Below are 57,671 nucleotides of genomic sequence, written 5' to 3'. Positions count from 1 at the left end.
TTGGGGTTACAGATGATAAAAGCAGCGGTTCGCCGCTGCTTTCATTTATTTACCCCATGATACAGGAGCGGATCTATATGAGAAATAAAATGATAGCATGGGTGGCCGGCGTTGTGTCCATAGTCGTTATCTTAATGGTGATCATAGTTACCATGGAACCTCCCAAGGATGGTATTACAAGGGCACAGGCATTCAAAGCCATGGCGCTGGCTGTTACCACCAAGGATGAATGTTCCAGGCGGGAAAAGGAGCGGGGAAGCTCCCGTTTTTCTGCCAAGGAAAAGGACAACTGGTTTGTGAAATATATGGATTACCTGTACGATGAGGGATACCTGGATGAGGAGATGACCACTCCTTCCCTTTCCACGGCGCAGGGGTATCTTACATATCAGGAAGCCGCCTTTATGGCAGGGCAGGTTTCCAATAAATTGAAGCTTCAGGCAGGTGCGACCAAACATAACAGGGACAGGGCCTTTCCTGAGGAGGAGTGGTGGCGCCTTTATGAAGGGATCCTTTCCCAGACGGATCCGGATGGTGCGGTAAAGACAGTGGATGCCGTGCTTTACGGAACACCCTCCAACCTGCCCCAGGCTGAAAGCTGGACCGCGTACACCACGGAAGGTAATTTTGGTTTCCAGGGCCTTGCACTGGATGCGTATCTGGACTGCGAGATACAGTTTCTTGCCAGGGACGGTGAGATGATCGCCATGAGACAGCTGATCTCAGAGGATGTGGTCTATGAAAACATATGGCTGGCTGAGTCTGACGGCAGGCATTTCAAGGCCTATCTGGGCACTGCTTACAGGGAGTTCCCGGTGAGTGATAAGATGGGGGATGTGACGGATATGGCCGGCAACCTGGCTGATCTCCATATGGAAGGCGGAAAGCTGAGAAAGATCACCATGAAGCGGGAACGTATCAGCGGCAAGGTGCTCTCGGTCACTGATAATGCCATTGAGATCGAAGGGTACGGCGAGATCCCCTTATCTGAGAATTTCCATGTATACAAAGTATATGGGGATTTTAAAGTGCTGGGAGCAAAGGATATCCTGGTGGGATATGACCTGCAGGAGTTTGTGGCGGCGGAGGGGAAATTGTGCGCAGCATTGCTGGAGCGGGAATTTGATGCAAAGACCATCCGCGTACTGCTGATGGACACAGGCTTTAAGAGCCTGTACCACCCATCGGCCACCCTTGTCCTGGGCGGCGCAGCCCAGATGGAATATGAGAACTCCAAGGGCAAGACGGAGAAAGAGCGCCTGGAAGCAGGGACGCAGCTTACGGTCGCCCCGGATGATGAACGTTTAAAATATGGCCGGATCATCATAACGCCGGAGGGTGACGAGGGGATCGCGGTGCCAACCATTGAGCGCAGCCAGGGCACCCCTGTGTACAGCGGAAAAATGGAGATCAAAGCTTGTGAGGAGGGGCTGGTCCTGGTCAATGACCTGTTTCTGGAGGATTATCTTACCAGGGTAGTTCCCAGCGAGATGCCGCCCTCCTATGAAAAGGAAGCTCTGAAGGCCCAGGCAGTGTGTGCCAGAACCTACGCTTACCGCCAGATCCAGGGAAACTCATACAGCCAGTACGGTGCCCACGTGGATGACAGCACCAACTTCCAGGTGTACAATAATACCAACCCGGATGAGAGGACCACGCAGGCGGTCAAGGAAACATATGGCAAGATGCTGTTCTATGAGGATAATCCCATTGACGCATTCTATTTTTCCACTTCCTGCGGCCATACGGCGGATGTCAGCGTCTGGGGAACGGATGCGGATAAGCTGCCCTACCTTCAGGCAGTGGAGGTAAAGTCAGGGCGCAGAACACTGGGCCAGGGGGATAATGACAAGTTTGATTCCTATATCAGAAACAGTGACGCATCTGCCTATGATTCGTCCTTTGCCATGTTCCGGTGGGAGACGGATATCAGCAGCGACATTATTTCCGCCCAGGTCAGCGGGGCAGGCAAGGTGACGGATATGACCGTTGTTTCAAGAGGCCCGGGAGGGATCGCCAGTGAGCTTCAGGTGACAGGAAGTGACGGTACGGTCACAGTGAAGGGACAGAGCGCCATCCGCTCGGCACTGGGCAGCAGCAGCCTTGTAATCACCAAACAGGACGGCAAGACCATGGAGGGCAGCCAGACCCTCCCCAGCGCATTCATATCCATTGAAAAGAGAAGCGGCGAGGACGGCAGCATATCCTTCCATGTGTACGGCGGCGGTTTTGGACACGGCGTGGGCATGAGCCAGAACGGGGCCCAGGGTATGGCAAAGGAAGGAAAGGATTATACCGCGATCCTGTCATTCTTTTATAACGGGACAGAATTAAGGGAGATCGGAAACTAAAAAACAGGACCCCAGGCAATGAAGGAAGATCCTATCATGCCTGGGGTCCTGTTTTTATGCTGCTCCGTTCTTATGACTGTACCAGATACACCTCGGCGTTCTGAGTGCCGTGCTGTCTGGTTTCAGCATGGGTGTTAAAAAATATATCAATGTGGTTGCCCTTCACAGCTCCGCCGCGGTCCTCGGCCGTGTACACCACGCCGTTGATCATGACCTTGGAGCCATAAGGGATCACCCTGGGATCCACTGCGATGGTGTGTCCGGCCGTGGCAATGGCCCCGGTGCATGTGTGGCGTCCCCAGCCCTCGGAGCAGGCCCTGCAGGGGCAGTAGGCGGTGGTCTTAAAGACGCCCAGGGGGATCAAAGCCTGGCTTCCTGGGGCAGATGTGCCCGTCTGGCTGTTTCCGTTGGCGTAGGTCCTGGGATTGGAAAAGCTCCGGTCACCCACGGCGCCCTCTACCAGGTACACGCCTTCCGGATATGCGTCCCAGTCAATGTCAATGGTAAAGCCATGGCATCCGTTTCCTTTATTATCCTTGTAGAGATCTTCCCTGTATTCGCCGGCAGACATTCTGCGGGAAAATACTTCCTCTCCTGTATTTTTGTTTGTAATGGTTATTAAAACGTTCAGCGCATGGTCAGGGGAATCACTGTTGTAGGCCCATCCGCTGATGACATTGCTGTCAACTGTCTCAAAACGTCCCTTGGATACAGCTGCAAATGCTGTGACTGCCGTGGCTGCAAGTATGCTGATGGTAAGAATGGTCCCGGTTAATAAGTGTCTGAATTTCATGTATTTGTTACCTCCTATTGCCCGCTTAATATTCAAAACATTTTTTTAACATATTAATAAATAATATGTAATACTTTTGTAATATATGAGCAATAAACAAGGTTTTACCATAATTTCCACCTTATGTCAAGGAAATAAATGGAAATACGTGGTTTTTCGCAGGAATTATATCAAAGTTTCTTCAAAAATACAAAAAGTAAAGCCTCCGGACCGGATCCAGGAGGCTTGTAGTGCTTTTATAATATGTGTGTTACTGTTCAGGACGGCTCATTTATAAAATTATTCTTCGATCAGAAATACTTCTGCGGTGTATGTACCCTTGGCAAGGGCTTCGGCATGAGAGCCGTAAAAGATATCAAGGATGTTGCCGTTTACAGAGGATCCCTTATCCTCAACCGTGTAGATGATCCCATCGATCTTTAATTTGGTACCCAGAGGAAATACATCCAGATCAGCGCTTACAGTATGGTTCGGTGTGGGAGTAGTGCCTGAATAGGTAAGTCCGTGTCCGCCGGAGCACTTTTCACAGTTACAGTATCCGGTGATGGAAAAACGGCCCATGGAAATCTCCTCCTGCTTAGGGGGATCCTCCTTTTTCCCGGCTCCGGGACCCGCATCCACATATTCATCCTCTGAGGACTGGCTAACCTTGGCCTTATGCGAAACATGATCCTTTTTCGTGTCCGCGGCCTGGGTATTCTCCGTGTTCTCCGGAGTGTCATCCTCTGTTTCTTCTATAACAGTGACGTCTGTTCCCACGGGTTCATCTGCAAACGCAGGAAAAGCAGAACCCAGACACAGGAAAGCCATGGCGGCAGCCAGCAGGACCTTTCTTATATGGTGCATACAATTACCTCGCAGTCTTTATCCGTTGTTATGGTCTTATATGACATCTTAAATATGTATATCTATTATATTACAAAATTGTTAATTGTCAAGTTGAAATGATGAAACAAGTGTTACATAATCGTGAAAAGTGGGGAATAAAACGCATAAATTTGGAATATTTTTGGCAAAAGTGGGAGGCGAAATCAAATATATATGGGTTCCGGTGGGGGACGCATACAGGATATATGTGGTGGGGCGGGGGAACAAATAAATTATAATGAAAGAATTTAGAATTATCTCTTGACAAATCCTCTCAGAAGGAATATATTATGGAATGTAGATGTTAGCACTCTTTGAGACTGAGTGCTAATAATTCGGAAAGGAAGGTGAGCAGATGCCGGTTGATGCATTCCTGGACGACAGGAAGATAACCATATTAAAGGCGATTATCAAGACCTACCTGGAGACAGGGGAACCCGTTGGTTCCAGAACCATCTCCAAGTATTCGGACCTGAAATTAAGCTCTGCCACTATCCGCAATGAGATGTCAGACCTGGAGGATATGGGATACATTGTACAGCCCCATACATCCGCGGGCCGTATCCCTTCTGATAAGGGATACCGGTTCTATGTGGATCAGATCATGCAGGATAAGGAGAATGAGGTAACTGAGTTCAAGGACATGATGGTCCAGAAGGTTGATAAGCTGGAACTGGTCCTTAAGAAGATGGCTCAGGTCCTTGCCTCCAATACCAACTATGCGGCCATGATCAGCGGTCCCAGCTATCACAAGACAAAGCTTAAGTTCATCCAGCTTTCAAAGATGGAGAAAAACAAGCTGCTGGTGGTTGTGGTGGTGGAGGGAAACATCATTAAGAACACTATGGTGGATATCACCGAGGATCTGAGTGATGATGAAATCCTGAACCTGAACATCCTGTTGAACAGCAGTCTCAACGGACTGACAATTGAAGAGATTAATCTGGACATCATCAGCAAGCTGAAAGATGATGCAGGCATCCACAGCCAGGTAGTGGACCTGGTGCTGAACGAGGTGGCGGAAGCCATCCGGGCAGGGGAAGAGGATCTGCAGATATATACCAGTGGAGCGACCAACATTTTTAAGTATCCGGAGCTTTCGGAAGGCGACAAGGCCAGCCGTCTGATCGGTACTCTGGAGCACAAGGAAGTGCTCCAGGAATTCGTATCAGGGGTCAATGCGGAGTCAGAGAACAATTCAGACATCCAGGTCTATATTGGGGATGAGAGCCCGGTGCAGTCCATGAAGGACTGCAGTGTGGTGACTGCCAATTATGATCTGGGAGGAGGACTTAGGGGAACCATTGGTATCATTGGTCCCAAGCGGATGGATTATGAGAAGGTGCTGGGAACCCTGCGGAATCTAATGAACCAGCTGGATGCGGCATTTAAAAAAGATGAAAGGTGATAGGCTGTGAGTGAAGATATGAAGGATGAAGAGTTAAAAAAAGAAGCGGAAACAGCGGCGCAGGCAGAAGTGAACGGGGAAGACCAACAGGCTGCAGGTGAGGAATGCCAGGCCCAGGAAGCACAGGGCGGGGCGGAGGACACCCAGGAATCCCCGGAAGGCGCGGGCAAGGAAGAAAAGAAGGGATTCTTTAAAAAGAAAAAAGATCCCAGAGATGAGAAGATAGAAGAACTTACGGACCGGGTGAAGCGCCAGATGGCTGAGTTTGAGAATTTCCGTAAGAGAACTGAGAAAGAAAAGTCCACCATGTATGAGATGGGCGCCAGGGACATCATTGAGCGGATGCTTCCCGTGATCGACAATTTTGAGCGAGGTTTAGCTACCATACCGGAGGAAGAAAAGGGAAGCCCCCTTGCCGAGGGTATGGAGAAGATATATAAGCAGTTCCGGAAGACATTGGAAGAAGCCGGCGTTAAGGCGATCGAAGCCGCGGGCCAGGAGTTTGACCCCAATTTCCACAACGCGGTCATGCATGTGGATGACGAAAACCTTGGGGAGAATGTGGTGGTTGAGGAATTGCAGAAGGGTTATCTGTACAGGGACAGTGTGGTAAGGCACAGTATGGTAAAGGTAGCCAACTAATATTGGCCATTAACTAAATTCATATAAAAATATCAGGAGGAAAAAACTATGAGCAAGATTATTGGTATTGACTTAGGTACAACAAATAGCTGCGTTGCTGTTATGGAAGGCGGAAAACCAACTGTTATTGCCAATGCAGAGGGAGTAAGGACCACACCGTCAGTGGTTGCATTTACTAAGACAGGAGAGAGGCTGATCGGTGAGCCGGCAAAGCGTCAGGCAGTTACCAATGCGGATAAGACCATCTCCTCCATTAAGCGCCACATGGGAACAGATTACAGGGTGGATATTGACGGCAAGAAGTACACGCCACAGGAAATCTCCGCTATGATCCTGCAGAAGCTGAAAGCAGACGCGGAAGCTTATCTGGGTGAGACCGTGACAGAGGCGGTTATCACTGTTCCTGCTTACTTTAATGACGCACAGCGCCAGGCCACCAAGGATGCGGGCAAGATTGCCGGCCTGGATGTAAAGCGTATCATCAACGAGCCCACAGCCGCGGCGCTGGCTTACGGCCTTGATAATGAAAAAGAGCAGAAGATCATGGTATACGACCTGGGCGGCGGTACATTTGATGTTTCCATCATCGAGATCGGCGATGGCGTGATCGAGGTTCTCTCCACCAACGGCGATACCCGTCTGGGCGGCGATGACTTTGATAATGCGATCACCAACTGGATGATCGCTGAGTTTAAGAAGGCGGAGGGCGTTGACCTTTCAGGGGATAAGATGGCCCTTCAGAGACTGAAGGAAGCTGCTGAGAAGGCAAAGAAGGAAGTGTCAACAGCTACCACCACCAACATCAACCTTCCGTTTATCACAGCTACCTCAGAGGGACCAAAGCATCTGGATATGAACCTGACCAGAGCTAAATTTGACGAACTGACACATGACCTTATTGAGCGCACAGCCATCCCGGTACAGAATGCTTTAAAGGATGCGGGCATTACGGCTTCCGAACTTGGCAAGGTGCTGCTGGTAGGCGGCTCCACCCGTATGATCGCTGCTCAGGAAAAGGTAAAACAGCTTACAGGCAAGGAACCCAGCAAATCATTGAACCCGGATGAGTGTGTTGCCATTGGTGCAGCGATCCAGGGCGGCAAGCTGGCAGGCGATGCCGGTGCAGGAGATATCCTTCTTCTGGATGTTACACCTCTTTCCCTGTCCATCGAGACCATGGGCGGCGTTGCCACCAGGCTGATCGAGCGCAATACCACCATCCCAACAAAGAAGAGCCAGATCTTCTCAACCGCTGCAGACAACCAGACTGCTGTGGATATCCACGTGGTACAGGGTGAGCGTCAGTTTGCAAGGGATAATAAGACGCTGGGACAGTTCCGTCTGGACGGGATCCCGCCTGCAAGAAGAGGAATCCCCCAGATCGAGGTTACCTTTGATATTGATGCCAACGGTATTGTAAATGTATCTGCTAAGGACCTTGGAACAGGAAAAGAGCAGCACATAACCATCACCTCAGGCTCCAACATGTCCGATGACGATATCGATAAGGCAGTGAAGGAAGCTGCCGAGTACGAGGCACAGGATAAGAAGCGCAAAGAGGCAATTGACGCCAGAAATGATGCTGATTCCATGGTGTTCCAGACCGAGAAGGCCCTGGAGGAAGTTGGCGACAAGATTTCTCCCAATGACAAGGCAGAGGTGGAAGCAGACCTTAATTCCCTGAAGGAAGCCATCAACCGCGCACCCGTGGAAGAGATGACGGATGCCCAGGTTGAGGACATCAAGTCAGGCAAAGAGAAGCTGATGAACAGCGCACAGAAGCTGTTTGCAAAGGTTTATGAGCAGGCCCAGGCAGCCGGAGCAGCCGGTGCAGGTCCTGACATGGGCGGCGCAGGCGCGTCCTCCGCACCAAACGATGATGTAGTGGATGCAGATTTTAAGGAAGTATAATGTAAGATAATTATAATGGGGATTAGGAGCCGGACATACGGTTCCTAACCCCTTTGTGGCTGATAAAGAGTGCGTTGAAAGCGGTTTGCAACAAGGCGGTTTCAGGGCGTTTTAATAGATTAAGAGGTAAACAACATGGCAGAGAGCAAGAGAGATTACTATGAAGTTCTGGGCGTTCCCAAGGATGCGGACGATGATGCACTGAAAAAAGCATACAGGAAACTTGCCAAGAAATACCATCCGGATGCCAATCCAGGCGACAAGGAGGCAGAGGCTAAGTTTAAGGAGGCTTCTGAGGCGTACAGCGTTCTCAGTGACCCCCAGAAACGTCAGCAGTACGACCAGTTCGGCCATGCTGCGTTTGACCAGGGCGGCGGAGGCGCCGGCGGCTTTGGCGGTTTCGGCGGCTTTGATTTTAACGGGGATATGGGAGATATCTTTGGGGATATTTTCGGGGATATCTTTGGCGGAGGCCGTTCTTCCAGGGCAAGAAGCGGGCCCATGCGGGGCGCTAACATAAAGACTTCCATCAGGATATCCTTTGAGGAAGCTGTTTTTGGCTGCGAAAAAGAGATAGAGATCAATTTCAAGGAGACATGTGCCAGCTGCCACGGAACCGGGGCAAAGGCGGGCACCTCTCCCCAGACATGTTCCAAGTGTAACGGAAAAGGTAAGATCATGTACACCCAGCAGTCCTTCTTCGGCCAGGTGCAGAATGTGCAGACCTGCCCGGACTGTAACGGGACCGGCCAAATCATCAAGGAAAAATGTCCGGACTGCTACGGCACAGGCTATAAGACCGTGCGCAAGAAATTTGCAGTGCCCATACCGGCCGGTATTGACAACGGCCAGTGCGTGCGCCAGGCAGGCCGAGGCGAACCCGGCATCAATGGCGGAGAGCGCGGCGATCTTCTGGTGGAGGCGGTTGTCTCCCAGCATCCGATCTTTAAGCGTCAGGACACCAGCATTTATTCCACTGTACCCATTTCCTTTGCCCGCGCGGCCCTGGGAGGCCCGATCCGCATCAAGACCGTGGACGGAGAGGTGGAATATGAGGTGAGGCCGGGGACACAGACCGATACCAAGGTGCGCCTTAAGGGAAAAGGCGTTCCCTCCCTGCGCAGCCGCAATGTCCGCGGAGATCACTATGTGACCCTGGTGGTGCAGGTGCCGGAGCGTATGAACCAGGCGCAGAAGGAAGCCTTAAGGCGGTTTGATGATGCAATGAATGGAATCACTCCTTCGGAGGAAGAAAAGCCCAAGAAAAAAGGTATATTTAAGTAAATTTGGGTTTTGGATCAGCCGGAAACAAAGTTATATGCCGCGGTTAACCGGCGGCATGTGCTTTGTTTCCGGCTGGTTTGATGTTTTGCGGCGCTATTTTAGCCGGCTGATTCTTTTTCCTTTTTAAAAAAGTGTCCTGGAAAATATTAAGAAAATCGCAAAGTATATAAGGGCTTCCTGGGCTATAATGTTAACATATCTGAAGAAAGGTATGAGCAGTATAATGGAAAATCGCATTTTGATCACCGGAGTCAACGGCTTTTTAGGCTCCCGGCTTTTTGAATATTTTAAAGAACAGGAGGGGTATGAAGTACTGGGTGTAACCCACAGGGAACTGGAAGTCAGTGATTCCCTGGCAGTGACCGCCTTTATAAATGCCATCCGTCCGGATTACGTCCTCCACTGTGCAGGTGTCTCTGATACAGGGATATGTGAGGCGGAGCCGGAGCTTTCCGAGCAGATCAATGTAAGGGGAACCGCCAACATGGCCAAGGCCTGCAGGCAGTCCAATACAAAGATGATATTTATGAGTTCGGACCAGATCTATAATGCCTCCTGTTCCATGGAACCCAACAGGGAAGAGCGGGTACAGAGGCCCTGCACCGTGTATGGACGGGATAAAAAGCGGGCTGAGGAAGCCATGTTTGCCTGTCTGAGTGACGCAGTGGCCCTGCGCCTTACATGGATGTATGATTATCCGGTCAGGGAGCGGACAGGCGGCACCGGACTTTTGGGAAATCTTGTAAACGCCCTTGAGGAGAACCGCAGGATGAAGCTGCCGGTTCACGATTACAGGGGCATTACTTATGTATGGAATGCGGTGCGCAGCATGACCCGGGCCCTGATGCTCCCGGGTGGGATCTATAATTTCGGCAGTGAAAACACCATGAATACCTATGACACGGCAGTTTTGTTTTTACAGGCCCTCACAGGCAGGGAGGATGTGTCTGCCTGGGCAGAGCCGGACAGGGAACGCTTTGCTGCCTCGCCGCGCAATCTTACCATTGACATCAGCCGGGTCAACAGCCATGGGATCGGGTTTGAGGACACGGCAGCCGGGATCAGGACCTGTCTGTCCGATTATAGGGGCAGATGACGCTTGGGCATGGATCTTTATACACCGGCAATGACACAAGATGAAAGGACGGGAAACCAATGAGCAAACAGAAATTCTCCCCCCAGGCAGTAAAGATACTGGCGGTCACCATTGTGTGCATGGCCATTATGTTGGGCGTGTCAGCTGTCAACAAGGCCAGGGGAGGAGAGCGCCTGGTCCGGGAATATACAGTTACCCAGGGCCTCCCAAGGCATGTGAAGTATGAAAACATGCCCTCGGATGAAGCCCAGCTGGCGGCGGCCTGGTATTTCAAATATATGGGTCTGGCCCAGTTTGACATGTGCCCAAGGCTGTTTCACCAGGACCAGCCGGACAGCCTTAATTTTGAACAGAACCGTCAGGATTATGAGGAAGGCCGCTATATCAGGGAATATATCGTACACAGCTTTGAGACCCTGCCAACCGTGGAATACGGGGACCGGAAGACGTACTATGATGAGAAAGCCCGGAGCTGCGGATACAAGGAATACCAGGTGGTGCGCGTGCAATTTTCACAGAAATGGTCTGACAAGGCTCTTGAAAGAGCGCCCCAGTGGGGGGACGGTGAGTTTACCAGGGATTTTGCAGTGGGAAAAGAGACAGGACTTAAGAGCAAATGGAAGATATTTGAACTGGGAATGATGTAATATGTGTTAAATCAAAAAGGAGGAGCAGCACGCTCTCCCGACACCGGCTGGAGAGTTGGATGTCAGGAAAGCTTGCTGCTCCTTAAGCGTTCATAATAGAAGATATACTGTTGCATTACACCGGCACACCCCTGGTATTGTCCAAAGCAATCCGTTACAATGCAATCCAACAGTCTGCCTTTGGGAGTGCGGCGGTATTTCCGTTGGTCATAATACTGGCTCATGAGAATTTTTTCAATCCAGGTATCCACGGGAAATGCGCTGATATGGTGGAGTCCAAACAGACAGACGCAGTTGGCCACCTTTTTCCCGATCCCGTAAAATCCGGTCAGGTACTCCATGGCCTCCTCATATCCCATCTGCGCCAGCCCTTTTAGGTCTAAGGCGCCTGAAACCGCGTCCTGGCACAGCCTGTGTATGTATTTTGCACGGTATCCCAGCTTTAATGCCTGAAGCTCCTCCAGGGTGGCCCTGGATAATTCCCGGGGCGTAGGAAAGGCATGTACTGTTTCCATGTCCCCGCAGCCCGGATCCCCTTCAAGGGCCTTTCCGTAGGCGGCGCTCAGCGCTTCCACCAGCTCCCTGATCTTAGGGATCGTCTTTTGCTGGGAGATAACAAAGGTGATGATCATTTCCCAGGGATCCTGGCGCAGGATCCGTATCCCCCTTCCCGCCGCGGCCGCGGCCGCAAGATAGGAGTCCTCCGGCGCTACCGAGTCAATGACGGCCTGATAATCCGTGTCCACATCAAAATAAGTCAGCCAAAACCCCATGTCCTCCTCACCGCAGTCAAAGGAGAGTTCCAATCCCCTTTGCCAGATCCTCAGAACCCTTCCCCGGCTGATGATCCTGTAACCGCAGTCCCCATGTCCGGTCAGGGTCCCGGCCGCCAGGGGAGTCATCCGGAAACACTGTCCGGATTCAGCAATCTGCCTTAGGTCAAGGCAGGGTATCACACAACTGGTCATAATCCATCCCGCTTTCTAATCAAGTTTTTCCATATGGTATAGTGTAAACGCAAAGAGGCATTTCGTCAAATGAGATTTCCTGCCATCTCACAAAGGATGAAAAAACACTTGACATTTCCGGACAACCTGGCTAGAATGTACATTAGATTTAGAAGTTATGAAAAGGCAGTGAAAGTGTATAGTAGACATTTATCTTCCATCAGAGAGGGACGGCCACCGGCTGAAAGCCTGCCCGGGTTCAGATAAACAGTTGAAATTCCCACTGGAGCCGCATGGATGAAAGGATGATCCTATTCCCGTAGTCCGTGACGCTGGCACACGTTACGTGCATTTGAGTGTCTGCATTCAGGACCGTCAGGTCTTTGCAGGAACCAGGGTGGTACCGCGGGCTTATCGTCCCGTCCCTTCTTCATGAAGGGACGGGACTTTTTTGTATCACAGGGAATTCCAGTGGAATTCCCTGTGATACAAAAAGCGCTCCGCAAAGACCGCACTGCGGCGGAAGGGAAGAAGCCGGTTGTATGAACAAAGAACAAAAAAGGAGAAGCCATGAAAGAGCAGTTAGAGAAAATCAAAGAAGAAGCCTTGAAAAAAATTGAAGCTTCCGATGCGCTGGAAAAACTGAATGACATCCGTGTGTCTTATCTGGGTAAAAAGGGAGAACTGACCAACCTTTTAAAAAGCATGAAGGATGTTGCACCTGAGGAACGTCCAAAGGTGGGACAGATGGTAAACGATGCCAGAGCCGTCATCGAGGGCAAGCTGGAAGAGACAAAGAATGTCCTGGCCAGAAAAGCCAGGGAGGAGCAGCTGAAAAAGGAAGTCATTGACGTAACCCTTCCTGCAAACAAAAACAGCGTGGGGCACAGCCACCCCAATACCATTGCCCTGGAAGAGGTGGAGCGCATCTTTGTGGGAATGGGATATGAAGTGGTAGAGGGACCTGAGGTGGAGTACGACAGGTATAACTTTGAAAAACTGAACATCCCCAAGGGACACCCGGCCAGGGATGAGCAGGATACATTTTATATAAATGACACCATTCTCCTGAGAAGCCAGACTTCTCCGGTACAGGTCCGTACCATGGAAAAGGGGCATCTGCCCATCCGTATGATCGCGCCTGGCAGGGTATTCCGCTCCGATGAGGTGGATGCCACCCATTCTCCTTCCTTTCATCAGATCGAGGGACTGGTCATTGACAAGAATATTACCTTTGCGGATTTAAAGGGAACCCTGGCCGAGTTTGCCAGGGAACTGTTCGGACCTGAGACAAAGGTTAAATTCCGCCCCCATCATTTCCCGTTCACGGAGCCAAGCGCCGAGGTGGATGTGACCTGCTTTAAGTGCGGCGGCAAGGGCTGCCGGTTCTGCAAGGGCTCCGGCTGGATCGAGATCCTGGGCTGCGGCATGGTTCACCCTCATGTGCTGGAGATGTGTGATATCGACCCGGATGAGTACTCCGGCTTTGCCTTTGGCGTTGGCCTTGAGCGAATTGCTCTGCTTAAGTATGAGATTGACGACATGCGCCTTCTGTATGAGAACGATATCCGTTTCCTGAAGCAGTTCTGATAAGGGCTGTTGAGGCAAGAAGACCAGTACTGTATAGCGTGAGTTTAGTGAATAATAAAGGAGAACCAATATGAATACAGCATTATCATGGATTAAAGCATATGTGCCGGACCTGGATGTGACTGCTCAGGAGTACACCGATGCCATGACGTTGACAGGGACAAAGGTGGAGGGCTTTACCTGTCTGGATAAAAACCTGGAGAAGATCGTGGTGGGAGAGATCCTCTCAGTGGAGCGCCACCCGGATGCCGACAAGCTGGTGGTGTGCCAGGTCAATGTGGGCCAGGCCGGGCCGGTACAGATCGTCACAGGAGCCCCCAATATCACTCTGGATTCCGTTGGGGAAAAGGTGCCTGTGGTCTTGGACGGAGGACGTGTGGCGGGAGGCCATGACGGAGGCCCCCTTCCCGAGGAAGGGATCAAGATCAAAAAGGGCAAGTTAAGAGGCGTGGAGTCCTGGGGTATGATGTGTTCCGTGGAGGAGCTGGGAGCTGAGCGGGAGATGTACCCGGACGCCCCGGAGAGCGGCATCTATATCCTTCCAAAGGACAGCGAACCGGGCAGTGACGCCCTGGTGATTCTGGGTATGCGGGATGTGGTGTTTGAATATGAGATCACTTCCAACCGTGTGGACTGCTACAGCGTGCAGGGGATCGCACGGGAGGCGGCGGCAACCTTCAGAAAGCCCTTCATCCCTCCGGTGGTCACTGCCACAGGCAATGGGGAGGATATCAACGACTACCTGAAAGTGCGGGTGGAGAATACACAGCTTTGTCCGCGTTACTGCGCAAGGATGGTAAAGAATATAAAGCTTGCCCCCTCTCCCAGGTGGATGCAGCGCCGTCTGGCAGCCAGCGGGATCCGTCCCATCAACAACATTGTGGATATAACCAATTATGTGATGGAAGAGTACGGACAGCCCATGCACGCCTTTGATTACGACCAGCTGGCAGGACATGAGATCATTGTAAAATGCGCAAAGGATGGAGATGTGTTCCAGACCCTGGACGGTCAGGAGAGAAAGCTGGACTCCACCATCCTGATGATCAATGACGGGGAAAAGGAAGTGGGAATTGCCGGTATCATGGGCGGTGAGAACTCCAAGATCACGGATGATGTAAAGACCATGGTATTTGAGTCAGCCTGCTTTAACGGCACCAATATCCGCCTTTCCGCTAAAAAGGTGGGACTGCGCACCGATGCATCAGGCAAGTATGAAAAGGGACTGGATCCCAACACGGCTGAGGAGGCTGTAAACCGCGCGTGCCAGCTGATCGAGGAGCTGGGAGCAGGAGAGGTTGTGGGAGGTATCATTGACATTTACCCGGTTAAAAAGGTGGAAAAGAGAATACCTTTTAACGCTGATAAGATCAACAAGCTCCTGGGCACCGATCTGCCGGAAGAGACCATGCTGGGGTATTTTAAAACCATTGAATTAAAATATGACCCTGAGACAAGGGAGGTGATCGCTCCTACCTGGCGTCAGGACCTGGAGCGCATGGCGGACCTGGCTGAGGAAGTGGCCAGATTTTACGGCTATGACAAGATCCCAACAACCCTTCCATCAGGGGAGGCAACCACGGGAAAACTTTCCTATAAGCTGCGCATTGAGGAGATAGCCAGGGAAATCGCCCAGTTCTGCGGATTTTCACAGGGAATGACCTATTCCTTTGAAAGCCCCAGGGTATTTGACAAAATGCTGATACCGGCAGACAGCCGTCTGCGCATGACCGTGAACATTTCCAATCCCCTGGGAGAGGATTTCAGCGTGATGCGCACCAGTTCCCTGAACGGAATGCTCACCTCCCTGTCAACCAACTATAACCGCCGGAACAAGGACGTGCGCCTGTACGAGCTGGCTAATGTATACCGTCCAAAGGCAGTTCCCCTTACGGAGCTTCCTGATGAGCGCATGCAGTTTACCCTGGGTATGTACGGGGACGGGGATTTCTTTACCATGAAGGGCGTTGTGGAGGAGTTTTTTGAAAAGGCAGGAATGCATAAAAAACCCCATTACGACCCAAATGGAGACCATCCTTACCTTCATCCGGGAAGAAAGGCCGACATTGTATATGACGGAAGGGTTGTGGGCTTTTTAGGCGAGGTCCACCCGGATGTGGCCGACAACTACAAAATCGGGGACAGGGCGTATATTGCAGTGATCGACATGCCGTCCATCATGGAGTTCACCACATTTGACAGGAAATATTCAGGAATTGCCAGATTCCCTGCCGTAACCCGCGACATCAGCATGGTGGTTCCAAAGGATATCCTTGTGGGACAGATTGAGGATGTGATCGAACAGAGGGGAGGAAAATTCCTGGAAAGCTATAAGCTGTTTGATGTGTATGAGGGTGCCCAGGTGCTGTCCGGGCATAAGTCCGTGGCATATTCCATCACCTTCAGGGCAAAGGACCATACCCTGGAGGATAAGGAAGTAACTGCGATCATGAATAAAATACTCAATGGGCTGGGAGATCTTGGAATCGAACTGAGAGCTTAGCCTGTGCAACTTGTATGGTAAACGGTGCAAGGACTGCCGCGGCGCATGGGAGCATGCTGTCCGCGGCAGTCCGTTTATGGGGCGCGGACAAGCCGGGGCGGATTGAAAATGAGGCGGAGCTGCCGGTCAGCCGGGCCCAAAGGGCAGCAGGAACTGCGGCCGTCCGGCAGCATAGGGCGCGATGTCGTATTCTTGGAAGTACAGGACCAGGCCGTCCGTTGTCAGGTAATAGTTTTCCTCCTTAAATGTTTTCCTTATAAGGGCGGCATAGTCCTCAAAAAAGGCGCCTGGTTCCGTGCGCAGATGTTCTGTGATCCGTTGTTCGATATAGTTTTGTATGTTATCAGCATAATGGGGATCCGACTGGAAAAATTCTCCCAGCTGCATCTGCCTGCCATTTGAAAAATTCCAGGTATCGGAGGTGCGGACAGTGGAACCGTGGGCTCCGCCCATAAATGTATACTGGTCAAAGTAGAGACTGGTGATACAGCCGTAGTTAAGGGGGACCGTGTAGGCGATGTTGAACTCGTAGGTGTGGAAGGGAGGGATGTTGTCCTCGATATACCGGGCATCTTCTGCGGCCTGGGGGTAGAGCACGGTGCGGCAGTACTGCTCCTTTTCCTTTGCAACGGATGCGTAATGTGCGTTGGCTGTCTGCGCAGCGGTCTGGCTGCAGGTGGAGAGAAAGGTGGGGAATTCAATGGTATATTTTAAGACCGGTATATCGCGGCTGTAAAACGTATGTTCCAGGGAATGGTGGATGATGGTCTGCATGGGGGCTCCACTGTAAGGTTTGCATTATTATATGTGGGTTTTGGGGGAAATGTCCCGGGGAACGGAGGAAGGCTTTCAGGCAAACATCCTTTGTGCTTGTAAAACTTTGGAATATTCAGTATAATCAAATTATGCATGGGGCGGACATTGGCGGAGGAATCAGGGATATGAGTAAATATGAACAAATGATAAGCGGAATACGGTCGGAATATGGAGCCCATTTTCTCATGGACTTTATGCCGGCCGGTTTTTTTCGATGCTCAATGGATGCAGTGAGAAAAGTGGACATGGCAAACCGGACGATGCTGGATCTTTTTGGATGCAGGGACACGGCCGAGTTTGAGGACCTTACAGGGGGGACGCTGGAGGGGATGATCCTTGACAAGGATTATGAGCATGCGATCATGGAATCACGGAATCAGTTGTGCCAGGGAAAGGATATCCTTAAGACAGAGTTCCGCATTGTGAGAAAGGACAAAAGCACCCGGTGGGTGGACTGCAGAGGCCGTATCATTGAGGGGGAGAAGGGACAGAGATGGGTTTACACCATTATGCTGGATGACACGGAGGACAAGAAGCAGATCCATACCTACAGGGAAAAGTCCAGGCGGGATTCCCTTACCGGCCTGCTGAACAGGGAGGCGTCCAAAGAACAGATAACCCAGTATCTGGAAGCTGTTGGGACAGAGGGCACCGCGGCCCTGATGATCATAGACATAGATAATTTTAAAGATATCAATGATACAAAGGGGCATCTTTTTGGGGATAGTGTTCTGACGGAAGTGGCCAAGTGCATCAGCGGTGTTTCGAGGAGAAGTGATGTGGTGAGCCGGATCGGCGGCGATGAATTCCTGGTGTTTTTGATCGGGGTCAGCGGACAGGATGAGGTCATGGCCTATGGCGGCAGGATCATGGAAGGCCTGGCCGGCATCTCCGCCCCGGCGGCGGAATCCTTCCGCCTCAAATGCTGCATCGGTGTGGCCATGTATCCGGAGCATGCAACGGAATTTGACCAGCTCTTTGCCAAGGCGGACATTGCGCTTTATTCGGGAAAGAAAAGCGGGAAGGGGAAATGTGTCTTTTATCAGTCCTCACTGCCCTCCGTGGATGCTGCCAGGTGGGAGTCCTTTTCCGCCCGGGTCCCAAGGATTGATTCCGAGGACGAGCGGATCTACAGCGGGGACAGGATCATCCACTATGTATTTAAGGCCCTGTATGAATCAGGGAATACCAGGGAAGCAATCGACTCCATACTTAAGATCGTGGGAATTCAGTTTAATGTAAGCCGCGTTTATATATTTGAGGACAGCCCGGACGGGCGGCTTATGAGCAATACTTTTGAATGGTGCAATCAGGGGATCAGCCCCCAGATCGACAATCTGCAGAATATGTCCTATGAGACGGATGCCCCCGGTTACCGGGACAATTTTGATGAGAACGGCGTCTTTTTGTGCATGGATGTGGATGTGCTCCCTCCTGTGCAGAAAAGGGTGCTCACCTCCCAGGATATCAAGGCCATTCTCCAGTGCGGTATCTATGACAACGGAAAGCTGGTTGGATTTATCGGCTTTGACGAGTGCAAGGAGAACCGGCAGTGGACAGGTGCACAGGTGGAGGCGCTCACCTACGTGGCCCGGATCGTGGGAACCTTTCTTCTCAAGGACCGTGCCCAGAATGTGCTGAAGCAGGAACTTTCCAGTCTTCAGAACGTGCTGGACGGCGTGACGGAACAGATCAGCTGCAGGGAACAGGGGGCGGAGGACATTGACGGCCTTACCAACCTGCTTACCGCCGGGGCGTTTGAGCGGAGGATGGAGGAGTATCTGAAAACAGAACCGAGGGAAGGCACCCCGGCGGCATTGCTTTTGGACATGGACCATTTCCAGGACATTAACAAGGCCAGGGGAAAGCTGTTTGGCAATGTGGTGCTGATGAATGTTGCCAGTTGTCTGAAACGGGCATGCAGGGAGGGGGACCTGATCGGCCGTTTTGGCGGGGATGAGTTCCTGGTGCTTCTCAAGAACACGGACAAGGAGGAGGCGATCAGGATCGCTTCCTCCATATCCGGGGATATCGGATGCATTCTGGCGGACAGCCAGGGCGGCCTTATGAAGGTCAGCTGCAGCATTGGCATACGGATGGTTGCGAGAGACGAAAAAGGATTCTACGATGTCATGGTGAAGGCGGATCAGGCCATGCACGAGGCAAAGAAAGAGGGCAAGGGCGGCATCCGGTTTTACGAGTCTGTTGAGGACAAGAGGGATGAGGAGTTTACCTATGAACGGCTGAAGCGTTCCAATGATGAGAAGCGCAGGGAGCAGAGCAGCCTGCAGGACAAGACCAGCACAACGGTTGCCCTGGAGGTGTTTGAAAAGACCTCCTCCTTTGAGGAGGCGCTGCACATCCTCATGGGATTCATGGGCAACCGGTTTTGCCTGAACCGCATTGTCCTCTATATGAATGGGGAAAATGAGCAGGGGCTGGCTTACCAATGGGTGGATGACAGGACCGCCATGTTATTTGACCCATCGGACAGTTTCCGCAAGGAAGAGTTTTATCTCAGTTATAATCTCTATGACAGCGATGGAATCGCGGTTTTAAAAAGAAGCGGCCTGAAGCATTACAATACCGGACTGCTGCGGCTCATGGACAGGGCAAAGGCAAAGACCATGCTGTTTGCAAGCGTAACCATAGACAACCAATACACAGGTATGCTGGTGCTGGTCAATACGGAGGAGGAACGGGACTGGCCTGTGGCGGAGCGGGGAGCCATATCTGAGATCGCCCGCGTGGTGGGGATCAACGCCAAGTCATCCCTGCGCCTGAAGGAGGCCAGGCGGGAGGCCGAATACTACAAGAACAGGGACATCCTCACAGGTCTTATGAACTATGACCGGTTCAAGGAAGACTGTCAAAAGGTGCTGGATGACAGGAAAGAAAGCTATGTGATCATATCCAGCGATATCAAAGGATTCAAATTCATCAATGAGGAGGTGGGATATACCCAGGGGGATAATATCCTGCGTATGTTTGCCGACATGCTGATCCAGAATGGGCGGGAGGAAAATTTCTACACCAGGGTCAGCGCGGACCAGTTCCTGACCTTTGGTATCTGCAGGATGGAACGGGATGGGTTTGTGCGGATGGTCCGGCACCTTAACGAGGAATTCTGCAGGATACAGAACGGGATCTTTGCCAAGATCAATATCATGATACGCTCCGGCATTTATTTTATCGAAGATGAATGCCGGGAGATCGAGACAGCCATTGACCGGGCTGCCATTGCCAGAAAGTCCGTGGACTACATTATGAAATCCACTGAGGTGGTGTTTAACGATGGTCCCTTTGACAGCAGTTTCCGCGAAAATGAGATCATCAACAGGATGGAGTATGCCCTGAAGCATGAGGAATTTAAAGTCTATCTTCAGCCCAAGTTTTCCCTTGTGGATTATACTCTTGTTGGGGCGGAGGCCCTTGTGAGATGGCAGCGGGAAGACGGGCGGATCATGGGGCCGGGTACATTCATCCCTCTGTTTGAAAAGAACGGTTTTATCTCCCAGGTGGATTACTGCCTTTTTATACAGGTGTGCAGGAAGCTGAGGGAGTGGCAGGATGAGGGCGGAAGTCCGGTCTGCATTTCCCTGAACCTTTCCAGTGTGGATATCTGTGTAAAGGGAATCCTGGAGGAGATCCTGGAGGGAACAAAGAAATACGGGATCGACCACAGGTATCTGGAGTTTGAACTGACAGAGACTGCCTTTTTGGAGGATACGGAGCGGACCTATCATGTGATGAAGGTGCTGAGGGACAGCGGGTTCACCACGTCCATTGATGATTTTGGTTCCGGTTACTCCATCATGAATATGATGGCGGATATCCCCTGTGACGTGATCAAGCTGGACTGCGGGTTTGTGCAGTCCTGTCAGAAGACGGACCGGGGCAGGGAATTTCTAAGACAGCTGATCCAGATGACCAACAAGATGGGATTTACATCCCTGTGCGAGGGAATCGAGACAAAAGAGCAGCTGCAGATGGTGTCGGAGATGGGCTGTTCCATTGGACAGGGCTTCTATTTTGCAAGGCCCATGCCCATGGATGAATTTTTTGAAAGATTTTGTAAAAAATCCATTGACAAAAACTGATTCATCCATTATAATAACCTACGTTGCTTGCGAGAGCAGCGTAACGCAGAAGTGGCGGAATTGGCAGACGCGCACGGTTCAGGTCCGTGTGGTAGTAATACCTTGAGGGTTCGACTCCCTTCTTCTGCAGTCATTTAAAGAGCAGGAAGCAGAATATGCTTCCTTTTTTTTGTATCATATGAAATCCCTATGATACGAAAAACGCTCCGCAAAGACCGCGCCGCGGCGGAAGGGAAGTTTTCGCTGAAACAGCCCGCCGCAGACGGTGAATCCTGCAAACAAAAGTGAATGTTATAATAAAAATCAGGATTTAAGGGAAAACTATAAATGTTGCAATTGCAACAGACATTTTCTGCCATAAGAGGTAAAGTTTTGATAGTAATTTACTAGGAAATAGTATATACTGTAAGTTGTGGCTTAAAAAGCGTGTTCCCTTGTAGACGAAGGGTATGGGTCGTGTATTTTGCGCGCCCTGAAATAAAAAGAAGAGATAAAAGAGAGGTAGGAAACAAGATGCTTACATTAGAGAATCTCTCCTTTGATGTGAATGATGAAAAAGGAGAAAAGGGGATCATTAAGGACATAAGCTTTACGGTCAATGACGGAAAGTTCGTTGTGATCACCGGTCCCAACGGGGGAGGAAAATCTACAACAGCGAAACTGATCATGGGGATAGAGCGGCCCACAGGAGGGCGCATCCTGTTTGACGGACAGGATATCACGGATATGAGCATCACAGACAGGGCCAATCTGGGAATCAGCTTTGCCTTTCAGCAGCCGGTCCGTTTTAAGGGAGTGCAGGTACTGGATCTTCTCCGGCTGGCTTCGGGAAAGACGCTGACAGTAGCTGAAGCCTGTCAATATCTGGCAGAGGTAGGACTTTGCGCAAAGGATTATATCAACCGCGAGGTAAATGCCAGCCTGTCAGGAGGAGAACTTAAGAGGATCGAGATTGCCACTGTCATTGCCAGGGGATCCAGGCTTTCCGTGTTTGATGAGCCGGAGGCGGGGATCGATCTGTGGAGCTTCCAGAACCTGATCCAGGTATTTGAGCGCATGCGCCAGAATACCAATGGATCCATCCTGATCATTTCCCATCAGGAGCGCATCCTGAATATTGCGGACGAGATCGTGGTAATTGCAGACGGACGGGTGGTAAACCAGGGTACAAGAGATGAAATCATGCCTCAGATCATGGGAACTGCTTCCGCGGTAGACGCGTGCAGCAAGTTCTATGAGACAGCATAGCCAGAGGAGGAGTGAGCGACATGACAGATGCAATACAGGAGAGAATCTTAGAGGAAGTGGCAGGCCTTCACGGCGTGCCCGAGGGCGCGTATAACATCCGTGCCAATGGAAAGACAGCAAGCCGCAGCACAACGGCTAATATTGATATTGTCACAAAGACAGACAAACCAGGCATCGATATCAGGATCAAGCCCGGGACCAGGAATGAGAGCGTACACATTCCCGTAGTAGTAAGCGCCAGCGGTTTAAAGGAAATGGTATACAATGACTTTTTTATCGGAGATGACTCTGATGTGGTGATCGTGGCCGGCTGCGGCATCCATAACTGCGGGGACCAGGATTCCGAGCATGACGGCATCCACCGCTTCTTTGTAGGGAAAAATGCAAAGGTCAAATACGTGGAAAAGCATTACGGGGAAGGGGACGGCCATGGCAAGCGCATACTGAATCCGGGTACGGAAGTGTATATGGAAGAGAACAGCTTTATGGAGATGGAGATGGTCCAGATCAAGGGTGTGGACTCCACCAACAGGACCAACACCGCGGAATTGGCGTCCGGGGCCAAGCTGATCGTGCGTGAGCGCCTTCTCACCCATGGTACACAGGAGGCTGAGAGCACCTATATCGTAAACCTGAACGGGGATGATTCCAGCGCGGACGTGGTTTCCCGCTCCGTTGCAAAGGACAACTCCAAGCAGACCTTTAACTCTAAGATCGTGGGCAATGCAAAGTGCAGCGGCCACACGGAGTGTGATGCCATTATCATGGACGATGCCAAGATTTTCGCCATACCGGGTCTTATTGCCAATAACATTGACGCGGCCCTGATCCATGAGGCTGCCATTGGCAAGATCGCAGGAGAACAGATCGTGAAGCTGATGACCCTGGGACTGACCGAGGAAGAAGCAGAGGCCCAGATCGTTAACGGATTCCTGAAATAAAAGCAGGCGCGGGGGGAAAAGATGAAGGGGAATACAAAAGAGGGAAGGGCGTCTGCCCTTCTCCCGATTCTGGTGTTTCTGTTGATATTCTTAGGTTCCGGTTTTATCACCGGGAACTTTTACAGCATGCCGGCCATTGCGGCATTTCTTATTGCACTGCTGGTAGCGTTTGTGCAGAACAGAGAACTCTCATTTTCAGAAAAGATCAGGCTGGCGGCAGAGGGCGTTGGTGATGAGAATATTATCACCATGTGCCTTATATTTTTAGCTGCAGGAGCATTTACAGGAGCGGTGAAAGCAGCGGGAGGCGTGGACAGCACCGTGAACCTGGGCTTGTCCATTCTGCCCTCCAATGTGGCGGTGGCAGGCCTGTTTCTCATAGGCTGTTTCATATCCATCTCCATGGGAACTTCCGTGGGAACCATCACGGCCCTGGCCCCCATTGCGGTGGGAATCAGTGAAAAAACCGGTTTTTCCATGGCTGTCTGCGCAGGGGCGGTGGTGGGAGGCGCCATGTTCGGTGATAACCTGTCCATGATAAGCGATACCACCATTGCCGCTGTCAAGACCCAGGGATGTGAGATGAAGGACAAGTTTAAGGAAAATTTCCTTATTGTGCTTCCGGCAGCCATTGCAACCATTATTCTGTTCCTGGTGTTAGGAAGGGACGCCGCCTTTAGGCTGACCGGGAATCTGTCCTACAACCTGTTCCGGGTGCTTCCCTATGTGGTGGTCCTGGCAGGTGCCCTGGCCGGGGTGAACGTGTTTGCGGTACTTATCGCAGGCACGGTGCTGTCCCTGATCACAGGCGTGGCCACAGGCGCATTTCCCCTGGGGGAGATGTTTAACCATGTGGGAGCGGGGATCACGGGCATGTACGACATTACGGTCATCTCCGTGGTCGTGGCCTGTATTGTGGCCCTGGTCAGGGAGTACGGCGGCATTGATTTTATCCTGGCATTTATCAGGAAAAGGATCAGCGGCGAACGGGGCGGTGAGCTGGGCATCGCGGCCCTGGCCCTTCTGGTGGACATGTGCACGGCCAACAACACGGTGGCCATTGTCATGTCCGGTCCCATTGCAAAGGAGATCAGCGATGACTTTGGGGTGACTCCCAGGCGCAGCGCATCCCTTTTGGATATGTTCAGTTCCATGGGACAGGGGCTGATCCCCTATGGGGCCCAGCTTCTTGCGGCTGCAACCATTACAGGGCTTACACCCTTTGAAATCATACCTTACTGCTTTTATCCCATTCTCATGGGAGTCAGCGGCCTTGCATTTATTTTTATAAAAAAACGAACAAGAGAATAGGATGAAGATAATATGAAGACAAAGAATCAATGGGCCAGTAAACTGGGATTTATCATGGCCACGGCAGGAGCAGCCATCGGACTGGGAAACCTTTGGAAATTTCCCTACCTTATGGGACGCAACGGAGGCGCATCCTTCCTTGCGGTATACCTGTTCTTTATCTGCATACTGGGCGTTCCTGTTATGATGATAGAGATGTCCCTGGGCAGAAGGACGCGCCACGACCCCATCCAGGCATACGGGGATATCACCTCCAACGCGCGGATCGTGGGTGTGTTCGGGGTGGCGGCGGCATTTCTCATCCTGTCCTATTACAGTGTGATCGGCGGCTGGATCATCAAGTATATTGTCAGCTATGCAAGCACCTTCCAGGCGCCTGCGGATTTTGAGGCATTTATAAGCGCTCCCTTTGAGCCTGTGGTCTGGCATTTCCTGTTTCTGCTTGTGACCACCACCATCTGCTGCTTTGGAATCGGCGGGATCGAGAAGGTGAGTAAGATCATGATGCCCCTGCTGTTTGTGCTTCTTCTGGTCATTATCGGAAGGGGAATCACCCTTCCCGGCGCTGGGGAAGGGTTTAAATTCGTCTTTATTCCCAACCGTTCGGCCTTTAACATGACGGCGGTCAGCGCTGCCCTTGGGCAGGTGTTCTATTCCCTCAGCCTGTGCATGGGAATCACCATTACCTATGGCAGCTACCTCAGCGACCAGGAGAATATTCCCAGGAGCTGCCTCAGTGTAGCGGGGCTGGACACCGTCATCGCCCTGATGGCAGGGATCGCTATTTTCCCGGCCGTGTTCTCCTTTGGCCTGGAACCGGGACAGGGCCCGGGCCTTATTTTCGGAACCCTGCCCAAGGTGTTTTCCGCAATCAAGGGCGGCCCGTTTTTTGCGCTTGTTTTCTTCACACTGGTGTTCTTCGCAGCGGTCACCAGCGCCATTGCCCTGTTGGAGGTCACCGTATCCTTTGCCCTGGATACCCTGCGCCTGAGCCGCCGCACCGGTACCATCCTTCTGGGAACTGCCTGTTTCCTGGTGGGCATTCCCAGCGCGCTTTCCTTCGGGACCCTGAGCCATGTGACCATACTGAATTACAGTGTATTTGATTTCATTGGAATGATAACCGACAATATACTTCTGCCCCTGGGAGGCGTGACCATGTGTTACTATATAGGATGGAAATGGGACCCCCAGTACCTGGTGGAGGAGATTGAGAAGGACGGGATCCCCTTTAAACTGAAAAAGCTCTGGATCCTCTGTATCCGCTTCCTGACCCCGATCATGGTGCTGGCAGTCACCATCACCGGCTTTTACAACATTTATATGACGGTCAGGGGATGAGAACCGGCTGACATAATATAAGTTTTGCATGAATACACTGAATCATATGATAACGGTACATGATCGATTCACACAGAGGTGACACCATGCAAAACCAAAAACGCGAAAATCTCCTGAACCTGGCCCTGGACGCCACCCCTGAAGAACGTGAGCGGTCCGAGAACCTGGATGTGGGCTACGATCCTTTGGAGCGCACCTGGGAACTGATCGTCAGGCATTCCGGAAGCCTGGCAGGCCTTACACAGGAGGGCATCCAGGTAAACGAACTGCTGAACGGCTACGCGGTCCTGGTGGTCCCGGAACATCTCATGGACCAGGTAAGCGACCTGAACCAGATTGAATATATTGAGAAACCAAAGAGGCTGTTTTTTGCCAGCAATATGGCAAGGGCGGCCTCTTGCCTGTCCGTGGTACAATCCTCCATTGGAGGAGGGGGAGGCGGCGTGATCAGCGGACTGGCCTCCGGCCTTACGGGAAAGGGAGTCCTGGTGGCTGTCATTGATTCCGGAATCGACTATTTTCATGAAGATTTTAAAAATGCGGACGGAAGCACCAGGATCCTCATGCTCATGGACCAGGACCGGGACCGGATCTACACAAGGGAGGAGATCAACCAGGCCCTCAACGCCCCGAACCGTGCGGCCTCCCTGGCAATTGTCCCGTCCGTGGATCTAAGCGGGCACGGGACAGCGGTGGCGGCCATTGCGGCGGGAAACGGCAGGGGAGACAGGGGGATCTACCGGGGAGTTGCCTATGAAAGCGACCTTCTGGTGGTGAAACTGGGGGCGCCTATGGCGGACAGTTTTCCCAGGACCACCCAGCTGATGAGAGGGCTGGATTTTGTCATCCGCCAGGCCCAGGAACTGGGGCGGCCCGTGGCTGTCAACCTGAGCTTTGGAAACACCTACGGTTCCCATGACGGCACCAGCCTGCTGGAGACATTTATGAACGACATATCCAATTACGGCAGGAGCGTTCTGGTTGCAGGCACAGGGAATGAGGGGGCGGGTGCAGGCCATACATCGGGACAGCTGGTCATGGGAAATGATACCAATGTGGAGCTTTCCATCGCACCCTTTGAGACAGGGATGGGAGTGCAGCTTTGGTCCTCCTATGTGGACCAGTTTGCCATCCGCCTGATCACTCCCTCCGGCGACATCATAGGCCCTATTGACAGCCGGCTGGGGCCTCAGACGCTGAATTACGGGGGGACCAGGATCTTGCTCTATTACGGCAAGCCCAGCCCCTACAGCCCGGCCCAGGAGATCTATTTTGATTTCATACCCATCAGGGATTACCTGGACAGCGGCATATGGACCTTTCGCTTGACCCCGGAACGGATCGTCACAGGGCAGTACAATATGTGGCTTCCCTCCAGGGGCATCTTAAATCCCTCCACCCGGTTTCTCAGGGCAGTGCCGGAGACCACCCTGACCATTCCCTCCACTGCGGCCAAGGTGATATCCGTGGGGGCTTATGATGATTCCTACCAGGCATATGCCGACTTTTCCGGGCGAGGTTTTACAAGACAGACCAGGCAGGTGAAACCGGACCTGGTGGCGCCGGGCGTGGATATTATAACGGCCAGAAGCGGGGGAGGGTATGAGGCGGTGACCGGAACTTCCTTTGCGGCGCCCTTTGTCACGGGAAGCGCGGCCCTTCTCATGCAATGGGGGATCGTGGAGGGAAATGACCCCTTCCTGTACGGTGAAAAGGTAAAGGCGTTTCTGGCCCGGGGGGCCAGGCATTTGCCGGGATATGAGGTTTGGCCCAACCCGCAGCTGGGATACGGCGCCCTGTGTGTCAGGGACAGCCTGCCCATCTGATGCTTCTTGACCGGTTTTTCCGGTCAAGAAGAAAAGCCGCCCTGAACAGTTACACGAATGAAACAATGAAGTCAGACTATCAGCACATGCTCTATGAAATTGTTGGAATTTATGATATAATGTGAGCATTAGGCATTGTTTTACAGGCTTAATGCTCTTTTGTAACCGTGATAATAGAATTTTTTGTAGTAAAAAGAGGAACCGGGCAATATAATAGTAGAGATAGGGAGTGGACGGATGAATATCAGGGAGTCATTGGAAGCATTGGAGGAATCATATATGAGTCCCTATGCGTCCTTTAGCAGCAGGACGCGGGGACGGGACAAGCCGGAGCCTCTTTGCGACATGCGGCCGGAATACCAGAGGGACAGGGACCGCATCCTGCATTCCAAGGCATTCCGGCGTCTGAAGCATAAGACCCAGGTATTCCTGGCTCCTGAGGGAGACCATTACAGGACCAGGCTGACCCATACCCTGGAGGTGTCCCAGATCGCCCGCACCATTGCCAAGACCCTGAGGCTGAATGAAAGCCTCACAGAGGCCATTGCCCTGGGCCATGACCTGGGGCACACCCCATTCGGCCACTCCGGTGAATACATATTAAACAAGATATGCGAGGATGGTTTTGCCCACTACCAGCAGAGTGTACGCATTGTGGAGATCCTGGAAAAGGATGGAAGGGGATTAAACCTTACCTGGGAGGTGAGGGACGGGATCTTAAACCACAGGACCTCGGGCCATCCTTCTACCCTGGAAGGGGCCATTGTCCGTCTTTCCGACAAGATCGCCTATATCAATCACGATATTGACGATGCCATCCGGGCCAGGATGTTTGTGGAAGACGAGCTTCCCGGAGAGTACACGGACATACTGGGACACAGCGTCCGGGAGCGCCTGAACAATATGATACATGATATCATATTAAACAGTATGGATAAGCCTGCCATCATCATGTCCGAGGGCATGGAGGAGGCCATGCAGGGGCTGCGCAGATGGATGTTTGAGAATGTGTATAAGAATGAGATCCCCAAGGCGGAAGAGGGCAAGGCCCAGAACATGATCCGCCAGCTCTATGAATATTACATGGGCCATGTTGACAAACTGCCTATGGAATATGTGCTTTTGATCGTCAATGGAGGGGAAAAGAAGTCGAGGGTGGTCTGCGATTACATTGCGGGCATGAGCGACATCTATGCCATTGACCAGTTTGAGGAATTATTTGTTCCAAAGCGGTGGAACGTGTATTGAGTTTATAAATATAGAAGGGAGATCATTTCATGTACTATCCCGATGAAGTCATAGAAGAAGTGAGAATGAAGAACGACATCGTAGATGTGATTTCAGGATATGTGAAGCTGCAGAAAAAGGGCGCCAACTATTTTGGGCTCTGCCCCTTCCACAACGAGAAATCCCCCTCCTTTTCCGTGTCGCCAGGCAAACAGATGTACTATTGCTTTGGCTGCGGCGCAGGGGGGAACGTGCTCACTTTTGTGATGGAATATGAGAACTATACCTTTCAGGAAGCGTTGTCGCACCTGGCGGACCGGGCGGGAGTCAACCTTCCCAAGATGGAATACAGCAAGGAGGCCAGGGAGCAGGCGGAACACAGGGCCAGGCTTTTGGAAGTGAACAAGCTGGCCGCCAACTATTTTTATTACCAGCTTAAAGCGCCCCAGGGCAGGATGGGGTATGAATATTTCCATGATAAAAGGGATCTGTCGGACGACACCATTGTGCGTTTCGGGCTGGGATATTCCAACAAGACCAGCGATGACCTCTACCGTTTCCTAAAGGGTAAGGGATATGAGGACAGCTTTTTAAAGGACACCGGCCTGGTGACACTGGAAGAGCGCGGGGGAAGGGACAAGTTCTGGAACCGCGTCATGTTCCCTATCATGGATGTGAATAACCGCGTCATTGGTTTTGGAGGACGCGTGATGGGGGACGGAGAACCCAAATATCTCAATTCCCCGGAGACCAAGCTCTTTGACAAGAGCCGCAATCTTTACGGCCTGAATTATGCCAGGACTTCCAGGGAAGGATATCTATTAATATGCGAAGGCTACCTGGATGTCATATCCCTGCACCAGGCAGGCTTTACCAATGCGGTGGCCTCCCTGGGAACCGCATTTACCAGCCAGCATGCCAATGTGCTGAAGCGTTACACGGATCAGGTCATACTGACATATGACAGCGATGGTGCGGGCATCAAGGCGGCTCTCAGGGCCATTCCCATCCTCAAGGAGGTGGGGATATCCATCAAGGTCCTGAACATGAAGCCCCATAAGGATCCGGATGAGTTCATCAAGAACCTGGGGCCGGAAGCATTCAGGCAGAGGATCAAGGAAGCCAAGAACAGTTTCCTGTTTGAGGTGGACGTGCTGAGGCAGAGTTACCAGATGGACGATCCGGAGCAGAAGACGAAGTTTTACCAGGAGACTGCAAGGAAGCTCCTTCAGTTTGGGGAGGCCCTGGAGCGGGAGAACTATCTTCAGGCAGTCGCCAGGGAGCAGATGATCCCCGCGGATGAGCTGCGCGGCCTGGTAAACCGCATGGGCATGAGCTTTGGCATGAAAGCCGGGGACCATATGAACCACTCCGGCCAGATCCGCCACAGCGCCCCGGCCCAGGAGGAAGCTTACTTTGAAAATGATCCCTACCAAGGTGAAGACAGCGCACAGGATGGGAGAAACAGTCCCTACGGGGAAAGGGGAGCAGGCCAGGCAAAGCGCCCTAAAAGGCCGGACAAGGAGGATGGGATCCGCCGGTCCCAGAGGCTGCTGCTCACATGGCTTATAGAGACCCCTGAACTGTTTGACAAGATCAGGGGAATTATTACAGCAGATGATTTTGTGGAGGATTTGTATCATCAGGTGGCACAGATGGTATTTGAAGGACAGGCGTCCGGCAATTTAAACCCGGCCGCCATACTCAGCCGCTTTATCAATGACGAGGATCAGTATAAGGAAGTGGCTGCGCTTTTTAATGCCAGCTTAAAAGAGTCCCTCAGCAACGAAGAACAAAAGAAGGCATTCTCGGAGACGGTTGTAAAGGTCCGGAAGAACAGCCTGGATGCGGCCAGCCGCAATGCAAAGGATATAACCCAGTTACAGGAAATCATAAAGCAGCAGGCAGCCTTAAAGCAGCTGCATATCTCACTGGATTAACGCATTTCTTAGGAAGGATGGACCGGTTATGGAAGGGACGAACGTGTTTGAGGAAAAACTGGCAGGATTGCTGGAGGAAGCAAAGAAGAAGAAAAATGTTCTGGAGTACCAGGAGATTATGAACTACTTTGGTTCGGAACAGCCGGCCAGTGACCAGATGGACCAGCTCTTTGAGTTTCTGGATCAGAACAAGGTGGATGTGATACGGATGAACTCGGATGGGGATCTGGACCCGGACCTGTTTATTGAAGAGGAGATGGACCTGGAGGAAGAGGAAGAGATCGACATGGAACATCTGGACCTCTCCGTACCCGAGGGCGTCAGCCTGGAGGACCCGGTGCGCATGTACCTGAAGGAGATCGGCAAGATTCCCCTCCTTTCCATGGAAGAAGAGATTGAACTGGCCAAGAGCATGGAGCTGGGCAACGGGGAGGCCAGGAAACGTCTGGCCGAGTCCAACCTGCGGCTGGTGGTCAGCATTGCAAAGCGTTATGTGGGCCGTGGAATGCAGTTTCTGGACCTGATCCAGGAGGGCAACCTGGGACTGATCAAGGCAGTGGAAAAGTTTGACTACACCAAGGGATATAAGTTCAGCACCTATGCCACCTGGTGGATCCGCCAGGCCATTACCAGGTCCATCGCAGACCAGGCCAGGACCATCCGGATTCCGGTCCATATGGTGGAAACCATCAACCGTCTGGTGCGGACATCCCGCCAGCTGCTTCAGGAACTGGGCCGCGAGCCCACCACGGAGGAGATTGCGGCCAGGGTGGACCTTCCAGTGGAGCGGGTGTCTGAAATCCTTAAGATGTCCCAGGAACCGGTGTCCCTGGAAACCCCCATCGGCGAGGAGGAGGACAGCCATTTGGTGGATTTTATCCAGGACGACAATGTGCTGGTCCCACAGGATGCCGCCGCATTCACTCTTTTGCACGAACAGCTGATGGAGGTGCTCCTGACTCTTACGGAACGGGAGCAGAAGGTGCTGCGGCTGCGCTTCGGCCTGGACGATGGCCGTCCCAGGACCCTGGAAGAGGTGGGCAGGCAGTTTAGTGTGACAAGGGAGCGGATCCGCCAGATTGAGGCAAAGGCCCTGCGCAAGCTGCGCCATCCCAGCAGAAGTAAAAAATTAAAGGATTATTTGGATGAATGATCTTAAATTAGTTATTACTCCCTGCCTGAAAAGGCAGGAATCTCAACCGGAGGAAAAGATGAACTTGGAAACAAATGACAGGACCATACCAAAAGGCACAGTAAAGCTGTCCCTGCGCCTTCAGACCGTTGCCGGCTTTGTAAGGCAGGGCAGCCGCATTGCGGATGTGGGAACAGACCACGGATATGTGCCGGTCTATCTGGCACAGACCGGCAGAATCCGGTCCGCTATTGCCATGGATGTGGGAAAAGGTCCCCTGGAACGGGCAAGGGAGCACATTGAGGAATATGAAACGCGGTCCCCTGGAACGGGATGCCCCATTGAGGCCCGTCTCAGCGATGGTCTTAAAGAACTCACGCCGGAAGATGCGGATACGGTGATCATAGCCGGTATGGGAGGCGAACTGATGATCCGCATCCTGGATCAGGGGCGCCATGTGTGGGACAGCGTAAAACACTGGATCCTTTCCCCGCAGTCCGAGCAGTACAAGGTCAGGGCTTATCTGGAGATGCATGGATTTTTTATTGAGGACGAGACAATGGTGCAGGACGAGGGAAAATATTATACGGTTATGAGCGTTGTCCGGGGAACCATGGAATATGGGCGTCCGGTATGGTATAAATACGGGAAGATCCTGATGGACAGGAAAGACAATATCCTGAAGGAATATCTGGAAAAAGAAAAGCACAGGGTACAGGTAATTGTGGATTCCCTTGGGAGAGAGGACACCGGCGGTATGACGGAGGGACAGAGAAAAGCCATGGGCTCCCTCAGGGAGGAACTGGACCAGATCAAGGAGGCGCAAAATGAAATGCAGTGAACTGATAGAGGTGCTGAAAGGGCTGGCGCCCGAGGATTGTGCCTGTGAGTGGGATAACCCGGGACTTCTGGCAGGCAGAAGCGATAAGGAAGTAAAAAAAGTATACATTGCCCTGGATGCCACGGACCAGGTGGTGGAGGCAGCCATAGAAGCGGGGGCCCATATGCTCCTGACCCATCATCCCCTGATCTTTAAGGCCATCAAACAGGTGAATGACCAGAACTTTATTACCAGAAGACTGGTTAAGCTGATCCAGTCGGATATTTCCTATTACGCCATGCACACCAACTTTGATGCTGCCCCGGGCTGTATGGCGGACCTGGCAGCCAGGAGGCTGGGGCTTGAGGAATGCGTGCCTCTGGAACTCCTGGGAGAGATGGACGCGGGCCAGGGGCCGGTTCCCTACGGCATCGGAAAGACAGGCATCCTAAGGAAGGCCATGACCGTAAGGCAGGTGGCAAAGCGCGTAAAGGAAGCATTTGACCTTCCCTTTGCACTGGTCTACGGCCAGGAGCTGATGGACATGGAAGTGACCAGGATCTCCCTGTGTCCGGGGGCGGGGGGAAGTGAGATCGAGGGGGCTGTATCCTGCGGTTCACAGGTGCTTGTGACCGGTGATATCAGCCACCATCAGGGAATTGACGCGGCTGCAAGGCAGATGGCTGTCATTGATGCAGGCCATTACGGATTGGAGCATATCTTTATCCCCTACATGGCGGAATATCTGGAGGCTCGTCTGGGCGGTGAACTGGAGATCATCCAGGCCCCGCCCGCGTGGCCCGCGGTGATCGTGTAGGGGCGGCAGGACTAGGTGCATTCTCGGAGTTGCCCCGGCACTCGGATTTGCGGGAGTACACTCAATAATAAGGGAGGTAAAACATTTGGTACAGGTTAAAGTAGATGGTTTTGTACGGGATTACCCGGAGGGGACCACCTGGCTGGAAGTTGCAAATGAATATCAGTACAGGTACGAGGACGACATCCTTCTGGTGCGGATCAACGGCAAGCTTCAGGAACTTCATAAGCATGTGAAGGACGGCGAACTCAAATTTATCACGGCCCGGGATAAGCCGGGTATGACGACCTATCAAAGAAGCGCCTCCCTGATCATGCTGAAAGCATTCTACGCAGTGGTGGGAGCGGAGAACATTGATAAGATCGTGATTGACTTTTCCCTGGGAAGAGGTTTCTTTGTGGAGGCGCGGGGGAACTTTGTGCTGGACGAGACCCTTCTCCTGCGGGTGAAAAATAAGATGGCGGAGTATGTGGCCCAGGAGATCCCCATCATGAAGCGCAGTGTGTCCACTGATGACGCTGTCGAGCTGTTCCACAGGCACCGGATGTATGATAAGGAGCGCCTGTTCCATTACCGCCGGGTATCCCGGGTCAATATTTACAGCATTGACGGGTTTGAGGACTACTACTACGGGTACATGGTGCAGAATACGGGATATATCAAATATTTTGATCTGGTCCCTTACCACTATGGATTCATTTTGGTGATGCCCTCCAAGGAAGAACCCAGGACCATCCGGGAATTTGAGCCAAAGGATAAGCTGTTTGCAACCCTGTCAGAGTCCACGGAATGGGGAAGGCGCCTGGATCTGGAGACGGTAGGCGCCCTCAATGACAAGATCGCCCAGGGGGAGATGTCCCATTTAATCCTGATCCAGGAAGCACTTCAGGAAAAAAAGATTGCTGAGATAGCGGCACAGATCGCCTCCAGGAGAAATGCCAAGTTTGTGATGATCGCAGGCCCCTCCTCCTCTGGAAAGACCACATTTTCCCACAGGCTGTCGGTTCAGCTGGAGGCCATAGGGCTTAAGCCCCATCCCATTGCGGTTGACAATTACTTTGTCAACCGGGCGGACAGCCCAAGGGACGAACAGGGAAACTATAATTACGAGGTGCTGGAATGTCTGGACATTGAACTGTTTAACCGGAACATGACGGATCTTCTGGCAGGCAAACGTGTAGAACTGCCCTATTATAATTTTAAGAAGGGTGTGCGGGAGTATAAAGGGAATTTCCTGCAGCTGGGAGCAGAGGATATCCTGGTGATCGAGGGCATCCACTGCCTCAATGACAGGCTGTCCCACTCTCTGCCCAAGGAGAGCAAGTTTAAAATCTATATCAGCGCCCTGACACAGCTTAATATTGACGAACACAACCGGATCCCCACCACGGACGGACGTCTTATACGCAGAATGGTGCGGGATGCCAGGACCAGGGGGTCATCGGCCCAGGATACCATCCGCATGTGGCCTTCGGTGCGCAAGGGGGAGGAGGAGAATATCTTTCCCTTCCAGGAGGAAGCGGATGCCATGTTCAATTCCGCCCTGGTCTATGAATTTGCAGTGTTAAAGCAGTATGCGGAGCCTTTGCTGTTCAGTATTCCAAAGGATTCGGAGGAGTACCTGGAAGCCAAACGGCTTTTAAAGTTCCTGGATTATTTTATCGGGGTCAGCAGTGAGGACATACCTAAAAATTCCATCCTGAGGGAGTTTATCGGGGGAAGCTGCCTCAATGTCTGATGGGACTGGACAAACCTCGGATTCTGTGCTAGACTAATACAGTTGTGAGTAGGACAGGTGGCCGCTGCTGCGAGACCGCAAGGGCGCAGGAGAGGAAAGTCCGGGCTTCACAGGGCAAGGTGCCAGATAACGTCTGGCGGAGGCGACTCCAGGGACAGTGCAACAGAAATATACCGCCTATTGCAGCTTTGGCTGGAAGAGGTAAGGGTGGAAGGGCAGTGTAAGAGACTACCGCCCGTCTGGTAACAGGCGGGGCACATGTAAACCCCACTTGAAGCAAGACCGAACAGGGAGCATATGGCGGCCCGTCAGCTCCCGGGTAGGTTGCTTGAGGCTGCCGGTGACGGCAGTCCTAGATAGATGGCCATCCAACGACATAACCCGGCTTATCGTCCTGCTCACATACAACAGCATCCGTAATAAAAGAGTCTAAGATATCCTTCTTAGGCTTTTTTGTTGTTTGAAATGGAAACATTCAGAAAATCCTAATAGGATTTTAAGAATTTGCTAGTATAATAGACTTCAGAAAAAGCTTGCCGGCGGAAAACGGTTTGCAGGAAAGGAGCCATGGATTGAAAGAAAAGAAGATGAACATGAGGGAAACGGTCATAGGACTGGGCCTGGTCACGGCACTGGCCTGGTTTACATTCCGTATCCTGTTTAAGAAACATTCCATGGAGATCCTTCAGGAGGCATTTCGGAGGGCGGATATCCGGTATGTGCTGATGGGATGCCTGTGCATGGCGGTATTCATTAACTGCGAAGCGGCCAACATAAGACTGCTTATGAGAACCTTCCGGAGAACAGTGCCCTTTAGGCGTTCCCTGTCCTATGCCTGCGCGGGATTCTATTTCAGCGCCATCACGCCCTCGGCCACAGGCGGGCAGCCCATGCAGCTTTACTATATGACAAGGGACGGTTTTGGGTTTGCCCAGAGCTCCTTTACCCTTTTGACAGTGGCGGCCGTGTACCAGATGAGCGTGCTCCTGTACGGAACAGCCGTGGTGATCGTCAGGTTTCCCTTTGTGATGGCCCAGTCCGGGGTGATCCGCTGGCTTTTAATATTCGGGATCCTGGTAAACGGGATCTGCTCCTGCGCCATCCTTCTCATTATCCTAAACGGACTGCTGGCTGAGCGGGTCGGCATGTGCATCATAGGCTTTCTGGCCCGGATAGGGGTCATCAGGAACAAAAAGAAGGCGCAGCGCAGGATGGAAGGGCTTATTATGGAGTACAGCAGGGGCGGTGCGTATCTGAGGGAGTATCCGCTGGTGATCCTAAGGATGTTCCTGCGCTCCATGGTCCAGCTCACCGCTCTGTTCCTGGTGCCCTATTCTGCCTGTCTGGCCCTGGGAATAGGTGCTGAACCGGGAAGCTTCCTGGCCATGCAGGCCATTTTAAGCCTGGCTGTAACGGCAGTGCCTCTTCCCGGCTCCGTGGGAGCATCGGAAGGCGGTTTCATGGCCTTATACGGCCCTTTATTTGGGGCCGGTCAGACATTTTCCATTATGATGCTCAGCAGAGGCATCAGTTTCTATGGATTTCTTGTGATCAGCGGCCTGGTGACCGCGTATCTGCAGTTCAGGCCACGCCTTAGGGCGGCAGGCGAGGGAAAACAACAGGTCATAGGGGTTGACATAGATAGATGACCTATATATAATGGGACTATGGATGATAGATCGGTAATCTATATATGCTTATGTGGATTACCGGGTTTTAGCCCTTGATATATAGGTAATCTATATATCATCCATGGATCAGGTTTTGTTTGGATTCGTGTGTACTCTCGGGGACTCCGAGCGTACACCTGTAAGAACAGGAGGAAGAATTATGGCAGAAGACAAGAACGTTTCATCAGGCAACACATCCATGCTGCTGCTGCAGCTGCTGTCTGAGAGGGATATGTATGGTTATGAGATGATTGAAACCCTTCAGAAGCGGTCGGAATTTGTATTTAACCTGAAAGCGGGTACTATGTATCCTCTTCTCCACACCATGGAAGCCAAACGGCTCCTGGTATCATATGAAAAGGAGGCCCAGGGAAAGGTGCGCAGATACTATTCCATCACCAAAGAGGGCAGGGGTGTCCTGGCTAAGAAGAAGGAGGATTGGAACACTTATTCCAAGGCAGTGGAACATGTGATAGGAGGTGCCCTGTATGGAAATGCATGAATATCTGGATCTTTTAACCGGGCAGATCAGGAATAAGAAAGCAGGGGCATCTGTGGCAAAGGAGATCAAAAGCCATATGGAAGACCAGGCCCAGGTCTATATGGAACAGGGGATGGGGCAGGAGGAGGCCCTGGCAGAAGCAGTGCGCCAGATGGGAAATCCTGTGGAGGTGGGGATCGATATGGACCGGATCCACCGCCCCAGGAATAACTGGAAGCTGCTTGGGGCAATGGCTGTGCTGAGCCTGGTGGGCCTGCTGGTGCAGTACTTATGTATCTACCGGTTTGGAGGTGACCAGCTTGCCGGGACCGGAGGGGGCCATGCATTTATGAGACAATGCCTGTATACTTTCCTGGGCCTTGCGGGAATGGCCCTTCTGTATTTCTTTGATTACAGCATGTTTAGCAGATACGGCGGAGGGATCGGATTTTTATTCCTTGCAGCAATCGCTCTTGCCTGTATCCTGGGCTTTGCCAGAAAAGCCAACGGCGGCCATTCCTACCTGAAGCCCATCATGTACCTGTTCATCCCTGTTTACGGCGGAATTCTGTACCGGTACAGGGGAAGGGGGTATGCGTGCATCGCCGGTTCCCTGCTATGGCTGTTTGCGGCTGCATGGGTCGGTTTTGGAGTGATCGGAGGCGGCATCAGCATTACATTGGATGTGATGTTTGTTTGCTGCCTGATGTTTACAGCAGCTCTGATCAAAAACTGGTATCAGGTAAAGCACAGGTGGGTGCCCCTCTCAGGTCTGGGCATCATGTCCCTGCTTTTGGGCGTACTATCGTTTGTAAACATGGCACCTTATCAGTATCGGAGGATTATGGCATACCTGAATCCCCGGGCTTATGCAAAGGAGGGCAGCTTTGTCACCCTTAAGGTGAGAGAGATGATATCCCAGTTAAAACCCATAGGGGGAATGCAGGGAAGGGGATATGGTCTATCAGAGACCCCGGCCCATGTACTGCCGTGGGGCCAAAGCGATTTTGTGATCCTTCAGGCAGCTTCCATGTGGGGAACCCTGGCGGCCTTTGGACTGGCTGCGCTGCTGATCCTGTTCCTTTCCGGCTTGTTCTTTATGGTAAAGCGGCAGAAGAATCAGCTGGGGCAGATGATCGGGTATGGGTGTGTCCTGATCCTTGTGATAGAGACGGCCACCCACCTGCTTAATAATCTTGGCATACTCTACCTGTCTTCAGCAGGTCTGCCCTTTTTTACCTTTGGCCTGTACCATACGGTTGCCGTCTATGGGCTGCTGGGAATCCTATTCAGTATTTACAGATACCAGGACCTGGTCTGGGAACCGGGGGCAGAGGAGAAAAACAGGGAAAAGGGGATCCTGGCATACCTGGGAAAGTACCGGATCCGGATTGAAAGAACGGATGTATAAAGGAGAATGGGAGTGTAAATAGGGAAATAAGGGTGTAAATAGGGAAATAAGAAATAACAGTAAATTGTGTGAGAATTCTCGGGTTATACCAGACTAATTCCCCTAACCTGTATGATGTGTTTGATAAAATTCGGACAATATTGATTATTTTCTAACAATATTGACAATTTTCGGAAAAGGATATATGATTAAAGTGAAACAATCATATGGATGGGAAAAAGGAGGTTACGTTATGGCTAAAGATCCTTTGTTGCTGTTGGACAACAGCACGCTGGCTTATATTCTGGGGAATGGAGATTACCGTTTTACCAACATTGAGTTTGAAGAAGCCAAGGCGATTATGGAGATGAAAGGAACACCGGATATTGTAAGGGTGTTTGCCAATCCGGAACTGGAACACATCATGTTTGAATATCTGGATATTGAAAAACAGGACTTTGCCTATACGCCGGTAAAGGAGATGCACGTGGGACAGGATGCAATTGCGTTTAAGCTGTATATCACGCCCTCCGGAACCCAGCCCATTGTATTGGGCGAGGATGGACAGCAGGCAAAGAAGATAAAGAATCTGTACATTTACTGTCAGCATGTTGTCCGGCTGAAATAATACATAGTTACCTATCAGACATCCCATGAGATAAAGGCAGCCTGCCCGGAAAGGAGATCCGGGCAGGCTGTATTATGCTACTTAAACATATTATTTAACGGTGTCTAATTCAAAGCCAAAGTAATTGACGGCATTGTTGTAGCAGATTCCCCTGACGATCTCCTCAAGAGCCTTCATGTCAGCAGGATACTCGCCGTTTTCAACCCATCCGCCCAGAAGTTCGCAGAGAACACGGCGGAAATACTCATGCCTTGTGTAGGACAGGAAGCTTCTGGAATCTGTCAGCATGCCGATAAAGTTGCCCAGGCAGCCCTGGTTGGCCAGAGATACCATCTGCTCTGTCATGCCTACCTTGTGATCATTGAACCACCAGGCGGAACCGTGCTGGATCTTTCCGGGGAACTTGTCCTGGAAACAGCCTATGATGGTGCCGATGGAAACATTGTCATTGGGGTTCAGTGAGTAAAGGATGGTCTTTGGAATCTCATTGCCTGTGCTCAGCGCATTTAAGAAGTCAGCCATCTGTGCGCTGGGGGCATAATTGTTGATGCAGTCAAATCCGGTATCGGGACCCAGCTGCTCAAACATGTAGGCATTGTTGTCGCGCTTGCAGCCGTAATGGATCTGCATGATCCATCCCATTCTGTTGTATTCACGTGCAGCAAATAGCATAAATGCTGTCTTGAATTTCAGTTCCTCTTCCTTGGAGACTGCCTCGCCCTTTAATCCCTTTGCAAGGATGGCGTCAACCTCAGCTTCTGTGGAAGGTACATACATCACGTACTCCAGTGCATGGTCGGATACACAGCAGCCCATGGAGGTGAAGAAATCCATACGGACCTGAAGGGCTTTCTTTAGGGATGCGAAATCCGTTACCTGAATGCCGCTCACCTCGGAGAGACGTGCCATATAAGCAGGGAAAGTAGGCTTTTCAACGTTCATGGCCTTGTCCGGTCGCCATGCGGGCAGTACCTGTACGTCAAAGGAAGGATCCTCAGCAATCTTCTTATGCCATTCCAGGGAGTCGACCGGGTCATCAGTGGTGCAGATCAATGTTACATGGGACTGCTTGATCAGGTTGCGGACCGTCATGGAGCTTTCCTGAAGCTTTGCATTGCACAGATCCCATACTTCCTTGGCAGTGTCGCCGTTTAAATAGCCTTCATATCCAAAATATCTTCTAAGTTCCAGATGGCTCCAGTGATACAGAGGATTGCCGATCAGCTTAGGCATGGTCTCAGCCCAGGCTTTGAACTTCTCCCAGTCTGTGCTGTCCCCGGTCACATACTTTTCATCTATGCCGTTGGAGCGCATCTGACGCCACTTGTAGTGGTCGCCTCCCAGCCATACCTGGGTAATGGTGTCAAATTTCCGGTCTTCATAAATTTCCTGTGGGTTGATGTGGCAGTGATAGTCAAGAATCGGCATATTTGCTGCGAAATCGTGATACAGTGTCTTTGCCATGTCGCTGGATAATAAGAAATCCTTGTCCAAAAATGCTTTCATGTTTGATGGTCCTCCTTAAGAATTAAAAATTTGTGGTTTTTCTTTTTATAAGATCAGAGGCGATCGTGGTCCGGCTGGGCACATTTACGCCGCTGAAAACCCCCATAAGAGTGTTGATGGTGGTGGTGCACAGTGCCTCCACCTTGCTGTCAATGGATGTAATCTCCGGATCCGTGCACCGTGACAGGATGGAGTTATTATATCCAATGATATTCAGCTCTTCAGGTATGGAAATGCCCGCTTCATGGGCATACTTGACAGTGCCCACCGCAAGGGAGTCATCGGAAGTCATGACCGCATCAAAGGAAAGCCCCTGTTCCCTGAGGGATAATAGCAGTTCCTTGGAAGCGCCTATGTCCTTGGGACACTGATGGATCAGTTCATCCTTTGGCTCCACGCCGAATGCTTTTAATGCGTCCTTGTATCCCTCTAACTTGTTGACACCGCTGTAGGAATAGCTGGTATAAAGGTAGAGGATGCGTCTCCTGCCTGCCTGGAGCAGCTGTGTGGCCGCGCCGAACATGGCGGCGTGGTCATCGCATACCGTACTGTAGATATTATCCCCTTCCAGGTAGCCGTTTACCAGCATGATGGGAAGGTCGGCGGCGGCTTCGGTTATATAGGCGTTATCCTTGGAGCGCATCTCCACAAACTTGGAGCCTGCCAATATGATGGCGTCCACACGTTTGGAGCGCAGAAGCTCAAAATACTTCTGTTTGGCATCCAGATCATATCCGGTACAGCACAAAATAGCGTCATAATTGTGGGACCTGAGTCCCCGCTCAAGGTAATAAATAGCACCTGCCAGGTAGGGATCCGAGGAGTCGGAGCACATGATCCCAATGGTCTGCATGGTGTTCAGGCCAAGCCCTCTGGCAAACACATTAGGAGTATACCCCAAATCATCCATAACTTTCAAGACCTTTTCCCTGGTCTTTTCACTGACATTGGCATTGCCGTTTAAAACCCTGGACACAGTGGCTATGGATACTCCCGCATGTTCGGAAACATCATATATATTCATAAAAAAACCTCACATTCTGTAAGCGCTTACAAGCTAAGTTTATTATACATATTCCTCGTCAGTATTGCAATACTTTTCTATTTTTTTATTGACTTATTCCCCGAAAATGGGTAGAATAATTGTAAGTACTTACAAAAATATGACACAGGATTTCAAATAAAATGATAGGAGAATGTGAAGACCATGCAGGATATTGTTAAAATCAACAGGAATGATAATGTTGCCGTTGCACTGCGCCCGGTTTCCATGGGAGAGACCATATGCGTGGAGGGAACGGATGTTGCCGTCACTGAGGACATCCCCCAGGGCCACAAGTTTGCCTTAAGGGATATCAGGTCAGGGGAGGAAGTGGTCAAATACGGCTTCCGGATCGGATACGCAAAAGAGGATATAAAGGCAGGCAGCTGGGTTCATGTGCACAATGTAAAGACTGCGCTGGGAGATGTTCTTACCTATGATTATATACCGGACGGAAGGGATGTGGAGCCCACGGACCATGTTTTCTTTGACGGCTACCGCCGGGCGGACGGCAAGGTTGGCATCCGCAATGAGATCTGGATCATTCCCACAGTGGGCTGTGTCAATTCCATTGCAAAGGCGCTGGAAGCCCAGGCCGGGAAGCTGGCGGGGGGAACGGTGGAGGATGTGATCGCATTTCCACATCCCTATGGATGCTCCCAGATGGGAGATGACCAGGAGAATACAAGAAAGGTGCTGGCTGACATGATCCATCACCCCAATGCCGGAGGAGTGCTTGTGCTTGGCCTGGGATGTGAAAACAGCAATATTCCTGTGCTTATGGATTATATTGGCGAGTATGACAAGGACCGGGTGAAGTTCCTCCAGTGCCAGGATGTGGAGGATGAGATGGAGACGGCCATGGGTATGCTGGAAGAACTTGCCGCATATGCAGGTGCATTTTCCAGGGAGAAGATAGATGCCAGCGAACTGGTCATCGGCATGAAGTGCGGAGGTTCCGATGGGCTTTCCGGCATTACGGCCAATCCGGTTGTGGGAGCATTTTCAGACCTGCTGGTGAGCAAGGGCGGGACTACGATCCTTACGGAAGTGCCTGAGATGTTCGGGGCCGAGACCATCCTCATGAACCGCTGCGCCACACCGGAACTATTTGGTAAGACCGTGGATCTGATCAATGGGTTTAAGAATTACTTTACCAGCCATAACCAGACCATCTATGAGAATCCGTCCCCGGGCAACAAAAAGGGGGGTATCTCAACCCTGGAGGACAAGTCCCTGGGCTGTACCCAGAAGTCGGGAAGTGCGCTTGTAAGAGGTGTTCTGGAATATGGGGAGCCGGTGAAGGTAAAGGGGCTTAACCTGCTCAGCGCCCCGGGCAACGATCTGGTGGCCTCCACGGCCCTGGCAGTGTCCGGCGCCCACATGGTGCTCTTTACCACAGGAAGGGGAACGCCCTTTGCCTCCCCGGTACCCACGGTAAAGATCTCTAGCAACTCCAAGCTGGCCGGGCATAAGGACAACTGGATCGATTTTAATGCGGGCCGCATGGTGGAGGATATGACAAAGGAAGAACTTGCACAGGAGCTGCTGGACTATGTGCTGGCAGTGGCTTCCGGGAAAAAGGTGAAGTCAGAGGAAGCAGGCTTCCATGATATGGCTATTTTCAAGCAGGGAGTGACCCTGTAGGGAATAATATAAGGAGCCTGGGCAGGAGTGCGGGGGAAACACACTCTGACGCCTGGGCTCTGTGTTTCCTTGTCCGCTGAGATGCCGCGCTTAAAAAGCAGGATTTCATGTAACTTCCACTTGCATCAGGGTACGGGTTGATGTATACTGAAATCAGATGAATTTCGTATATACGGATATATAATGTATATGCGAATATCAATAAAGCGGGAGGTGTCCATGAAACTGAACAGAACCACACTGCGTACCGTGGAGATATTAAAACTGGTATCAAAAAAGCCGGATGGGATCACGCTGGATGAGATATGTGAAAAACTTGATATGCCCAAGACAAGCGGCTATGACATAGTGACAACCCTGGTGCAGACCGGGATGATACATGTGGCCAGGGAGCAGAAGCAGCGCTACACCATCGGCCTCACGGCATACAGGATCGGTATCAATTATACCAATAACCTGGATTTTATCAGCACCATTGACCCGGTGCTGAAGGCATTTTCAAGGGAGGTGGGAAAGACCGTATTCTTTGGCACACGCACGGACGATGCCATTGTGTACATCTGCAAGTTTGAACCTGAGAACCCCATTATTACCACAGCAACCGTAGGCACTAAGAATCCCATTTACTGCACGTCCCTGGGAAAAGCCATTATGGCATTTACAGAGGAGGAGGAAGTGAGGCGGGTGCTGGAGCGCATAACCTTTAAAAAACATACGGGGCGGACCCTTGGAACCAGGGAAGAGTTTGAGAAGGAGCTGGAACGGGTGCGAAAAAAGGGATATGCCTTTGACGCCAGGGAACTGGAGGAACACATGGAATGTGTGGGAGCGCCGGTATTTGGGCAGGATGGTAATGTAATGGGTGCGATCAGCGTGTCCAGCCTTTATAAACCCACAGAGGATTATGATGCCCTGGGACGCCAGGTGCAGGCAAAGGCAGCGGAGATTTCAAGGCTCCTGGGATTTTTGGGGAAATGCTGAATTCCGGCATAGAAAAACTTGTTTTTTTACCTCTTTTGCTGTTGACAAATGATGCGGTAACGATTAAAATTTAACTATAGAAATCGCAAATATGAAACTGATTCGTATATGCGAATTTTCAGAGAGAAGGAGAAGCGAAATGAAAAAAGAACACGTTTTAGCAAGAATGAAAGAGGATTGTCTGGTTGCTGTTGTTCGTGCAAAGAACTACGAGCAGGGTGAGAAAGTAGTTGACGCTATCATTGAGGGCGGCATTAACTTTATTGAGCTGACCATGACCATGGATGAGGGCGACCCTGTTGAATTCATCAAGATGATGGCTAATAAGTATAAAAACAATGACAAGATCGTGATCGGCGCAGGTACTGTACTGGATCCTGAGACCGCAAGGGCATGCATCCTGGCAGGCGCTAACTATATTGTAAGCCCTGGTCTTAACGTAGATACCATTAAGCTTTGCAACCGTTACAGAGTGCCTATGCTTCCGGGCGTCATGACTCCAACCGAGGCGATCACAGCGTTGGAAGCCGGATGCGATATCATCAAGGTATTCCCAGGCAACATTGTGGGACCGGCAGCGATCAGCTCCTTTAAGGGACCCCTTCCCCAGGGCGAGTTCATGCCATCCGGCGGCGTTGATGTTGACAACGTTGACAAGTGGATCAAGGCAGGCGCATATGCAGTGGGCACAGGTTCCAGCCTGACCAAGGGCGCTAAGACAGGCGATTTCGCAGCAGTGACAGCAAAGGCACAGGAATTTGTTGCAGCAGTGGCGGCAGCCAGAGCATAATCTATTCATTCAAAAAAAGGAGAATCATACAATGGCAAAAATAGTTACCATGGGCGAAATCATGTTAAGATTATCTACCCCCAACAATGAAAAATTCATCCAGGCAGACGAGTTTGATATCAACTACGGCGGCGGAGAGGCCAATGTGGCTGTATCTCTGGCCAACTACGGACATGATGTTCAGTTTGTGACAGCTATCCCCAAGAATCCAATCGGTGACTGCGCAGTGGCGGCACTGAGAAAATATAATGTAGGAACAAAGCATATTGCACGCAGCGGCGAGAGACTGGGAATCTACTTCCTGGAGACCGGTTCTGCAATGAGGGCTTCCAATGTTGTTTATGACCGTGCAAACAGCGCCATTGCAACAGCAACTCCTGATGAGTTCAACTTTGATGAAATCTTTGCTGATGCTGACTGGTTCCATTTTACAGGTATCACACCAGCTGTCAGCGATGCGGCCATCGCTCTGACTGAGGCTGCTTTAAAGGCGGCAAAGGCTCACGGCGTAACCGTGTCCGTTGACTTAAACTTCCGTAAGAAACTGTGGTCTTCCGAGAAGGCACAGAAGGTTATGACCAACCTGATGCAGTATGTGGACGTGTGCATTGGAAATGAAGAGGATGCTGAGAAGGTTCTGGGCTTCAAGCCGGGTAATACAGATGTTACCTCCGGTGAGCTGGAACTGGCTGGCTATGTTGACATTTTTAACCAGATGGCTGATAAGTTCGGCTTTAAGTATATCATCAGCTCCCTGCGCGAAAGCTACAGCGCATCTGACAACGGCTGGTCCGCATGCATCATGGATGGCAAGACACGTGAATTCTACCACTCCAGAAAGTACAGGGTTACACCTATTGTGGACCGTGTAGGCGGCGGAGACTCCTTTGCAGGCGGTCTGATCTGCGGTCTGGCAGACGGCAAGGATATGAAAGCAGCCCTGGAATTTGCCGTAGCGGCATCTGCATTAAAGCACACGATCCCTGGCGACTTTAACTTGGTGTCACGTGCTGACGTGGATAACCTGGCCGGCGGTGACGGTTCAGGCCGTGTTCAGAGATAATCAGATCAGAAGACAGAGATGATCGGATCGGGTAATGACCGGAAGAAGTGACCGGAGCAAGTGACCGGAACAAGTGACAATCATACAATTGGAAGCGGCTAATCCTGTACAGGAATTAGCCGTTTCTTATAATAGTACGGGTGTCCGAAGGATCAATATGAATAAAAGGAGAGTTATAATGGGAATAAAAAACAGCAGGGATTTTGATCTACTGACCCTGGGACAGCTGCTTTTAAGGCTTTCACCGCCTGACAATGAGCGTCTGTCCAGAGGTGATACATTTGTGAAGCAGGTTGGCGGGGCGGAACTGAACGTGGCGGTGGGCGCGGCTCTTTTAGGCCTTCATACAGGCGTTATATCCAAGCTGCCTGCCCATGACATAGGCAGTTTCATGAAAGGCAAGATCCGTTCCTTTGGGGTCAGCGATGATTTCTTTATGTACGACCAGTCTTCCTCAGCCCGTGTGGGCATTTACTATTATGAGAACGGCGCATATCCCAGAAAGCCAAAGGTCATCTATGACCGCAATAACAGTTCCTTTTTTTCACTGAACATTGATGAGATACCCGAGGAGGTGTATACGGCTTCCAAGTGTTTCCATACAACAGGGATTACCCTGGCGCTGAATGAGAAGATCCGCGAGACCACCATTGAGATGATCAAGCGGTTTAAGGCGGCCGGGACTCTGGTGTCCTTTGATGTGAACTTCAGAGGCAACCTGTGGACCGGGGATGAGGCAAGGGAATGCATCCTGCGCATCCTTCCCTATGTAGATATCTTTTTCTGTTCCGAGGATACGGCAAGGCTGACCTTCCTGAAGACAGGAACAGCCAAGGAGATGATGAAGAGCTTTTCCCAGGAATTTCCCATCTCCATTGTGGCCTCTACGCAGAGGATTGTCCACAGTCCCAAACGCCATACATTTGGATCCGTTATTTATGATGCTGCCAGGGATGAATATTATGAGGAAGAGCCTTACCGGGATATTGAAGTGGTGGACCGGATCGGAAGCGGGGACGCTTATATCTCCGGCGCCCTGTACGGACTGCTAAGCAGCGGCGGTGACTGTTCCAAGGCCATTGCTTACGGCAATGCCACAGCTGCTGTGAAGAACACCATTCCAGGGGACCTGCCTTCGTCCAACCTGGAGGAAATTGAAACCATTATCAAGGCTCACAACCAGACAGGTCCCCAGTCTGAGATGGCCCGGTAGGAAATTGTTGCTAAATTGTAAAAACTTTGAAATATTTGTCACAACGTTAATCCATAATTCAGAATTATTAAGAAATCCTTTATTGGATATGGACGATAAATGATATATACTTCTCATACAAACATTAATAATGCTCTGTGCACCACAAACGGTCATCAGGGCATTACCCATGAAAAGGAGAAGATAATATTGAGAAAATATCGATTATATGCAGCAGGAGTTTGTGCAGCCGTGGTACTTGGAATTGGAGGATGTGCATCGAATGCCAATGCTTCATCCGGAACCACAGCAGCCACACAGGAGAGCCAGGAGGCATCCAAAGAGGAGACAACAGTGGAAGACACCACCGTGGTTGAGTCAGTGACAGGCGCTATTGAGAGTATGGAGGAGAGCCAGGCGGAAGCGCTTCAGTCCATCCGCATTTACGGACCGGTTACAAAGATGGAAGACGGCAGGCTGTCCATTGATAATCAGTCCGGCATGAGCAGCAGCGGGGAGATCATCCTCAATGTATCCTCAGACGCCACATACATACTGGATGCAGTTACCGGGCTTCCTATTAAGGCGGAGGATATTAAGGACGGGGAGACTATCTACGCATACATCGGCCCGGCCATGACCATGAGCCTTCCGCCTATGACCAATGCGGAAGTGATCTTTGCCAACATACCGGCAGACGCAAAGGTACCGGATTTTGTGGAGGTCAAGTCCATGATCACAGATGCCGCAACCTCCAAGTCCGTATTGACGGCAGTGGACGGCACCGAATACACACTGGCTCCGGACTGCAACATATTCCCATATCTTACAAGAAATATTGTCACACTGGACGACCTGACCCAGGGAAGAAAATGCGTGGTATGGTCAGATGATGACAATGCAGCAGTGAAGATCATGGTGTTTGCGGAGTAGATTCAGATTTAATAGGTGAGAAGGGGAGAAGGTGCATCCGTCCGTTCAGGAAATGGGGCAACGGCAGCGGAGGCTGCGGGTCTAGCAGCTCTAAGACTCTGAAAACCGTCTAAGAACAAGAGGCTGGCCGTCTAAAACTCGCGGTCAGCCTCTTCCCGGCTTTAGATATAGAGTTCAGACAAAGGGCGTCAGCCTCTTAACGCCGGTTTTTACGGCCTAAGACCTGCGACCCTGTGGATGCATCCGCATCCCCATCCCCGTTCCCTTCACCTGCAGCGCACTGATCTCTTGCCAGGAATTAACCATTGTGTGATAATTATACAATCAATATGCAATCGTTAGTTAGAGGTGCCGGTATGGTAGAACGATATGCGGTTAATCTTTATTTTATGTTGCGGTAAGTATGTAAGACTGCAGATTTTATGAAAGAGTAAATAAAAACTACTGGCTACGGAACATAGCTAGTAGTTTTTTTGTTGTATTAAACCCGAAAATCCATATATCGCCCGGCAATATCTCCGGTAAATTCGAGTTGCGTATACGGTGTATCGGGATAAATACAGCAGCTCATAGTAACTGTTCCGTGATCAAGAAACAGTTCGATATGGGATACATCAAAAATAACTTCCATCTGCCAGGGGCCTGAAAAGAAGCGTGATGCAAACCGTTCTGAAAAATATTTTCTGTTAAATTCTTTGGAAAAATCATTTCTTCCAGCTGATGAACGGTCAAAGAATAATGAGTTATCTTTGATCCCGAATTGAAGCGTCTGACCGCGGTCATTGGAAAATGAGATTATTCCATCGCCGTTTCCTCTCAGGTCAAGTCCAAATACCTCAGATGTGATGACATCGCGATCATTTAAAAGGCGCAGGTTAGTGATGAGAGATTGAAGACCTGCCGGTGCAGATGCCAATCTGTACCCATCAGGGGTTTTTATTAGGGAGAGTTTACGGGCCAGTGTCATGGCACCACAATATTCATTTGTTGGGCATTGTGATGCATATTTCCAATTGCTGGCCCATCCCATCAGAATCCTATGATCGGAATGATTAAAAGTAACGCCAGCGTAATTATCAAAGCCTTGGTCCAGCCATTGGAATTTTGATTGGGGGTCTGGAACAAACGTATATCCATCAAAAACACCTGTAAAGTATCCTGTTCTTGAGCCGCCATATTCAGCATCCAAGCTCAGACTTACAATGAAAATATCTTTTGTTCCATCAGGTGTTTGAAGTCTGAACAAATCCGGGCATTCCCATATACCCTGATGAGGGAGAAGGCTGGTTCCCTGCCCGAACTCACCGGTTTTATCCCAACGGAGCAGATCATCCGAACGGTAAAATTCTACATGATCACCGCTGGATACTACCATGCTCCAACATTTAATAATCTGGTTTTTAAAAACCTTTGGATCTCGGAAATCTGTTTGATCCGGAGGGCATGGAAGTACAGGATTGTTGAAATATTTTATAAAATTTATTCCATCCAGTGAGTAGGCAATACTTTGATGCTGTTTTCGATCGCTTTTCCCATTTGGTCCTTCCAGATTCTGGGTGTATATAGCAACAACCGGAGAGCATCCCATAGCACCCAGCCCGGATGTATTTTCCGCATCATAAACAGCTGAGCCAGAGAAAATAGTCCCCAAAGAATCAGGATAGAGCGCAACAGGTAGATGTTTCCAATGAATCAAATCTTGGCTGACTGCATGTCCCCAATGCATTGGCCCCCACACAGTTGAGCCGGGATGGTATTGATAAAAGAGATGATATGTTCCATTGGCGAAAAACATACCATTGGGATCATTAATCCACATAGAGGGGGCGGTAAAATGTATCTTTGGTCTGAAATCACGTACTCCCATGGTACTCATATATAAATTATCCCTCCTAAGTACTAATAGATACTGGCCATATTCCAGATATCCAATGAGTTTATTGTTATGTTTCCTCCAAGGGCTTCCAGTGATACCTGCGTACTGTCTTTAGAAGGATACATCATTTGCATCATGGTGATTCTTCCATTTGCAAATATTTCTACCATACATCGGTCAACTAAAATCCGCAGGTCCAGATGACTTTCTTCAACGTCCGGGATATTCATTACTTCCGGATTACGTCCCTCTGCATCAGGAGACAGAGAGGAACGGGTGGTGTCCGCAATCAGATAGTATTCAGAAACAATTGAATCTCCGCGCCGCATACGGGAGCGATTGACGGTAATGTCTGTATGCTCCATGCCATCTGGTGAGCGGAGTACGCGCAGTGTTAAGCCGCGTGCACTGGTTAAATCTAGTGTCAAATGAATATCCAATGCGTTTCCATTAACATCCAGGATCGTTTCCCGGAACGCAGCAAGATTTAAACTATGGCAGGAAAAATGTGAAGTATGTAAACTGTTTAGTGCTTCAACCGGCTCAATATTGAGATAGCCCTTTTTATTGACTATTACATGATGCATGACTGTCATACAGCCTTGCCTTGTTAGCGTCAAGTTAGCATCGGTGGTATTATAAATCAGGTAAAGACCACCTTTTCCATCTGGTGTAGTGCAGGGCGCCTGATAACTGGAGCAACCGATAGGGCCAAAATTAAACCGCATGTGTTTTTCTGGATAAAATTTATGCAGTATTTTATCATAGGTCCCTAACAGACAATGAGGACCGGTACGATGGCTAAAATGGAATAGTAGATATTTGCCTTCTGTTCCTATCGGCCAGAAATAAGGGCAGGCGCCATCATTGCCTAATTCCAATTGGGGAAATCCGTCTTCTGTCAATTCGCCCATATAAGTCCAACGGGACAAATCTTGAGAGAAAAACAGGTGCTCCACCATTTTGTTATTATAACCTGTATGACGGGCTTCCTCTTCTCCATAGTAGCAGCCGGATAGAGCATAATAGCCTTCATCCTCTTTCCAGATAAATGGATCAAATACGCGGTAGGGCCTGCCGTCTGAACTATTTGGAGTCAGGGGTATAACGGGGCAATGCTCATTTTTCTCCCAATTTAGCAGCATAGGATCATGGGAAGTGGCGATCATATTACCAATTCCACGTCCATGGTACATGGCAATCACCCTGTCATTCTCTACAAGTGAAGAACCGCTGAATACTGCATACTCTATATCCGGATAGATGGCTAATGGAAGATCCTTCCAATGCACCATATCGCTGCTCACTGTATGTCCCCAGTGCTGTCTGGGATCATTGGGAGGATAAGCTTGATAGAACAGATGATAATTTCCGTTCCAGTAACATAAGCCATTGGGATCGTTTATCTTTCCGTTTGGGGCCCAGAAATGGTAAGAGGGCATATACGGATGATCTTTCATCTCCTGCCTGTACTCTGCAAATTCCTTTAATTGGGCACTGCCTTTTAACGCTTCATACTGTGCTTCGCTTTCTTGGGGATAGTATTCTTGTGGGATTTTAGAAACATATTTCTTTTCATAAGTCTGTTTCATAAGATATTCCTTTCCAAAACAAAGGTTGACAGATAAGATATTACTTAACTCTATTAATATGGTAACATGAAAAAAATGATTTTCAATTGATGTATTATCTAAAATTTGAAATATTATTTGTTAAAAAGATACAAAAATATAATTTTAATTGAAAATAATTGTATATAATATTGATTTCATTACTTAACTGTGTTAAGCTATAAATGAAAATAAATAAAAAATGCAAAATGTTGGAGGTAAAATGAACAAATCTGTCAAGGGGCTGAATAATGAAGATTTGCTGATGTCAAATCGTGCGGTCATTCTTCAATGCTTGAAACGTAATGGTGTATGCTCCAGAGCGGATTTGGCTAAGGAAACTGGACTTACCCAGGCTACAATTTCCAAAATTATGTCCGCGCTGATCGAACTGAATATTGTTCATGAGACAGGATTCATTACCGGAGAGTTGGGTAGACGGTCACGTGGGGTTATACTCAATGCGGCAGATTATAAGGTGATTGGAATCAAGATATCAAGACGTTCGTTCTCTATTGGCTTGTTTGATATAGGAGGACATGACTATGATATTTATAAAGAAGCCATTCCGAAAGATCAGAGTCCCCAGACCAGTATACGCAAAATCCGGGAAGTGGCGGAAGATTATATCAGCCGTAGTAAAGGTATTATAGCTGTAGGAGTTACTGTACCAGGACCATATCTTCGTAAAGAGTCGAAGATTGCTGTTATGACTGAAACAACAGGATGGAATTTTCTTAATCTAAAAAAGGAGTTTTCAGATTTAGGAGGAGTACCTGTTTTTATTGAGCACGATGCCAATGCCGCTGCAATTGCAGAATGGTGGTTCGGGCAATTTGCCATGGCTACAGGAACATTAGTTTATCTTTTGGCAGATGAAGGAATCGGAGCAGGGGTTGTGGTAAACGGCAGTATGTTAACCGGCGCTAATGGAATTGCAGCTGAAATTGGACATATCAGTGTTAATGTGAATGGACAGCGGTGTGGATGCGGAAATTATGGATGTCTGGAAGGATACTGTTCGTCTCTGGCATTTGTGAAAAAAACGCGCGAGCTGTTAAAGGAACATCCGGAGAGTATACTTTCAATTCATTATCAATTGACAGCTGAGCATATATTTGACGCAGCCTACGCAGGGGATGAACTGGCATGCAGTATGGTAGAGTATGCGGGGAGATACTTAGGCTATGGCATAGTTACACTAGTTAATGCCTATGACCCTTCCGCTATTGTCATTGGAAATACAATGGCAAAGGGCGGTACACTTCTTATGGACAGTATACGTGAAGTAGTGAGAGAACGGATTTTGCCAGAGATATACTCCAAACTTTCCATGGACTTTTCAACATTTAAAATTGATCCGGTCTTATACGGTGCAGCTGCTTTAGCTACGGATCGTTTCCTTAAAAATCCGTCAAGTTTCTTGTCGATAGGGAAGCATTAAGGAAATGGTTAACAAGTTAGGAGGGAAATAATATGAACAAGGGGATTACTGATAAACATGAAGTAAGAGAAAATGGATGGCTGAAAAGAGGATTTAGGCACAGTTGGCAGTTGTATGTTCTATTGCTCCCCTCATTGATATGGCTGGCAGCATTTATGTATGGACCAATGTATGGTCTGCTCATAGCTTTTAAGGACTATAGGGCTGCAGATGGTATCATGGGAAGCCACTGGGCAGGGTTAAAGTATTTCAAGCAATTTTTTTCCACCAATATTGCTCGGCAGGTGATTTCCAACACATTGATATTAAGCCTTCAGCAACTAGCGATCTCTTTTCCTATACCAATTGTGTTTGCTTTGATGGTGAACCAAATAACGCAGAAACATTTCAGAAAATTTGTACAAACAGTATCCTATGCACCCTACTTCGTATCAGCAGTTGTTATTGTATCTATTATGCAGGTAATATTAGCGCCAGGAACTGGATTTGTTAATATTTTGATCCAGAATATGGGAAGTCGTCCTCTTATGTTCATGTCACGTCCGGAATATTTTAGGCCGCTGTATATCATATCCGGTATCTGGCAGATGATGGGATTTAATGCAATTATATATATTGCGGCATTGGCAGGCATATCACCTGATTATTATGAAGCGGCCATTATGGACGGAGCTTCTAAATTAAAGCGTATTCTTTATATTGATATCCCATTGATACTTCCTACAATCATTATAATGTTGATACTTGCAGTCGGGCAGTTGATGACGATCGGATATGAGAAGGCATACCTGATGCAGGCTGGATCCAATCTGGCAACCAGTGAGATTATTTCTACATATGTATATAAAAGCGGACTGTTAAAAGCACAATACAGTTTTGCAACAGCAGTTGGTTTGTTTAACTCGGTTGTAAATTTTATACTTTTGGCCAGTACAAATTTCATTTCCAAAAAAACTACGGATATCAGCTTATTCTAGAGAACATAAAATTACTTCACAATGAAAGTTCTAATCTGTTATACACGGGGGATGGGATAAAAGCTGAATAGGAGGCAGGGCGATGAAAGCTAAGAAAAGAATAATAAAAAAAGGGGATTTGGGATTTGACATTGTAATTATCATACTTTTAACTGTGCTTTGTATTATGATTCTGTATCCTTTGTATTATGTGCTGGTAGCATCTTTTACGGATCCGGATATTGTCAATACGGGCAAAATGCTGCTGTATCCCAAGAAGTTGTATCTGGATGGCTATAAAAAGATTTTTGAGTACAGAGATATATGGAGTGGATACTGGAATACGATTAAATATACAGTAGTAGGTACGGTACTTTCAATATGTTTGACAATTCCTGGCGCTTATGCACTTTCCAGAAGAGATTTAATGGGGCGTAAACAGATTATGTTTTTATTTACTTTTACAATGTTCTTTCAAGGAGGTTTGATACCATTATTTTTGGTCATTAATAAACTTCGTATCTATGATTCAATATGGGCAGTTACAATGCCAACGGCAGTTTCCGTATGGAATTTTATAATTTGCCGTACATTCTTTGAATCCAGCATACCTGTAGAAATTACAGAGGCGGCCAAAATTGACGGATGTAATGAGTTTCAGATTTTTTTCAGGGTAGTAATACCAATATCAACAACAATCATAGCAGTAATGATCTTGTTTTATGCAACGGCGCAGTGGAACTCTTTTATGAATCCTCTTATGTTTTTAAGGACAGGAGATAAGATGCCGCTTCAGGTGGTGTTAAGAAACCTTGTTCTGTCTAATCAAGCTGCTTCTATGAGTGCGGATGCATTGGATGCGGCTATGAGACAAAAGATGGCAGAACAGATGAAATATGGTATTATCGTAGTTTCGGCAATACCGTTATTATGTGTATACCCGTTCCTTCAGAAATATTTTGTCAAGGGAGTGACTGTGGGAGCGGTTAAGGGGTAGTAGCAGAAAAACATATATTGTAGGAGGAAAAGAAATGAAGAGAAAAAAAGTTATGTCACTTGCTTTAACTATGGTTATGGCATTATCGTCTCTTGCAGGTTGCGGAGGAGGAACTAATGCGCTGGAAGGCGGAGGGGGGCCCGCTGCAGCATCCACCTCAGGAACTGAATCATCAGATGCAGCAGAGATGTTTGACCTGACACCCGGAAATATGCCGATTGTTACAGATTCGGAAAATGCGCCTGTATTCCATATTGTACGGTCGAGAGATCCATTGCAGACTGTAAATACATCGGAACTTCCCATGTCCAAAAAATTAGAGGAAGATACAGGTATCAGGATTGAGTGGGAAGAGGTGCCGACAGTAGGGTTGACAGAAAAAATAAATCTGATGATGACGGGAAGCGATCTTCCTGATGCTTTCTGGGATTGTATCAGTAATGATATGATCAGCATTTATATGGGCCAGGATCTGCTGATTCCCGTAAATGAACTGGAAGAAAAGTATATGCCTAATTTAACAAAGATATATGAAGAACACCCGGAATATAAAGCACTTGCTACTGCTCCGGATGGAAATCGTTATGGGTTTCCATATATCGAAGAAATGTATGGACTTGTCCGCACACCGGGACCATTCTTAATCAATCAGGACTGGCTTGATAAGGTGGGTAAAGAAATGCCTACTACGTTAGATGAGTGGGTGGATTGTCTGAGAGCTTTCAAGGCGGCGGGTGATTTAAATGGAAATGGTATTGATGATGAGATACCGTTTACCTTAGGTTTGGCATCAACCGATATGTATGACTCTTACGATGTGTTCAACCGTTTCTGTATGGCGTTCGGAACTCCCACAACATCCGGAGATGAGCGTGCAGATGATAACATGGTTGTGATTGACGGAAAAGTGACGTTTACGGCAGCGGATCCGGCCTATAAGGAGACAGCAAAGTTCTTCAATCAGTTATATGAGGAAGGTCTGATTGATGTAAATGCATTTTCACCATCTCCTAATCCACGATATGCTTTATATTGGGATCAGATAAAGGGAGATACCGCATTATATGGCTGTTTTGGTACATGGTCTCCTGAAAATGAAATTCCAAATGCAGATGTAAGAGCACAGTATGCACCCCTTCCGCGTTTAGAGGGTCCGAACGGAAAGATCGGAGAGGTGGTAAACAACTCTGAAATGCAGAGGGCTGCAAGATTTGTGATCACTTCTGCGTGTGAGCATCCGGAAGTGTTAGCACGTATGGTAGACTATATATATAGCCCGGATATGTCTATCAGCTTTAACTGGAGTCCGGAAGGATATGTTTATCATGCAGATGAGACAGGAAAATGGGTATTCCAGTTTGATGATAACGGAAACATTATAATTCCTGAGCCATGGTCTACTATTTCAGAGGTGAGTAATAACACGCGTGGTACTAAGGGACCTACAGCTATTTTTAACAGCTATTATGATGATAAGGTGGAATATGATTATGCAGCACAAAATCTGTTAAAATACCAGAGGGTGAATGGTAAGGATGAGTGGCTTGAGGAGATTGAAAGTATGCCCCCTGTATTAAAAACAGCAGAAGAGATGGCAACTATTTCTCAGATTCAGCCTCAGATCAAGAACATTGTAAATTCATACCGTATGCAGTGGATTTTAGATGGAGACGCGGATGCGACCTGGGATAAATATCTGCAAGAACTTGACGCTGCCGGATTACCCCAGTTAATGGAGCTTTTCCAAACAATCTATGATCGCTATTCTGAGCAGCAATAATTAAACAAGAGCCGGCGAATGATGCAACATTCATTTGCCGGCTCTTGTTAATATTTATAACGATTCCAAACGACCGCTCAATTCCCTCTACTAATCCCCATTACTCTTTACTCAATTCCCGCACTCAATGCTGATCTCATTAAACCGCGCCAAAATATCCTCAATGCACATGGACTGCTTTTCACTGCCTTCCTTGTCTATGATGGCGTGTCCCTGATGCATCATGAGAAGACGGTCCCCGTATTCCACGGCATAGCGCAGGTTGTGTGTTACCATGATGGTGGTCAGTTGTTTTTCTTTTACGATTTTGCCGGTGAGTTCCATGATGGTCTCAGCTGTTTTGGGATCCAGAGCAGCGGTGTGTTCATCCAGGATCAGGAATTCGATGG

At 49.8% G+C, this 57,671-nt stretch carries 44 protein-coding genes, 1 tRNA gene, 2 other RNA genes and 1 other annotated feature (2 of these 48 only partly in view); of the genes, 38 read left to right on the top strand and 9 right to left on the bottom strand.

All coding sequences use genetic code 11. The annotated features are described in order from the left end of the window. A non-coding RNA gene (ssrS, locus tag HMPREF9469_RS31025) (6S RNA) lies at positions 1–11 on the top strand (it extends 166 nt beyond the left edge of the window). A gap of 66 nt (positions 12–77) precedes the next feature. Further along, complete coding sequence (locus tag HMPREF9469_RS02220) at positions 78–2,351, top strand: SpoIID/LytB domain-containing protein (RefSeq protein ID WP_007858726.1); 2,274 nt, start codon at positions 78–80, stop codon at positions 2,349–2,351. Positions 2,352–2,421: 70 nt separating this feature from the next. On the opposite strand, the gene HMPREF9469_RS02215 is transcribed toward HMPREF9469_RS02220, so the two are convergent. Beyond that, entirely contained in the window at positions 2,422–3,144 is a 723-nt protein-coding gene (locus HMPREF9469_RS02215; RefSeq protein ID WP_007858724.1) for a 3D domain-containing protein, read from the bottom strand. 279 nt (positions 3,145–3,423) lie between these two features. Next, the gene (locus HMPREF9469_RS02210; RefSeq protein ID WP_007858722.1) at positions 3,424–3,990 is read right to left on the bottom strand and encodes a 3D domain-containing protein; all 567 of its coding nucleotides are present in this window, start codon (positions 3,988–3,990) and stop codon (positions 3,424–3,426) included. A 376-nt stretch (positions 3,991–4,366) separates the two neighbouring features. Here HMPREF9469_RS02210 and hrcA point away from each other — a divergent pair, with 376 nt between their 5' ends. The 6 genes from hrcA to HMPREF9469_RS02180 all read left to right on the top strand — a co-directional run bounded on the left by hrcA (position 4,367) and on the right by HMPREF9469_RS02180 (position 10,999). Next, positions 4,367–5,419 (top strand): heat-inducible transcriptional repressor HrcA, encoded by a 1,053-nt coding sequence (gene hrcA / locus HMPREF9469_RS02205; RefSeq protein ID WP_007858713.1) that lies wholly within the window; start codon positions 4,367–4,369, stop codon positions 5,417–5,419. Between the two features lie 18 nt (positions 5,420–5,437). Further along, positions 5,438–6,061: a nucleotide exchange factor GrpE gene (gene grpE, locus HMPREF9469_RS02200; RefSeq protein WP_007858705.1), complete on the top strand. Its 624-nt coding sequence runs from the start codon at positions 5,438–5,440 to the stop codon at positions 6,059–6,061. Between the two features lie 48 nt (positions 6,062–6,109). Further along, a complete protein-coding gene (gene dnaK, locus HMPREF9469_RS02195) occupies positions 6,110–7,972 on the top strand; it encodes a molecular chaperone DnaK (protein WP_007858704.1) in 1,863 nt (620 codons plus the stop codon). Positions 7,973–8,107: 135 nt separating this feature from the next. Beyond that, positions 8,108–9,256 carry a molecular chaperone DnaJ gene (gene dnaJ, locus HMPREF9469_RS02190; protein ID WP_007858703.1) on the top strand — a complete coding sequence of 383 codons (1,149 nt, stop codon included), beginning with the start codon at positions 8,108–8,110 and terminating at the stop codon, positions 9,254–9,256. A gap of 223 nt (positions 9,257–9,479) precedes the next feature. Continuing rightward, positions 9,480–10,352, top strand: a complete 873-nt coding sequence (locus HMPREF9469_RS02185) for an SDR family oxidoreductase (protein WP_007858702.1) — start codon at positions 9,480–9,482, stop codon at positions 10,350–10,352. 59 nt (positions 10,353–10,411) lie between these two features. Then, positions 10,412–10,999 carry a hypothetical protein gene (locus HMPREF9469_RS02180; RefSeq protein ID WP_007858701.1) on the top strand — a complete coding sequence of 196 codons (588 nt, stop codon included), beginning with the start codon at positions 10,412–10,414 and terminating at the stop codon, positions 10,997–10,999. Positions 11,000–11,061: 62 nt separating this feature from the next. Here the strand turns inward: HMPREF9469_RS02180 and HMPREF9469_RS02175 are convergent, their stop codons facing one another. Next, a complete protein-coding gene (locus tag HMPREF9469_RS02175) occupies positions 11,062–11,967 on the bottom strand; it encodes a DNA-3-methyladenine glycosylase family protein (protein WP_007858700.1) in 906 nt (301 codons plus the stop codon). 159 nt (positions 11,968–12,126) lie between these two features. After that, positions 12,127–12,376, top strand: a binding site (T-box leader). Positions 12,377–12,516: 140 nt separating this feature from the next. Here HMPREF9469_RS02175 and pheS point away from each other — a divergent pair. Together pheS and pheT are read left to right on the top strand one after the other, a co-directional pair. Then, entirely contained in the window at positions 12,517–13,536 is a 1,020-nt protein-coding gene (gene pheS, locus HMPREF9469_RS02170; RefSeq protein WP_007858698.1) for a phenylalanine--tRNA ligase subunit alpha, read from the top strand. A gap of 70 nt (positions 13,537–13,606) precedes the next feature. After that, on the top strand, positions 13,607–16,039 hold the full coding sequence (gene pheT / locus HMPREF9469_RS02165; RefSeq protein ID WP_007858697.1) for a phenylalanine--tRNA ligase subunit beta: 2,433 nt from the start codon (positions 13,607–13,609) through the stop codon (positions 16,037–16,039). Between the two features lie 126 nt (positions 16,040–16,165). On the opposite strand, the gene HMPREF9469_RS02160 is transcribed toward pheT, so the two are convergent. Next, complete coding sequence (locus HMPREF9469_RS02160) at positions 16,166–16,813, bottom strand: DUF3298 and DUF4163 domain-containing protein (RefSeq protein WP_007858696.1); 648 nt, start codon at positions 16,811–16,813, stop codon at positions 16,166–16,168. A gap of 167 nt (positions 16,814–16,980) precedes the next feature. Between HMPREF9469_RS02160 and HMPREF9469_RS02155 the strand changes: the two genes are divergently transcribed. The 18 genes from HMPREF9469_RS02155 (at position 16,981) to HMPREF9469_RS02075 (ending at position 39,465) form a co-directional block, all read left to right on the top strand. Continuing rightward, positions 16,981–20,955, top strand: coding sequence for a diguanylate cyclase domain-containing protein (locus tag HMPREF9469_RS02155; RefSeq protein WP_007858695.1), 3,975 nt, complete (start codon positions 16,981–16,983; stop codon positions 20,953–20,955). Positions 20,956–21,000: 45 nt separating this feature from the next. Beyond that, positions 21,001–21,084: transfer RNA gene (locus HMPREF9469_RS02150), tRNA-Leu, on the top strand. Positions 21,085–21,468: 384 nt separating this feature from the next. After that, the gene (locus tag HMPREF9469_RS02145; RefSeq protein ID WP_007858694.1) at positions 21,469–22,203 is read left to right on the top strand and encodes an ABC transporter ATP-binding protein; all 735 of its coding nucleotides are present in this window, start codon (positions 21,469–21,471) and stop codon (positions 22,201–22,203) included. A 20-nt stretch (positions 22,204–22,223) separates the two neighbouring features. Beyond that, positions 22,224–23,144, top strand: a complete 921-nt coding sequence (locus tag HMPREF9469_RS02140; protein WP_007858693.1) for a SufB/SufD family protein — start codon at positions 22,224–22,226, stop codon at positions 23,142–23,144. A gap of 21 nt (positions 23,145–23,165) precedes the next feature. After that, positions 23,166–24,455: a Na+/H+ antiporter NhaC family protein gene (locus HMPREF9469_RS02135; RefSeq protein WP_007858692.1), complete on the top strand. Its 1,290-nt coding sequence runs from the start codon at positions 23,166–23,168 to the stop codon at positions 24,453–24,455. A gap of 12 nt (positions 24,456–24,467) precedes the next feature. Beyond that, positions 24,468–25,796 carry a sodium-dependent transporter gene (locus tag HMPREF9469_RS02130; protein ID WP_007858691.1) on the top strand — a complete coding sequence of 443 codons (1,329 nt, stop codon included), beginning with the start codon at positions 24,468–24,470 and terminating at the stop codon, positions 25,794–25,796. An 86-nt stretch (positions 25,797–25,882) separates the two neighbouring features. Beyond that, on the top strand, positions 25,883–27,622 hold the full coding sequence (locus HMPREF9469_RS02125) for a S8 family peptidase (RefSeq protein ID WP_007858690.1): 1,740 nt from the start codon (positions 25,883–25,885) through the stop codon (positions 27,620–27,622). Positions 27,623–27,859: 237 nt separating this feature from the next. Further along, positions 27,860–28,870 carry a deoxyguanosinetriphosphate triphosphohydrolase gene (locus HMPREF9469_RS02120; protein WP_007858688.1) on the top strand — a complete coding sequence of 337 codons (1,011 nt, stop codon included), beginning with the start codon at positions 27,860–27,862 and terminating at the stop codon, positions 28,868–28,870. A gap of 29 nt (positions 28,871–28,899) precedes the next feature. Continuing rightward, positions 28,900–30,789 (top strand): DNA primase, encoded by a 1,890-nt coding sequence (dnaG, locus tag HMPREF9469_RS02115; protein ID WP_007858687.1) that lies wholly within the window; start codon positions 28,900–28,902, stop codon positions 30,787–30,789. Between the two features lie 28 nt (positions 30,790–30,817). After that, positions 30,818–31,942, top strand: a complete 1,125-nt coding sequence (gene rpoD, locus HMPREF9469_RS02110) for an RNA polymerase sigma factor RpoD (RefSeq protein ID WP_007858686.1) — start codon at positions 30,818–30,820, stop codon at positions 31,940–31,942. Between the two features lie 58 nt (positions 31,943–32,000). Then, positions 32,001–32,762 carry a tRNA (adenine(22)-N(1))-methyltransferase gene (locus HMPREF9469_RS02105; protein WP_040415374.1) on the top strand — a complete coding sequence of 254 codons (762 nt, stop codon included), beginning with the start codon at positions 32,001–32,003 and terminating at the stop codon, positions 32,760–32,762. Beyond that, positions 32,749–33,558, top strand: a complete 810-nt coding sequence (locus HMPREF9469_RS02100) for a Nif3-like dinuclear metal center hexameric protein (RefSeq protein WP_007858683.1) — start codon at positions 32,749–32,751, stop codon at positions 33,556–33,558. The genes HMPREF9469_RS02105 and HMPREF9469_RS02100 overlap by 14 nt, the downstream gene beginning before the upstream one ends. 85 nt (positions 33,559–33,643) lie before the next feature. Then, positions 33,644–35,296 (top strand): nucleoside kinase, encoded by a 1,653-nt coding sequence (locus tag HMPREF9469_RS02095; RefSeq protein WP_007858681.1) that lies wholly within the window; start codon positions 33,644–33,646, stop codon positions 35,294–35,296. A gap of 45 nt (positions 35,297–35,341) precedes the next feature. After that, positions 35,342–35,701, top strand: an RNA gene (gene rnpB, locus HMPREF9469_RS30625) — RNase P RNA component class A. 167 nt (positions 35,702–35,868) lie between these two features. Beyond that, positions 35,869–36,945: a lysylphosphatidylglycerol synthase transmembrane domain-containing protein gene (locus tag HMPREF9469_RS02090; protein ID WP_007858678.1), complete on the top strand. Its 1,077-nt coding sequence runs from the start codon at positions 35,869–35,871 to the stop codon at positions 36,943–36,945. A 181-nt stretch (positions 36,946–37,126) separates the two neighbouring features. Beyond that, complete coding sequence (locus HMPREF9469_RS02085) at positions 37,127–37,468, top strand: PadR family transcriptional regulator (protein WP_007858677.1); 342 nt, start codon at positions 37,127–37,129, stop codon at positions 37,466–37,468. Further along, positions 37,455–38,858, top strand: coding sequence for an FtsW/RodA/SpoVE family cell cycle protein (locus tag HMPREF9469_RS02080; protein WP_007858676.1), 1,404 nt, complete (start codon positions 37,455–37,457; stop codon positions 38,856–38,858). The genes HMPREF9469_RS02085 and HMPREF9469_RS02080 overlap by 14 nt, the downstream gene beginning before the upstream one ends. Before the next feature lie 232 nt (positions 38,859–39,090). After that, positions 39,091–39,465: a hypothetical protein gene (locus HMPREF9469_RS02075; protein ID WP_007858675.1), complete on the top strand. Its 375-nt coding sequence runs from the start codon at positions 39,091–39,093 to the stop codon at positions 39,463–39,465. Between the two features lie 90 nt (positions 39,466–39,555). Here the strand turns inward: HMPREF9469_RS02075 and uxaC are convergent, their stop codons facing one another. Beyond that, a complete protein-coding gene (gene uxaC, locus HMPREF9469_RS02070; protein WP_007858674.1) occupies positions 39,556–40,971 on the bottom strand; it encodes a glucuronate isomerase in 1,416 nt (471 codons plus the stop codon). Positions 40,972–40,993: 22 nt separating this feature from the next. Then, positions 40,994–41,995 (bottom strand): LacI family DNA-binding transcriptional regulator, encoded by a 1,002-nt coding sequence (locus tag HMPREF9469_RS02065; protein WP_007858672.1) that lies wholly within the window; start codon positions 41,993–41,995, stop codon positions 40,994–40,996. A gap of 183 nt (positions 41,996–42,178) precedes the next feature. Between HMPREF9469_RS02065 and HMPREF9469_RS02060 the strand changes: the two genes are divergently transcribed. From HMPREF9469_RS02060 to HMPREF9469_RS02035, 6 genes are all read left to right on the top strand, one after another. Beyond that, entirely contained in the window at positions 42,179–43,660 is a 1,482-nt protein-coding gene (locus HMPREF9469_RS02060; protein WP_007858670.1) for a UxaA family hydrolase, read from the top strand. Positions 43,661–43,879: 219 nt separating this feature from the next. After that, entirely contained in the window at positions 43,880–44,641 is a 762-nt protein-coding gene (locus HMPREF9469_RS02055) for an IclR family transcriptional regulator (RefSeq protein ID WP_007858668.1), read from the top strand. A gap of 139 nt (positions 44,642–44,780) precedes the next feature. Further along, positions 44,781–45,431 carry a bifunctional 2-keto-4-hydroxyglutarate aldolase/2-keto-3-deoxy-6-phosphogluconate aldolase gene (locus HMPREF9469_RS02050; RefSeq protein ID WP_007858667.1) on the top strand — a complete coding sequence of 217 codons (651 nt, stop codon included), beginning with the start codon at positions 44,781–44,783 and terminating at the stop codon, positions 45,429–45,431. Between the two features lie 31 nt (positions 45,432–45,462). Next, a complete protein-coding gene (locus HMPREF9469_RS02045; RefSeq protein WP_007858666.1) occupies positions 45,463–46,494 on the top strand; it encodes a sugar kinase in 1,032 nt (343 codons plus the stop codon). 178 nt (positions 46,495–46,672) lie between these two features. Continuing rightward, complete coding sequence (locus HMPREF9469_RS02040; protein ID WP_007858665.1) at positions 46,673–47,707, top strand: sugar kinase; 1,035 nt, start codon at positions 46,673–46,675, stop codon at positions 47,705–47,707. 186 nt (positions 47,708–47,893) lie between these two features. Further along, entirely contained in the window at positions 47,894–48,619 is a 726-nt protein-coding gene (locus HMPREF9469_RS02035) for a hypothetical protein (RefSeq protein WP_195415290.1), read from the top strand. A 481-nt stretch (positions 48,620–49,100) separates the two neighbouring features. Here the strand turns inward: HMPREF9469_RS02035 and HMPREF9469_RS02030 are convergent, their stop codons facing one another. Beyond that, positions 49,101–50,495 carry a glycoside hydrolase family 32 protein gene (locus HMPREF9469_RS02030; protein ID WP_007858662.1) on the bottom strand — a complete coding sequence of 465 codons (1,395 nt, stop codon included), beginning with the start codon at positions 50,493–50,495 and terminating at the stop codon, positions 49,101–49,103. 23 nt (positions 50,496–50,518) lie between these two features. Further along, positions 50,519–52,087: a glycoside hydrolase family 32 protein gene (locus tag HMPREF9469_RS02025; RefSeq protein ID WP_007858660.1), complete on the bottom strand. Its 1,569-nt coding sequence runs from the start codon at positions 52,085–52,087 to the stop codon at positions 50,519–50,521. 241 nt (positions 52,088–52,328) lie between these two features. Between HMPREF9469_RS02025 and HMPREF9469_RS02020 the strand changes: the two genes are divergently transcribed. The 4 genes from HMPREF9469_RS02020 to HMPREF9469_RS02005 all read left to right on the top strand — a co-directional run bounded on the left by HMPREF9469_RS02020 (position 52,329) and on the right by HMPREF9469_RS02005 (position 57,282). After that, entirely contained in the window at positions 52,329–53,549 is a 1,221-nt protein-coding gene (locus tag HMPREF9469_RS02020; protein ID WP_007858654.1) for an ROK family transcriptional regulator, read from the top strand. 32 nt (positions 53,550–53,581) lie between these two features. After that, the gene (locus tag HMPREF9469_RS02015) at positions 53,582–54,526 is read left to right on the top strand and encodes an ABC transporter permease (protein WP_007858652.1); all 945 of its coding nucleotides are present in this window, start codon (positions 53,582–53,584) and stop codon (positions 54,524–54,526) included. Positions 54,527–54,608: 82 nt separating this feature from the next. Continuing rightward, positions 54,609–55,502 (top strand): carbohydrate ABC transporter permease, encoded by an 894-nt coding sequence (locus HMPREF9469_RS02010; RefSeq protein WP_007858650.1) that lies wholly within the window; start codon positions 54,609–54,611, stop codon positions 55,500–55,502. A 34-nt stretch (positions 55,503–55,536) separates the two neighbouring features. Next, positions 55,537–57,282 (top strand): extracellular solute-binding protein, encoded by a 1,746-nt coding sequence (locus HMPREF9469_RS02005; protein WP_007858649.1) that lies wholly within the window; start codon positions 55,537–55,539, stop codon positions 57,280–57,282. 111 nt (positions 57,283–57,393) lie between these two features. Here the strand turns inward: HMPREF9469_RS02005 and HMPREF9469_RS02000 are convergent, their stop codons facing one another. Then, a protein-coding gene (locus HMPREF9469_RS02000) for an ABC transporter ATP-binding protein (RefSeq protein ID WP_007858648.1) crosses the window boundary here: on the bottom strand, positions 57,394–57,671 show its 3' end. 496 nt of this gene lie beyond the right edge of the window; the window shows 278 of its 774 coding nt (coding positions 497–774); its start codon lies off the right edge, out of view — the gene reads right to left on this strand; its stop codon occupies positions 57,394–57,396.

Origin of the sequence: [Clostridium] citroniae WAL-17108, assembly GCF_000233455.1 — a bacterium.
In the GTDB taxonomy this organism is placed as follows: Bacteria; Bacillota; Clostridia; order Lachnospirales; family Lachnospiraceae; genus Enterocloster; species Enterocloster citroniae.
Note: the sequence above shows the minus strand (reverse complement) of the source record. Positions and strands in the feature narration are given on the sequence as shown.

Bases quoted from the DNA above. Each gene is read 5' to 3' on its own strand.
- HMPREF9469_RS02220 (WP_007858726.1), top strand. From the start codon at position 78: ATGAGAAATAAAATGATAGCATGGGTGGCCGGCGTTGTGTCCATAGTC.
- HMPREF9469_RS02215 (WP_007858724.1), bottom strand. From the start codon at position 3,144: ATGAAATTCAGACACTTATTAACCGGGACCATTCTTACCATCAGCATA.
- HMPREF9469_RS02210 (WP_007858722.1), bottom strand. From the start codon at position 3,990: ATGCACCATATAAGAAAGGTCCTGCTGGCTGCCGCCATGGCTTTCCTG.
- hrcA (WP_007858713.1), top strand. From the start codon at position 4,367: ATGCCGGTTGATGCATTCCTGGACGACAGGAAGATAACCATATTAAAG.
- grpE (WP_007858705.1), top strand. From the start codon at position 5,438: ATGAAGGATGAAGAGTTAAAAAAAGAAGCGGAAACAGCGGCGCAGGCA.
- dnaK (WP_007858704.1), top strand. From the start codon at position 6,110: ATGAGCAAGATTATTGGTATTGACTTAGGTACAACAAATAGCTGCGTT.
- dnaJ (WP_007858703.1), top strand. From the start codon at position 8,108: ATGGCAGAGAGCAAGAGAGATTACTATGAAGTTCTGGGCGTTCCCAAG.
- HMPREF9469_RS02185 (WP_007858702.1), top strand. From the start codon at position 9,480: ATGGAAAATCGCATTTTGATCACCGGAGTCAACGGCTTTTTAGGCTCC.
- HMPREF9469_RS02180 (WP_007858701.1), top strand. From the start codon at position 10,412: ATGAGCAAACAGAAATTCTCCCCCCAGGCAGTAAAGATACTGGCGGTC.
- HMPREF9469_RS02175 (WP_007858700.1), bottom strand. From the start codon at position 11,967: ATGACCAGTTGTGTGATACCCTGCCTTGACCTAAGGCAGATTGCTGAA.
- pheS (WP_007858698.1), top strand. From the start codon at position 12,517: ATGAAAGAGCAGTTAGAGAAAATCAAAGAAGAAGCCTTGAAAAAAATT.
- pheT (WP_007858697.1), top strand. From the start codon at position 13,607: ATGAATACAGCATTATCATGGATTAAAGCATATGTGCCGGACCTGGAT.
- HMPREF9469_RS02160 (WP_007858696.1), bottom strand. From the start codon at position 16,813: ATGCAGACCATCATCCACCATTCCCTGGAACATACGTTTTACAGCCGC.
- HMPREF9469_RS02155 (WP_007858695.1), top strand. From the start codon at position 16,981: ATGAGTAAATATGAACAAATGATAAGCGGAATACGGTCGGAATATGGA.
- HMPREF9469_RS02145 (WP_007858694.1), top strand. From the start codon at position 21,469: ATGCTTACATTAGAGAATCTCTCCTTTGATGTGAATGATGAAAAAGGA.
- HMPREF9469_RS02140 (WP_007858693.1), top strand. From the start codon at position 22,224: ATGACAGATGCAATACAGGAGAGAATCTTAGAGGAAGTGGCAGGCCTT.
- HMPREF9469_RS02135 (WP_007858692.1), top strand. From the start codon at position 23,166: ATGAAGGGGAATACAAAAGAGGGAAGGGCGTCTGCCCTTCTCCCGATT.
- HMPREF9469_RS02130 (WP_007858691.1), top strand. From the start codon at position 24,468: ATGAAGACAAAGAATCAATGGGCCAGTAAACTGGGATTTATCATGGCC.
- HMPREF9469_RS02125 (WP_007858690.1), top strand. From the start codon at position 25,883: ATGCAAAACCAAAAACGCGAAAATCTCCTGAACCTGGCCCTGGACGCC.
- HMPREF9469_RS02120 (WP_007858688.1), top strand. From the start codon at position 27,860: ATGAATATCAGGGAGTCATTGGAAGCATTGGAGGAATCATATATGAGT.
- dnaG (WP_007858687.1), top strand. From the start codon at position 28,900: ATGTACTATCCCGATGAAGTCATAGAAGAAGTGAGAATGAAGAACGAC.
- rpoD (WP_007858686.1), top strand. From the start codon at position 30,818: ATGGAAGGGACGAACGTGTTTGAGGAAAAACTGGCAGGATTGCTGGAG.
- HMPREF9469_RS02105 (WP_040415374.1), top strand. From the start codon at position 32,001: ATGAACTTGGAAACAAATGACAGGACCATACCAAAAGGCACAGTAAAG.
- HMPREF9469_RS02100 (WP_007858683.1), top strand. From the start codon at position 32,749: ATGAAATGCAGTGAACTGATAGAGGTGCTGAAAGGGCTGGCGCCCGAG.
- HMPREF9469_RS02085 (WP_007858677.1), top strand. From the start codon at position 37,127: ATGGCAGAAGACAAGAACGTTTCATCAGGCAACACATCCATGCTGCTG.
- HMPREF9469_RS02080 (WP_007858676.1), top strand. From the start codon at position 37,455: ATGGAAATGCATGAATATCTGGATCTTTTAACCGGGCAGATCAGGAAT.
- HMPREF9469_RS02075 (WP_007858675.1), top strand. From the start codon at position 39,091: ATGGCTAAAGATCCTTTGTTGCTGTTGGACAACAGCACGCTGGCTTAT.
- uxaC (WP_007858674.1), bottom strand. From the start codon at position 40,971: ATGAAAGCATTTTTGGACAAGGATTTCTTATTATCCAGCGACATGGCA.
- HMPREF9469_RS02065 (WP_007858672.1), bottom strand. From the start codon at position 41,995: ATGAATATATATGATGTTTCCGAACATGCGGGAGTATCCATAGCCACT.
- HMPREF9469_RS02060 (WP_007858670.1), top strand. From the start codon at position 42,179: ATGCAGGATATTGTTAAAATCAACAGGAATGATAATGTTGCCGTTGCA.
- HMPREF9469_RS02055 (WP_007858668.1), top strand. From the start codon at position 43,880: ATGAAACTGAACAGAACCACACTGCGTACCGTGGAGATATTAAAACTG.
- HMPREF9469_RS02050 (WP_007858667.1), top strand. From the start codon at position 44,781: ATGAAAAAAGAACACGTTTTAGCAAGAATGAAAGAGGATTGTCTGGTT.
- HMPREF9469_RS02045 (WP_007858666.1), top strand. From the start codon at position 45,463: ATGGCAAAAATAGTTACCATGGGCGAAATCATGTTAAGATTATCTACC.
- HMPREF9469_RS02040 (WP_007858665.1), top strand. From the start codon at position 46,673: ATGGGAATAAAAAACAGCAGGGATTTTGATCTACTGACCCTGGGACAG.
- HMPREF9469_RS02030 (WP_007858662.1), bottom strand. From the start codon at position 50,495: ATGAGTACCATGGGAGTACGTGATTTCAGACCAAAGATACATTTTACC.
- HMPREF9469_RS02025 (WP_007858660.1), bottom strand. From the start codon at position 52,087: ATGAAACAGACTTATGAAAAGAAATATGTTTCTAAAATCCCACAAGAA.
- HMPREF9469_RS02020 (WP_007858654.1), top strand. From the start codon at position 52,329: ATGAACAAATCTGTCAAGGGGCTGAATAATGAAGATTTGCTGATGTCA.
- HMPREF9469_RS02015 (WP_007858652.1), top strand. From the start codon at position 53,582: ATGAACAAGGGGATTACTGATAAACATGAAGTAAGAGAAAATGGATGG.
- HMPREF9469_RS02010 (WP_007858650.1), top strand. From the start codon at position 54,609: ATGAAAGCTAAGAAAAGAATAATAAAAAAAGGGGATTTGGGATTTGAC.
- HMPREF9469_RS02005 (WP_007858649.1), top strand. From the start codon at position 55,537: ATGAAGAGAAAAAAAGTTATGTCACTTGCTTTAACTATGGTTATGGCA.